This window comes from Pseudomonadota bacterium, from assembly GCA_027624715.1.
Taxonomy (GTDB): domain Bacteria; phylum Pseudomonadota; class Gammaproteobacteria; order Burkholderiales; family Eutrophovitaceae; genus Eutrophovita.
This window is the reverse complement of sequence record JAQBTV010000006.1, coordinates 57,672-113,286: the sequence shown is the minus strand read 5'-3', so window position 1 is coordinate 113,286 and position 55,615 is coordinate 57,672. Positions and strand designations below refer to the sequence as shown.

The following is a 55,615-nucleotide window of genomic DNA, read 5'->3' as shown; positions in this document are numbered from 1 at the left end:
AAACGCAAAGTGGCGACCTATCCCGCCGATGGATTGGGTATGCTGCAGCTCAAGTTATTTGAAGAGACCACAGAGGAGAAACTAATCGAGCCAACGTTTATTGTTGCCCATCCCACCGATGTCTCTCCCCTAGCAAGAAGTAACGACAAACAACCCGAAGTGGCTGACCGATTCGAGCTATTCATTGCAGGAAGAGAAATTGCCAATGGCTTCTCAGAACTCAATGATCCCGAGGATCAAGCAAATCGCTTTAAAAATCAGGTTGAGGCTAAAACACAAGGTGATGACGAAGCCATGTTTTATGACAGTGACTACATCCGTGCCCTTGAGTACGGCATGCCGCCTACTGCGGGAGAGGGTATCGGTATAGACCGTTTAATTATGCTTTTAACGGATAGCGCTACCATACGAGAAGTCATATTATTCCCACAAATGAGACCTGAGTAAGTATGTCTACACCACCTAAAATACTCTGGAAACCCACGGCATCGAGAATCAAAACATCACACATTACTGCATTTATTAAATATATAAATACCAATAATAATCAATTATTTACTATAAAATCATCAAGTGATTTATACAATTGGTCGATCGCCGTACCCACATCATTTTGGAGTTCGATGTGGGATTACTGTGATGTGATCGCCTCGAAAAAAGGAAATATTACTCTAAAGAACCCAAACAAAATGCCTGGAGCAGAATGGTTTCCAGACGCCCGTCTTAATTATGCCGAAAATCTATTGCGTCAACGAGACGCTCAAGAAGCGATAGTCTTCCGTGGAGAAAATAAAGTTACCAACCGCCTCACCTATAGTGAACTCTATGACGCAGTCTCAATAACTGCACAAGCGCTAGTCGAACAAGGCGTTTCGAAGGGTGATCGAGTTGCGGCTTTTTTACCGAATTTACCAGACACCATCATCTTCATGCTGGCAGCCTCGAGCCTGGGGGCCCTTTGGTCCTCCTGCTCCCCAGACTTTGGAACACAGGGAGCATTAGACCGGTTCGGTCAAATTAAACCCAAGGTTCTAATAGGGGTAGATGGGTACTATTACAACGGTAAACACATCGACACACTAAGCAAACTTAGCGAGATCGCCAAATCACTCACATCGCTAAAAAAAGTGATTGTCGTACCATATACAGATTCCAAACCAAAGATCTCAACAATCAAAAAATCGGTTCTCTTGAACGATTTCGTTCGTCCGTTCAGACCAAAACTAATTAAGTTTGAACAAGTACCCTTTAATTACCCGCTGTTCATCATGTTCTCGTCCGGCACTACCGGTGCACCAAAGTGCATTGTTCACGGGCATGGGGGAACGCTGTTGCAACACCTGAAAGAACATCGCTTACACACAGATTTAAAACCCAAAGACCGCTTCTTCTATATCACCACTTGTGGTTGGATGATGTGGAATTGGCTTGTCAGTGGACTAGCTTCTGGCGCGACTCTCTTATTATTTGATGGATCGCCTACGTACCCGTCTGGTGACACTCTATTTGATTTCGCAGAAACAGAGCGCATGACTATTTTTGGAACGTCGGCAAAATATATCGATGCCATTTGTAAAATGGGCATTGAACCATTGCGTACTCACAAGCTACCTCACCTTAGAACTATCACTTCAACCGGATCACCACTTTCACCAGAGGGTTTTGACTATGTGTACACAAAGATCAAAAAAGATGTCCTACTCTCGTCCATATCTGGAGGTACAGACATCGTGTCTTGCTTTGTACTCGGTGACCCCACACTACCGGTCTATCGTGGCGAGATACAGCGAAGAGGCTTTGGTTTGAACGTACAAGTGTTCAGTGATGCCGGGAAACCAGTCATCGGAGAGAAAGGGGAGCTCGTATGCACGGGTTCTTTTCCTTCTATGCCAGTTGGCTTTTGGAACGACAAAGGTGATAAGAAATATCTAAACGCCTATTTTTCACGCTTTAAGAATACTTGGTGCCATGGAGACTTCATTGAACTCACACCACGTGGCACATTAATTATCTATGGCCGCTCAGACGCCGTTCTAAACCCTGGCGGCGTCCGAATTGGGACAGCAGAAATATACCGACAAGTTGAAAAACTCGACTCTGTTGTTGAGAGTCTTGTTATTGGTCAAAAATGGAACGACGACACTCGTATCGTGCTCTTCGTTCGTCTTCGTGATGGATTACAACTTGACGAGCTTTTGCAAGCTAATATAAGGCAGGCTATTAGGGTGAACACAACGCCGCGTCATGTGCCCGAAAAAATACTACAAGTACCGGACATTCCTAGGACTAAAAGCGGAAAAATTGTAGAGTTAGCTGTTAGAAATATCGTTCATAATGAGTCCATTAAAAACATTGAAGCTCTTGCTAACCCGGAAGCCCTCGCACACTTCAAGGACAGAGAAGAACTGGCAACGTAAGTAACACTTAATCTTAAACCCTTATCTACTCCAAAAAAATCCGACACACATGACGTACCGGATCTTTCAACCTCTCAAACTCACTCGAAGATTGAAACTTTATTCATAGCTCAACGCGTGAATCTGGTATTTCCTTAAGATTTTTACCCTCACTGCAGATTGCTTCATACTATTTTTTATTACTGCTGAGGCGGCTTGCCGTCGTCAACCCAGAACTTCCACCATGGCTTGCCTGAATCAGCATCAGGTGCGCTGATATCAACAGCCGACAACTCTGCCTTATTACTCCAAAAATCCCACCATGCGCTGTCAGCGTCCTCTGCCTTTGCTGCCTGCAAACCAGGAAAGTTTAAAGCAATGATGGTATCAATCTTGATCTTGGCATCAAGCAATCCTGACTTCTCATAACTCGCTGCTAAAATTTGAAGGGCACGCGGAGTATCCGGCGCTTTTGGGTAAGTCTCAATGACAGACTGGGCACGATTAATAGATGCGACGTAAGCGCCTCGTTGATAATAATATTCGGCAACACCAGTCTCATGCTCGGCTAACGTATTGACCAAATAAGCCATTCTTAATCGAGCATCCTCAGCATAACGACTTTCAGGGAACCGTTTAACCAAATCTCGCAAGGTATCAAAAGCCTGACGAGCCGATCCCGGGTCTCTTTCCGCAAGGTTTTTTGATAAGAGCATTCCAAACAGCCCCTTATCATCATTAAAATAAACCGAGGCCTTTAAATACATCATGTAGTCACTATATTTGTGCTCTGGGTGCTCCCGTATAAACCGATCACAGGCTATTAGCGCCGATGTATTATCATCCATCTTCCAATACGCATACGCTATATCAATCTTTCCCTGCTCTGCGAATGGCCCATACGGATATCGCAAATCTAAACTTTTATACAATTGAACCGACTGCTCATAATATTTATCATTAAGCCGACCTTTTGCGTTTGTGTACAACTCCTCCGCAGACCAATTTGCCGTCGGATCCTCTTCGAGCCCGACGCAACCCAAAAAAATTATCTGGGAGAGTAGAATTGGAACCAGTAATAGAGTGCTTAAACGTATCTTCATTAATGCTGACTCTCATAAAATTAATATGAATCTAAAATGCCTTACAGACACGCCGCATCGATTGCTGCGTGTGGCGCGTCAATTATATGCCAGTTGACAAAATTCACAGAGACTACGAACTGCGCATTCCCGAGTCCTATATGGGGAAGCGACTCGATCAGGCCTTAGCCACCCTATTCCCACAGTTTTCAAGAAATCGCCTTCAACACTGGTTAAGCTCTGGAAATCTGCTCATAGACGGCGAGATTGTAAAAGCCAAGACAAAGGTTTTAGGTGGGGAATTGATTTTCATTATAGCAAGCGATAGTGTCGAAGACTCTGCATTTGAAGCAGAAGACGTTCCCATTGATATCGTTTATGAAGATAATGATTTAATTATCTTAAACAAAACACACAACATGGTGGTGCACCCTGGCAGCGGAAATTGGTCTGGAACATTGCTCAATGGCATTTTATTTCGTTACCCGTACAATAAAAATATTCCGAGGGCTGGCATTGTCCATCGGCTGGACAAAGACACAACAGGGCTCATGGTTGTTGCGAAATCTTTAGAGGCTCAAACAAGCTTGGTTCGACAGCTGCAATCAAAAACCGTAAGAAGAGAATATTTTGCGCTTGTTTCAGGACAGACTCCGAGTCAAGGCACAATTGATGAGCCCATTGGACGACATCCGCGTAATAGAAAAAAAATGTCCATAATTGCTGACGGTAAAGATGCCGTGACCCACTACACGACCATCGATAGCGGAAAAGGATGGTCAGCGTTATCTTGCTTAATCGAGACCGGAAGAACGCATCAAATACGTGTACACCTAACCTCTCTCGGTTACCCGTTAATCGGTGACCAGACGTATACGGGTAAGTCAAAAAAGTATGTCCTATTAACGAAAGAATTACCTTTTGAGCGCCAAGCACTTCATGCTAAAAGCTTGACCTTAACTCATCCTAATACGGATAAAATCATGAGCTGGGAAGTAAATATACCGTCAGATCTTCAAGCTCTGTTAGAAGCACTAAAAACTGCAGACAATGACCTCCCTTGATTTGATCCACCCCGAGTGGGTAGTCCACAAGCACGTCCACGCATTAATTACTACCCGTCAAGGTGGGGTCAGCATGGGACAATTTGGCACCTTAAACCTGAGTCAGGCCGTTGGTGATAACCAAGCACATGTGGAAAAAAATAGACAAATACTCGATAGCTACCTCCCATCGACCCCAAACTGGGTTACCCAGGTTCACGGTAACACTGTAGTTACAGCTGAGGCTTCAAATACCACAACCAAGGCAGACGCGCTATACACAAGACGCCAGCGGACTGTTTGCGGCATCATGACGGCAGACTGTTTGCCGGTGTTGATCACTAATCATTCAGGTAACGAGGTAGCAGTGGCTCATGCAGGCTGGAGAGGACTGGCAGAAGGACTTCTGCGACAAACCATCATCAGGTTTGCCTGCCACCCAAACGACCTAGTGGTGCATTTAGGGCCGGCTATCAGTCAAAAAAATTATGTAGTCAGACAAGACTTGCTTAAACAATTCATCGGTTTGGACAGTACATACCAGAAGTATTTTGTTCCGGACTCTCAAGGGGGCTACTTCGCCGACCTCTACGGCATCGCACGTCACCAACTCCTTCAATTGGGAGTGAGATCTATATTTGGTGGGAATCAATGTACATTTGCTCAAAAGGACATATTCTTCTCCAACCGACGAGAACAGCCCACCGGAAGAATAGGCACATTAATCTGGCTTGACGATTCAACAAAATAAAATGAATCTTCTGATCATATCGTTATAATTGCACCCGTTAAATTGAAGAACTAAAAATTAAGAACTAACCTATGTCTACTCTGGCTTGGATCATCGGAAGCGCACTTATAGGAGCCCTGCTCAGCGTTGGTGCTTCAGCTTGGTTTTCATATCGTGCCAATCCAAAAAATATACAAAAACTCGTGAGCTATGCGATAGGTACGCTGCTCGGAGCAACGTTCCTTGAGGTGATCCCACACGCATTAAAAACCAATCCGGACGCAAAACTTTTATCGGCTATTATTCTTGGTGGCATATTAGGTTTTTTTGTCCTAGAGAAATTTGTTCTTTGGAGACATTGCCACTTTGAGGCATGCGAAGAACACGATCACCACACCACACAAACAGACAATGGAAGGACTGGAACTCTAGTCATCGTTGGGGATACATTCCACAACTTTGTTGATGGTGTATTAATTGCCGCGGCCTACCTCACTGATATTCGCCTTGGTATTATTACAACAATTGCAATCACCGCGCATGAAATTCCCCAAGAGGTTGGTGACTTTTTAATTCTTCTAAACTCTGGATTCTCAAAAAGAAAAGCACTCTTTTGGAATCTACTATGCAGTGTCGCAACCTTAGTTGGTGGCCTAACTGCGTACTTCGCGTTCGAAGTCGTGAATGATCTAATCGCTCCGTTCTTAGGCCTGGCTGCGGCCAGCATGATTTATATCGCCGTAGCAGATCTGATACCCAGCCTACACAAAAGAACTGACCTTAAAGCAACGGCAGAGCAAATCATACTCATATTATTGGGCGTGGGGACAATCGTAGCAGCTGATCACATCGCCCATTTCTAGCGACAATAGGCGCGTTCAATATTGGCTCCACACTTAAAAATCTGTATGCGCTTCACACATGTTATCCTGGTAAACCGCTTACAAAAGTGCCCTACTTCTTAATACTAATCTGCAATTTATTCTCGTAAATTTCAGTCATGTAGCGTTGGTTATTGCGCTCACGTATCATCAGAATGAAACCTTCCAATAAGCAAAATTAAAAGATGGGAAGCGTCGACCAAACGCACACATATGCCCATATCGAAAAACCACAATCTATGGAATCTGTTACCCCACTTGGCATAAATGACTAAAACAACTACCGGGTATGCACATAAAATTAGGATAATAGGTTGGCAATGTGCAATTCAATCCTTTAACATCAGCGCTTAGGGAGTGCATTAAACATTAAATAAATCAACTTTTAAATAGGTTGGATGATTTTCTGGGTATCTGAAATATTAACCAATCCAGCAAGATAGACAAGATTTTGTATATAGTGTTGTATGACATATGATAATCACTACGAACTTGAAACTCACCCTAGAGCAGAACAGATCAAAAACAAGTCGAATCGAGGCTCGATCAAATGGTTTCAGAAAAAAGATTAATTAAGAAGTACCTTAACCGACGCCTATATGACACATCGACAAGCAGTTACATTACGCTGTCTGATGTTAGGAAGTTAGTCATGGAAAGTTGTTCATTTAAGGTAGTTGATGCCAAATCGGGAGATGATTTAACTCGCTCAATTTTGCTACAAATTATCACAGAAGAAGAATCAAATGGTCCACCTATATTCTCATCAGCACTACTCTATCAAATCATTCAATTTTATGGGAATGACTTTCAGCAAATGATGAGCTGCTATCTTGAAAAAAATATTCAAACTTTCATGGAAATTCAAAAAACCTTACAAAATCCAACACAAGGATCTAATGTAAACAATGTTGAACCCATGATTGATCCCAACAGCTACACACGATTCATCAGTATGCAAGGGCCTGCGATACAGGAATTAATGACTAATTATCTTGAGCAGAATGCGAAGAATTTCATCTCAATACAGCAACAAATGCAACAACAGGCCAACACCACGTTTAGGGACTTACCTCACCCAAAAAATATGTCATCATCAGAGGACAGAAACTCTGAATAAGTCATCATTTAGTAGTAGCTCATCCATTTAATCACCCACTCACAGAGCATTGAGGGCAATATAACGTGTCAGCACAGGCTAATAGATCTGTAGGTTTTATTTCACTCGGTTGTCCTAAAGCGACCGTAGACTCAGAACGTATCTTATCGTCGCTGCGTGCGGACGGCTATAGCATCAGTCCAAACTATGATAAGGCCGATGTGGTTATAGTTAATACCTGTGGGTTCATCGATGAAGCAATCGCAGAATCTTTAGATGCAATTAGCGAAGCTCTAACTGAGAACGGTAAAGTTATCGTTACTGGGTGCTTGGGAGTAAAATCAAGTTTAATTCTCGATAAATTTCCTGAAGTAATTGCTGTCACCGGGCCTCAACAAACTGATGAAGTCATGTCCGCGGTTCGTTCTAACTTTCCCATAATCAAAAATCCACATTTTGATCTTACGCCAAGACACGATGTCCGGCTAACTCCGCGTCATTACGCCTATCTTAAGATTTCGGAGGGTTGTAATCACAAGTGCACGTTCTGCATCATTCCATCCATGAGAGGCAAACTCGTAAGCAGACCAATAGGGAGCATTCTTGAAGAAGCTAGCGTATTAATTAAGTCTGGCGTGCGTGAACTACTGGTCATATCACAAGACACCAGTGCATTTGGCGTTGATCAAAAATACCGCACTGACTTTTGGAACGGAAAACCAATCAAAACACGACTCTTCGAGCTGTCAAAGGAGTTGGGGAAATTAGGGGCGTGGGTACGATTGCATTATGTCTACCCTTATCCAAATGTTGATGACCTTATACCCTTAATGAGTGAGGGTACTATTCTTCCCTATCTAGACATTCCCTTTCAACACGCTTCGCACCGCATTTTAAAACTTATGAAAAGACCAGCTAATTCAGAAAATGTATTAAATCGCATTAATACATGGCGTTCAGGGTGTCCTGATATAGCGATCAGAAGCACATTTATCGTTGGTTTTCCGGGAGAGACTGAAGCAGAGTTTCAGGAGTTACTTGACTTCCTAACCGAAGCTAATCTCGATCGCGTTGGATGCTTTGAGTACTCTGGTGTCGATGGCGCTACGGCAAATAACTTGCAAGAAAAAAAAGTTCCTAATAAGTTAAAAAGTGAACGCAAAGCAAGATTGATGGAACATCAACACAAAATTAGCTCGCAGCGCCTCAGAGAGAAAATCGGTACTACGCAGACCGTACTAATCGATAAGATGTGCGCTGACAATGTCGCTATTGGTAGAACCCAATACGATGCGCCAGAGATTGATGGGAAGGTTATTATTCGTGATGCTCCACAACTTGATTCTGGTGATATCGTTAAAATCACTATTACGGACTCTGACAATCACGATCTTTTCGCTAATGCTTAATCCTAACGAGTGCTCAGTCAATTAATTAAACAATTAATAGATAAAATATATATCGGTGTTATTGCCTTTTGGTTGGCACTCAAAGCCAAAGAGCTCTCATTAGAAGCAGTAATTTTAACGATACTGATGGTTTCATACGCGCTCGCGCCAATCGATCTAATCCCAGACTTTATTCCTATCATTGGTTACTTGGATGAGCTTGTGATCATTCCTGTATTACTATACTTAATCAATACAATAACAAAAAAAACAACCACAGAAAAATATATTGATATTGCGATTCGTCACATAAAAACGAAGACCAAACCAATCTTTCATTTAGGGATCATCATTGTGATTTTAAGTTGGATTTTAATCGCGCTTGTCGCCCTTACCGCGATGAGTAAATGCATTAAATCAATTTAAGAAATGAGGTCACTTCATTCAAATCCTGGGTCCGTTTCATCGGCGGTAGACTTTTCCAAATCTTTTTTCCATAGGATTTGGTCAATATTCTAGGATCACAGACAATGAGCACACCTAAGTCCGTCTCATCCCGAATTAACCGACCTGCTCCCTGCTTCAAAGAAATAACCGCTTCTGGAACTTGGTAATCCATAAATGCATTGCCACCTTGACTGCGTAGGTAATTAATTCGACCGGCCGTTACTGGATCATCAGGGGCAGAAAATGGTAGCTTATCGATGATCACAAGGACTAATCCCTGACCTCGAACATCAACTCCCTCCCAGAACGAGTGACTACCCAGTAATACGGCATGTTTTGACGTTTTGAAACGATTTAATAATTCAAACTTAGATCCATCCCCTTGCAGAAGCAGCGAAATTTCAACACCGCGCTCAGTCAAGAATTTTGATAATTGTTCGCGAGCAGCGCGCATCGCTATTAAGCTTGTAAACAGCATCATGCAACGTCCATTTGAGGCGATGATTGCTTCAAGACTCTCCTCAACAACTCGGGTAATGTAAGTTTCGTGCGACGGCTCTGGCATGTTTTGGGGCACGTACAAGAGACTGTTCTTCGGATAGTCAAAAGGGCTGTCCCAACTAAGAAACTCTGCCTCTTCAAGTCCCAGCTGTTGAGTAAAGTAAGAGGCATCGCCAGACACCGAAAGTGTTGCTGAAGTGAAAACCCAGCTACGCTCAATATCTCTAACTACAGACCTAAATGCATCTGAAACATTAATGGGTGTTAGGTGCATCCGTACCGACTGAATGTTTGCATCGAACCAACGAATGACGCTATGGTCCTCATTTTTACTCCACGTTCTCAATAACGAATCAACTTCCAGTAGACGCTCTCGGCACCTTTGAAGCTCAAGATTAACCGTTTTTTGTGAATTAATAGCTTCAGCCAATACTGCACCAATACCGGATAACGCGCTCGCTACCTCTAATGCATTGACAAACTTACCCTGATCTCTAATGCCATACCTCCCCTTAACCCCCTCGAATGACAATCTGAGCTCTCGTATTCCCTTTTCAAAACGGTCAATCATCTCATCTATGGCTACCGAACTATCATCCAAAATGATGTATCCATATCTAAGGTCACGAAGTAGCTCATTGAGTTGATTGGTGCTCACACTGGAACCAAAAAATTGCGTTGCGACATCAGCAACCTGGTGAGCTTCATCAAAAATCACCACGTCAAATTCTGGGAGTAACTCGCCAAAACCATCTTGCTTAAGCGCTAGATCCGCAAAAAACAAGTGATGGTTTACCACAACAACCTCAGCAGAAAGCGCTTTTTTACGGGCTTTTAAAACAAAGCACTTACTGATATGAGGACAGTCAGAACCAAGACAATTATCTCTAGTGGAAACCACTCCAGATTGAACTCTGAGACTTTCTTCTGGGATGTTAACTTCAGATATGTCTCCCGATTCAGAATCGTCTAACATACGCTCAAACATATTCAAAAACTCAATCTCCTTGAGACTAGAAAAAGAACGTTCGGCTTTAGTTTTCTTAATTTGATAGTGACAAAGATAATTAGCTCTACCCTTGAGCTTCGCTACTGTTATTGGAATTTTTAATGCGTTCCGTACCACTTGAATATCTTGGTCAAAAAGCTGATCCTGAAGCGTTTTTGTACCAGTTGCAATGATGATTTTACGACCGTAATAAAATGCGGGTATCAAATAAGCAAACGTCTTACCTGTTCCAGTACCTGCTTCGCAAACTATTGGTGTCTTCTGACTAATAGCCCGGCCGATAGCCTTAGCCATTGCAATCTGCTCGACCCGACTTTTATAGCCATCAACAACCTCAGAGAGTAATCCATTTGAGCCGAATGCACGCTCAATATCTTCCTCAATACTCAAATTAAATCACTTTCAATCAAGTTTATTTAAAGGGTCTACAATTATCCTTGGATTTAACACTCAATGCGCAGCGTCATTAGCTCAGCTCACTACCAAGGGACAACTTCAATTGAACATAATACGACCTAACAACAAACCGCAATGGATATTCAAAAGAATGAGACCTAATGGAATCCGATTGCTAACAATAGCCAACGCCTTGGCAACCTTGTGCCTTTTGGTACTTGCAATTGATTTAAACGGAGGAAAATTAATCCTCTACCTTTGCGTAGCTATACTTCACTTGCTATTAGCGTTTGGTATTTTTATACAACAGCGCTGGGCCTACGTGCTGAATATTATTTATGCCTTCTTTCAAGCGGTCGGCATGAGTCTGTGGTGCCTGATAGGTACGCTAACCCTAATGGAGGACTCGGTAACTCAAGACAAGATAAAGTTTTTTATCCTATCAGCCATAGTAGTTCCTTTTTTTATTTGGACTATTCTGTACCTACTAAAGCGGTTGAAAACGGACACATTCAAATAATGCGTTTAATCATCCATGTCTACTGAAGCCGTACGTGGAAAAACTACCGGATCAATTGAAGCCTCCGGTTTAATTTCATAATCTTGCGCTATCGTATTGGTCAACTCCACTTTTTCAATACGATTAAAGCGTTTCGTGATTTTATCGCTACTAACTCGAACATCTTCAGCATCTTTGTGTGCCTGTCGAATATGATCTGCAAGTTTCCGCATTCGATCGTCAAACCGATTGAAGTCATGGCTTAAACCTCTCAATTCATGTTTGATGATGTGGATTTGTTCTCTTGTTGCAATATCCTTCATCACAGCGCGCGCAGTATTCAAAACAGCCATTAACGTCGTAGGTGAAACAATCCAAACCTTCTTCTGCATCGCGTACTCGACAACTTCCCTGTGATACGCATGAATTTCTGCAAAAACAGATTCCGCAGGAATAAACATTACAGCACCGTCACTGGTTTCCCCATCTATGATGTATTTATCGGATATTGAATCGACATGTTTTTTAATATCTATCCTAAAAGCTTTTTGTGCTAATCCCCTATCTACTGAGGAAACATCTCTACCAAACATCCGATGATAATTCTCAAGTGGAAACTTAGAATCTACGGATACATTACCAGTAGGATCTGGAAGCTTTAAAACACAGTCAACCACCTTTCCGTTGGAATAGGTATGTTGGAAATCATACGCGGACGGCGCCAACATATTTCTAACAAGGTTTTCCAGCTGCACCTCACCAAAAGCCCCGCGTGCGCTTCTATCACCAAGCAATTCTTGTAGTCCTATGACGTTAGTGGTAAGACCATCGATTTTCTTCTGGGCCTCATCAATAGTCGCTAAGCGTTCCATCACACTCACAAATGTCTGGTTTGTTTTCTTAAAACCTTCCTCTAGACGCTCATTTACCTTACCAGATATTTGTTCCAAGCGATTATCTGTGACTTTACCAAGCTGCTCCATTGACTCTTGCAGTTGGGTCGATGCAGCTTTCAACGTGGACTGAATGACCTCTCGTTCCGCTCGGCTTTGCTCGGAAAGTTTTTCTAAAATACGAGCAATAACTTCCGATCGGATTAAATCAAGTTTACTTTGTACGTCATTGCGCATTTCACTGATTGTGGCAAGTGTTTTCTCTTTCCCTATAGACTGTTCTTCGATCAACTTAATCTGGAACGACCCGGAACTACTGCGCAGCTGATTGAATTCATTAGAAAGAAAGGAACGAAGGTTTTCATTAAGCGCAGATTGGTTTCTCAACAGTCGATCGGCAAGCGCATTAAGCATTTCACTATTTTCTCTAAAATGCGCCAATGAGAGGTTCTCTAAAGTACTTTTTATTTGTTTTGGGAAGCGCAAAACAAGCACCAAGACGAGCGCGCACAGAATCATGACAAGCATCACGATTCCTATCATCACCTGAGGATTGTCAAACCATGAATTCATCAAGTCAGTATAGCCCATATCTACAGGGCTTAGCTTGAATCATAAAACCGAAAGTACTACCAAATTACCCTACGCTGCTTTTGTGCCACGGGCATCTCTGCGACGCTCATGCTCCTTTAAAGCTTTTTTTCGAAGTCGAATTGATTTGGGAGTAATCTCAACAAGCTCGTCATCCGCGATAAACTCAACTGCTCGCTCGAGTGTCAATTGTATCGGAGGCGTAAGTCGGACTGCCTCATCAGTTCCAGAAGAACGGACGTTAGTTAATTGTTTTTGTCGTATAGGATTCACGCTAAGATCATTGTCACGAGAATGAATTCCAATAATCATACCTTCATACAACTCATCACCAGGGGACACGAACATACGCCCACGCTCTTGTAACTTCCATAATGCATAAGCAACAGCTGGCCCATTATCTTGACTGACTAAAACACCATTGCGACGATCATCAATATCGCCCTTAACAACATCATAAGAGTCAAAGATGTGGCTCGCCACCCCAGTTCCTCGAGTAAGCGTCAGAAATTCGCCCTGAAAGCCAATTAATCCTCTGGCTGGAATTCTATACTCAAGACGAACTCGACCTTTTCCATCAGGCATCATATCCTGCAACTCACCACGCCTAGCACCCAACTCCTCCATTACCGCTCCTTGGTTTTCTTCTTCGACGTCGATAGTTAATATTTCAAAGGGCTCATGACGCGCACCATCAATCTCTTTAAAAATAACACGAGGCCTGCCAACAGCGAGCTCATATCCCTCTCGACGCATATTTTCCAAAAGAATCGTTAGATGCAATTCTCCACGGCCAGACACAATGAAGGTATCAGAATCGGATGTGAATTCAACTTTAAGGGCTACATTCGACTGCAATTCCCGATTAAGTCGATCACGAATTTGTCTACTCGTAACAAACTTACCTACTCTTCCAGCTAAAGGAGACGTATTAACTAAAAAATTCATAGTTAAAGTAGGCTCGTCTACAGTTAACAATGGAAGCGGATCTGGAAACCCCACTTCGCAAATCGTCTGCCCAATAGTGATATCTTCTATTCCGTTAATCAACACAATGTTTCCAGCTTCAGCGTGCTCGACGACTTCCTTTTCAAGCCCGGAAAAGACCAGCACTTGATTAATTTTTCGAGAAATTGCTTCTCCATCAGGGCCAGAAACCATAAGAACTTGTTGGCCAGACTGAATACGGCCTCGATTAATCCTTCCAATACCGATTCGCCCAACAAAACTAGAATAATCCAAAGAACAAATTTGAAGTTGTAGAGGGCCATCGAGATCAACCTCACGCGCAGGAACATGCTCTAAGATTGTTTCAAACAACGGCACCAAACTATCGTTTTTAACATCGGCATCTAAGGTGGCCCAGCCCTCGAGAGCAGACGCAAAAACGACAGGAAAATCTAATTGTTCTTCAGTCGCACCAAGTTTATCGAACAAATCAAAAGTCTTATTGATTACCCAGCTTGGCCGCGCTCCTGAACGATCAATTTTATTCACAACTACAATGGGTTTAAGACCAAGCGACAATGCTTTTTTAGTAACAAAACGAGTCTGAGGCATAGGTCCATCGACAGCATCGACGAGCAGTAGAACGCAATCAACCATGGATAATACCCGCTCTACTTCGCCACCAAAGTCCGCATGCCCAGGAGTGTCAACAATGTTGATGTGCGTGTTTTTATAGCTAATTGCACAGTTCTTAGACAGAATTGTAATACCGCGTTCCTTCTCCAAATCGTTGGAGTCCATCACGCGTTCCGTAACCTGCTTATGAGCTGCAAACGTACCGGACTGTTTTAGCAATTGATCAACTAGAGTGGTTTTTCCGTGATCTACGTGAGCGACAATTGCAATATTACGAATACTGTTCATCATAATTTATTTATTGTTTTAATCTAAATGTGTGGAAATGACTAAGCAATCTCAGAGAACTCATACAAACGTCCAGAGTTACCGTATCGGCGCCGGAGTCTAACACAGTTACGTGCGCAATACGTTACACCGTGCCTAGGAGACGACCTCAATACACACCGGCTCTGCCATAACTTGACCTATTCGGGCTGCACTCAAAAAGCCATCTTTGTGGAACATCTTAAGAACCTCATCTTCTATGGCAGCCGCACAGGTAACTAATAAGCCTCCACTAGTTTGAGGATCGGTCAATAAATTCAGGTCACAGGCATCCAATCCGTCAAAATAGCGGACATACCCTGAGTAACTTGACCAGTTTCTTGCTGAAGCTCCTGTAACGATGCCCTCCCGCGACAACTTTCTAGCCACCTCCAAAAAGGGAATCGCAGAGAGGCTGATCTCGGCTCCAACAGCCGAACCCACAATAATTTCCTTTAAATGACCGAGCAATCCAAAACCTGTTACATCTGTCACTGCATGAACCAGAGCCATTTCTCCGAATAAAGCTCCAGTGATATTAATCTGGGTAGTTAAAGAAATCATCTCTCGGTAAGCATCCTCCGTCAAAAGGTTCCGCTTGAACGCGGCAGAATAAACGCCAATACCAAGTGGTTTCCCAAGGATAATACTATCGCCCACCTTGGCACCCGTATTTCTCTTAACCTTAGCTGGATTTATCTTACCAATGACAGCAAGGCCATAGATGGGTTCTAAGGTGTCAATGGAATGACCACCCGCAATTGGCACCCCTAAAGTTTCGCAGACTGAGTGACCTCCTTGCAGTACCAATGAAATCGTCTCTGCGGAGAGCTTGTCAATTGGCATACCCAAAATACTGAGTGCAAAAAGCGGCCTAGCTCCCATAGCGTACACATCAGAAAAAGCGTTTGTCGCAGCAATCTGTCCAAAGGTAAAAGGATCATCAACAACAGGGGTGAAGAAATCCGTGGTTGCAACAATAGCTGTTTCATCGTTTATTTTATAGATAGCTGCGTCATCAGACTGATCAAAACCTACAAGCAGGTTCATATCTGCAATGGGTTTTAAGCCTGACAAAATCTCTTTTAGGAGATCGGGTGCAATTTTGCAACCACACCCCCCGCCATGTACATATTCAGTTAATTTCAAAAGGATTTCCTATCAACATAATCGTGCGACAATAAAGCGCATAGGAATAAAGTATATAGACGTAATTTACTCTAACTAAAGCGAGTTAATGTCTCAATTTAATATAACAATTACTTAAGCTAAATTGTCTCATGAAGCGCGACCTAATTAATAGCTCTGATTTAAATGCGAACGATGACATTATAGATGTCAGATCCCCTAGCGAATACAGTCTGGACCATATTCCTGGGGCAATCAATTTACCTGTATTAAATGATGCTGAGAGACAATTGGTTGGATGGACTTACAAAAATGAATCTGCATTCAAAGCCAAGAAGATTGGTGCCTCTTTAGTCGCTAAAAATATCGCCCAGCATATTGACACAACGCTCTCGCAAAAGCCTGAAAATTGGTCTCCCGTGATCTATTGCTGGAGGGGAGGAAAACGAAGTGCGTCTATGTCTCTGATCTTTCGCAATATTGGCTGGAGAGCGCGCCAATTATCTGGTGGATATAAAACCTTTAGACGCTATGTGGTCACGGATTTGGGCACCCGGGTCCCAGCGTTCAGCTATATCGTCATATGCGGATTAACCGGGACTGCAAAAACAGATTTAATTGAAGCAATTCAGAGCCAAGGTGGTCAAACCCTAAACCTTGAGGCGCTTGCACGCCATCGTGGATCGTTATTAGGTTATGACCCACACTCGCCGCAACCTAGCCAGAAAAAATTCGAAACGCAAATTTGGCATAGACTCAAACAATGGGATGTAACGAAACCTATTTTTATAGAGTCAGAAAGTAAAAAGATAGGCGACTTGCGTTTACCAGAAGTGTTAATTAATAATGTCCGTCAGGGGGTTTGTGTTAACATCCAAGCCGATTTGATCGCTCGAACTAAATATCTCAAAGCAACGTACAACCACCTAGTCAAAAACCCGTCATTACTAACTAGTCAACTTGAAAAACTTAGATCAAGACATGGAAATCGCGTTATTGATTACTGGTTAGATTTAATCACGAGCAATCAATGGGATGATCTAATTCAAGATTTGTTAAAAAAACATTACGACCCCTTTTATATCAAATCAATGAGCACGAACTTCAAAAATATGCCTCTAGCAAAGGTCTACTCCTTAGATAACATGCTGCCTGATACGGTATTATCATTAGCAATTAAGATACTGTCAGATTGCACAATAACTTCGAATACTAAAAATTAAGGAAAAAAATGACGTCCACCATTGTCGGATTAAAAATCCCAGATTTCTCTGCTGCTATGACCTCAGACAAAACATTCAATATCTCAGACTATCGTGGTAAGCACATAGTGATTTACTTTTATCCTAAAGACAGTACACCCGGATGCACAAACGAAAGTATCCAGTTCAACGATATGCAGCATTCCTTCGATAAGAAAAACTGTTTAATTTTTGGTGTGTCTCGAGACAGTATTAAATCTCACGAAAATTTTAGATCAAAATACGGCTTTAAGTTTGATCTAATCTCCGATAACAACGAAGAGGTTTGCCAAATGTTCGGTGTAATAAAAATAAAGAACATGTACGGAAAACAAGTGCGCGGTATAGAACGAAGTACTTTTTTGATTAGCCCAGAAGGCGTTCTTAAGAAAGAGTGGAGAAAAATAAATATACCGGGACACGCTCAGGAAGTCTTAGACAGCATTTAAAACGTTCTGGGTATTGACCAGCAGTTTTACTAAAAATAGTCAATAATTATTAGGATTGGCGAAATTTGAAAATTGAGTATGCTTTCCGTTCCACGTCAACATGACCACACCAGTTGGGCCATTACGCTGCTTTCCGATAATGACCTCTGCCTTATTTTTGTCTAACGTATCTGGGTTATATACTTCGTCTCGATATATAAAAAGAATCGTATCCGCATCTTGCTCAATCGCCCCTGACTCTCTAAGGTCAGACATTACTGGTCGCCTATTGGGACGCTGCTCTAAAGATCGATTTAATTGGGATAAAGCCATCACTGGAACATTCAACTCTTTAGCTAAACCCTTTAGCGAGCGAGACATTTCTGAAATTTCCGTTGCTCTATTTTCACCCTGCTTGCTCGCAGACATTAACTGAAGATAATCAATCACAATAAGACCTAACTGACCATATTGTCTGTGCAAACGACGTGCTCTCGCTCGCAATTCTAACGAGTTCAACCCAGGAGTTTCATCAATATGTATTGGTGCTTCACTCAACCGACCTACTGCGTTAGTTAGTTTTCTCCAGTCATCTTCTGCTAGTTGTCCAGTTCGTAAATCATGTGCATTAATTTTTCCTAAGGAACTCAACAAACGCATTGCAAGTTGCCCTGCACTCATCTCCATCGAAAATATTCCGATGGGTAATCCAGCATCTAGAGCTACATATTGAGCAATATTTAACGCGAGTGCGGTCTTACCCATTGATGGTCGCCCAGCAACAATCACCAAATCACCAGCCTGGAATCCCGAAGTCATACGGTCAAGATCTACAAATCCAGTAGGCACACCCGTTACATCAGACGGGTTATCGCGGTTATAGAGCATGTCAATACGCTCTACTACCTGCGTCAATATAGGCTGTATATCTTGGAAGCCTTGACGCGTCCTGGATCCTTCTTCAGAGATCGAAAATATCTTTGACTCAGCTTCATCCAGTAACTGAGCTGCTTCCTGGCCCATAGGGTTGTAGGCGAGATCAGCAATGGTTGCCGCTGTATGAGCCAGCTTTCTAAGTATTGAACGCTCGCGAACTATCTCGGCGTATCGCCTAATATTGGCAACAGATGGTGTATTTTGCGCTAGAGCGCCTATGTAGGATAAGCCACCTACCTGCTCAAGCTCCTTGGTGCTCTCTAAACTCTCAGCAACTGTAATTGCGTCGGCAGGTTTGTTAGATCCGATGAGCCGTGAAATATGCTGATATATTATTTTATGATCCGGACGATAAAGATCCGATTCATTTATACAGTCAGCTACGCGGTCCCAAGTGGTATTATCAAGCAATAAGCCACCTAAGACCGATTGTTCTGCCTCAACTGAGTGAGGCGGAATCTTAATAGACAATAATTCTTGATCAGACATACATTACCGGCACTCTTATGATATCAACTCGTTCCCCATAGTAGAGCATATCATTCCCACCAACAATTAAACGAGTAAATTAAGCCCAAAGAACAGCGACAGGCTTACAAAACTCTTAATGCAAAAAAACCACGTGTCATCACGTGGTTTTTTTTTAATACCTTGTTCGCCCTACTGCTCTGGCGTAACAGTCACCGCAATTGTTGCGACGACATCTGCATGCAAGCTAACAGAGATGCCAAACTCACCAATCTGTTTTAAAGGCCCAGTCGGCATCTGAATTTGATTCTTATTAATTTCAAGCCCTTGGGCATTTAATGCGTCTGCTATATCGTAATGCGTCACTGATCCAAAAAGCCGACCATCCACACCAGCCTTTTGAGCAATTTGAATAGATGCACCATTTACTTTTTCGTATTTGGCTTGCGCATTAGAAAGAATTTGTGCCTGTTGAGCCTCTAATTCAGCTCGTTTTTTCTCAAATTCTGCTAGGTTCTCTTTTGTAGCTCGTTGTGCCTTGCCTTTAGGTATCAAATAATTGCGAGCATATCCTTCTTTAACAGTTACTAGATCACCTAAACGACCGAGATTCACGACTTGTTCTAAGAGAATGATTTCCATTGGTCAATTCCGTCAAAAATTAATGGGCGTCAGAGTAGGGTAAGAGTGCAAGAAATCTAGCTCTCTTAATTGCTACCGACAACTGTCTTTGAAAACCGGAACGTGTCCCAGTGATACGAGCGGGAATAATTTTTCCATTCTCGGAAACAAAGTCTTTCAAGATATCCGTATTTTTGTAATCAACCCAGTCTATTTTCTCAGCAGTAAAACGGCAAAACTTACGCCGTTTGAATAAAGGACGACTTGGATTACGTTTATCATTCTTCTTCTTAAATGCCATTACAACCTCCAATATCTTAAGAATTAATTCTTATTGAATTCTTGCACATTAAACACAGGCCATTTTAATCGAGCTCCCTTGTTCATCAAAAATCCAGAGAACAATAGCTGTTGCCCTATTTCAATTCGATCTAATTCAACTGCCTTGTCGCCTAACACAACACAATCAAGATTCAAAATGACTCTTCTTTGGTTTTTAGCTTCCATCTGTTCACTGCCATGTTCTACTGAAAATTTCAGAACCGGTATTCCAGATGGAGAATATCGTAAAACCTCTTTAACGGTAATCATCGCGAATAAATTTACCTTATTCGTCGACACAAAGTGTCCCCTATGCCCCCTGGATGGTTTCAGCAGCTTCTTGAACAGGCTCTGACGCAACCTCTTCACTTACTACCGCTGCGCCCACCTTAATTGCGGGCACATATGCAGCGGGATCTTCAGATGAAGTTACTGGAGGCCGCCCAACAATTTGTTTCGTTTTATCTTCTTTCATCATCGATGAAGGCTCAGTGACCGCTGCTTTCATCGAAACAGTGAGATGTCGGATAACGGCATCATTAAATTTAAAACCCAACTCAATTTCTTTGATTACTTCTTGGTCACACTCAACGTTCATAAGCACGTAATGCGCTTTATGAATTTTTTGAATAGGATAAGCAAGCTGTCTACGCCCCCAGTCTTCCAACCGATGCACTACTCCCTGCCCGGTGGTAACTTGGTTGCGATAACGCTCTATCATTGCTGGTACCTGTTCACTCTGATCTGGGTGAACGAGAAATACGATTTCGTAATGCCGCATAATTTGTCTCCTTATGGTTGACCGACGCTTTATCGGCGTCTTTAAAGCCCCCTAAAATGCGGTTTTAGTGGAGCAAGGATGAGCGAGTATACTCTCTTTATCAGGTCTACACAAATGAGAAAAACAAATAATAATGCGCAGGAATAACGTGTTAGCCAAGCCAGACATTAAAAAAACGCAGATGGATAGCTAAAACTAAAGGTACGAGCTATCACCATATTAAGATTTTTAACAATTCCGCTATCTGGAGCTTTATTTATTGGTATAGTCCCAAGCTTTTTAAAAACTGATAATAAATTCCGAATTAGTCGAGGGATCGCGATTAAAATTAGATGGCCGCCCAAAAGTCAAGAGAAGATCAAAATATTATGCCTGTACGGCGCTGGCTTTTGCTGCTGACCGTGCAACTTGTCACATTATTATTCGGTATGGCCATTACCGCCTCAACAATTGTTTTACCGCATATTCGAGGCGCATTATCGGTCAACCAAGATCAAGCCTCTTGGACCGTAACTTTATTCCTGGTGGGGGCAGCAGTCGGAACACCAATCACAGGATGGCTTGCGGGTCGACTTGGCTGGCGACGTCTAATGATTGGGACTTTGATTGGCTTCACTATCGCGTCAGTAGCCTGTGGGCTCTCCACAAACATTGAGACTCTACTGATATCCAGAACCGCACAAGGACTTTTTGGTGCTCCCTTGACGCCTTTAGGCCTCGGCATGTTACTCGCAACATTTCCAAAACGACAACACGCTCTTGTGCTTATGTTATGGGGCGTCGGCGGAACTATGGGGATCGTACTCGGCCCCATATTAGGTGGCGTGGTTGGAGAAGTACTAGGTTGGCGATGGACATACCTGTTTCTCGCGCCAATTAGCGTGATCGCTATAATAATCGCAGCATTCGCTCTCGGTGACCAACAGCGTGGGACCTCTGGAAGATTTGGATGGATTGGATTCTTAAGTCTTGCTATTGCGATGGGATCAGCGCAGTTATTACTTGATAGAGGTCACCGTTTAGATTGGTTTGAATCATTTGAAATCTCAATCGAGCTATTTACTTGTCTTACTGCCATACTGATCTTCGTGGGGAGCACAGTTTACTCGAGAACACCATTTTTTGAACGTGCGATTTTCACCAACTGGAACTTTGCTGTCGGGCTTGTCACAATATTGCTTATGGGAGCCCTCAGTTATTCGCCAATCGCGCTCTTCCCCACACTATTACAAGACCTACGCGGGTACCCAGATGCGACTGCTGGCTTATTACTTTCCGCTCGAGGTTTGGGAAATTTAGCCAGTTTACTTATTGTTGTTCAATTTACACGGAAGAACGCAAAACTTGCCCTAACAACAGGTATAGCCATGCAAATTTGGGCTGGCTGGGGCATGTACTCACTTAACATCAACATGACAGAATTTGATGTGATGTGGACTAATTTTTTACAGGGATTCGGCTTTGGGTTAGCGTATACGCCAATGGCAGTACTGGCCTTTGCGACAATGCCAAATCAGCTCACCGTGCAAGCAGCGGCCCTATTTAATGTGATACGCAATTTCGGTAGCAGTCTATTCCTATCCATCTGCATGTTGGTACTTCTCAGATCCACCGCGGAGAACTACGCTGGACTTAGTCAAGCTATCAACCCTATGAATCAGTGGCTCTCAGAACCACAAATCTCAAGTCATTGGGGAACAGAATCAATGGAATCGATAGCTCGCCTGAGTCAAGAAATTACACATCAGTCCTTAATGGGTGGATACCTCAACGCGTTTGGCCTTTTTACTTTGGTGGCCGTAGCTGCCCTTCCCCTGGCTTGGCTTTATCGATCCGACAAATACAGGAACGAGTAACTATGACCATTTATGTTTAACACATAAATGGTCAAATCCAACCTACATGTTTTTATTCACGAATGACGTTTAGCCCAAAGCTTAAAAACCAAAAACAAATTAACTATGAACAACCATAAAGCGATAAAAAAATGTGTTCGCGTCCAGAAAATAGTTGTGTCAATCAATTCATTAACAACTACAGTTTGATCAACCAAATGCTGGTGAAGCAAAATTGTCATCTCTTTCAATCCGGTTTTATCGGAAGAAGAATGAATCACATCCAAAACTACACTTGGAGGATTTGATAAAACCTCCCAATCGGGAAAAACTTTTATATCAAGATAAATCACTCCTAAAAAAAGAGAGAGGTAGCCCAATACGGATAATCCATTTATCCAAAGCAAAAAATACATGATTTTATTCACTGGAAACAATCCCATTTTATCGCGACCAAGCAGCTAGGCTCGAATCACTTTGATAATTTCTTCGATCGCAGCCGGATCTTCCAAAGTAGTCAGATCACCTGGATCTCTATTTTCAGCAATAGCCTGAATGCTTCGTCGTAATAGCTTTCCAGAGCGTGTTTTCGGTAGCATTGAGACAAAATAAACATTTCTCGGCCTAGCGATCGCACCAAGAGACTGATCTACTTCCTTAATGATTTCATTCTGTTCCACCTCGTTATAAGATGAATCATTAGTATGAAGCTGACTTTTACGAACAACAAACGCAATCGGCATTTGCCCCTTAACAGCGTCCTGAACACCTACAACAGCAACTTCTGCGACGTTTCTGTGATTTTGAATCGCCTCTTCAATCTCTCGAGTACCCAATCGATGTCCCGCAACATTAATCACGTCATCGGTACGACCCAGAATGAAATGGTAACCATCCTCATCTCTAATTCCCCAATCAAAGGTCGAATAGACGAGCGTCGAGTCAAATGTTGAAAAATATATACTCACAAACCGCTCATCATCTCCCCATATAGTACTCATACACCCAGGCGGTAATGGCGGAAAAATCGATACGAGCCCTTTTTCATTCACATCCGCCTCAGAAGCATCTGACTCACGTAACACTTTAAGGTTATAGCCGTATGCCGGAAAAGAAGGACTTCCATACTTAACGGGAGTTGATTCGATCCCAGGCATCGGTGCTAATACAGGCCACCCAGTTTCAGTTTGCCAAAAATGATCGTGTACAGGTTTTCCAATAGCATCCGATATCCAACTATGCGTCGATTCATCCAATGGCTCGCCTGCTAGAAACAAATGCTTTAAAACACCCAGATCATATTTATTAATATATTTAGGATCCTGTTTTTTCAATACCCGAATAGCGGTTGGTGACGAAAACATCACATTTACATTGTATTTTTCAACGATACTCCACCATATCCCTGGATCAGGCGTCGTTGGCAACCCTTCATATAGAATAGTTGTCATTCCCATAATAAGTGGCGCATACACAACATAAGAATGACCAACTACCCAACCAATATCAGAAGTCGTGAATATCGTATCACCCGCTTGCGCATCGTATATATGACGCATAGAAGCAGCTAAAGCCACTGCGTACCCACCAGTATCGCGCTGTACACCCTTGGGTTTACCTGTCGTACCAGATGTGTACAAGATATAGCTTGGCTCGTTAGACTCAAGCCATTCAACCTCAACTGTTTCACCATTGAGTGACTGAATAGCCTCTCGATAATCAATATCTCGTGCTGCATCCCAACCAAACGTATCTACTAAACCTCGATTAACTAAAATCACGTACTCTGGTGGTTTTTGAGCTAACTCTAATGCCTCGTCGACTAATCCCTTATATTGAATAATACGACCTCCTCTGATCCCAGCGTCGGCAGTGACCATAACCCTTGGCGAACAATCATCCACCCTATGAGCCAAACTGGAAGGGGCAAAACCTCCAAAAACAACCGAATGAACTGCTCCGATGCGAACGCATGCCAACATCGCATAGACAGCCTCAGGGATCATCGGCATATAAATTAAAACTCTGTCGCCTTTATGAACTCCTTGTTTCTTGAGCAGAGCAGCAAATTTATTCACCTCTTGATACAGATCTTGATAACTAATCGCGCACTCTGTGTGGGTCTCGGTAGAAACATAAATAATCGCATCTTGGTCTGGTCGGTCATCCAAATGCCTGTCAATCGCATTGAAACAAAGATTGGTCTTCCCGTTCAAGAACCACTTGGTGAATGGCGGCTTCGAATAATCAAGCACCCGATCAAACTCACTGTCCCAGTAGATCAATTTGGCCTGCTCAGCCCAAAATTCGTCCATTTTATCTAACGATTTTTGGTGAAATTCATTGATTTTTTTAAACACTACCGCCTCACTAACGAACGTCAAAGATTAATCTGAAATCTTAACCACCGAACGTCCTCGCATCTTCGCTTGCATGACCAGTTCGAATGTTGATGGCAACTCATTGAATGAAACAACGGTAACGATCCTGTCGAGATTCCTTGGTCTCAAATCCGTTGCAAGTCTCTCCCACACTTTTCGCCGGATCGACATTTCCGCGTTCACTGAATCAATCCCCGCAAGCGTCACACCTCTGAGGATAAAAGGCATGACAGTCGTATTAAATTTGAAACTTGAGGCCAATCCGATCGAAGCAATTACACCACCAACCTTAACAGTACTCGCCATCCAAGACAAAATATCTCCGCCGAGATTATCGACAGCACCTGCCCAGGTCTCACGCCCTAAAGGCCTAATTTTTGTTAGGTCAATCGATGCAATATCTAAAACCTCAACCGCCCCAATATCTCTTAAATACTTTTCTTGCTCTGGCTTTCTAGTCATGGCGGTGACGTTATATCCCAAGCCTGCCAAAATATCTACGGCGATCCCACCGACACCGCCGGTGGCACCATTTACGACAACTGGACCAGCATTTAGATTAAGTCCGTTGTGCTCCATACGCTCAACAGCGAGACCCGCAGTAAACCCCGCCGTTCCCAAAGCCATTGAACTAAAAAGGTCTAGCCCATTAGGCATCAGAACAACCCACTCAGCCGGTATTCGACAGTACTCAGCATAACCTCCATGATGAGCTACACCAATATCATAGCTGGTCGCTATTACTTCTTGACCCACTTTGAAATCATCCGACGATGATTCAACGACCACACCCGACAAATCAATTCCCCCGACACAGGGAAATCTACGAATAATCTTTCCCGCACCAGTTGCAGCAAGCGCATCCTTGAAATTCACAGACGAGTAAGCGGTTTTAATGAGAACCTCTCCTTGATCCAGAGCAGTAATGTCTAAGTTTTTATACCCACTTGTGACGCCATCCCCTGTCTCTTCAATCAAGAATGCTTTAAATTGCATCATTAATAGATCTCCTTTTATGTTTTATATGGCTTTTTGTGCGATGGGGAAATACTACACCGTACTACATAACCAGTTTTTTACGGCAAATGAGCTTCGCCAAGATAACGCCTGGTCTGCATCTCGATTAAACGCGATTCAGTACGGTACTTTTCAGCCCCTCCTAGCGCGTCTGTAAATAAAGAACTTAGAGTAAATTCTGAATCAATTATTAAGTTCACTCGTCGATCGTAGAACTCGTCAACGAGCCAAGTAAACCGTCTCCGCATATTATCTTTATCTTTATCAAACGCAGGAACATCACTGATAAAAACCGTATGAAACTGCTTGGCTAATTCAATATAGTCGTCTTTTCCTCGAGGCCCGTCACAGATCGTATCAAAATTAAACCAAATTGCCTCCTTTGAAATCATCTTAGTAGGAATCGCTCTGTTTTGTAATTCAATTGTCTCCGAACATTTGTTTACTTTTGACAGCGAAACAAACAAATCCATTACTAATGATTGAACCTCATTTTGACTCCCGCGAAAGTAGACTCCCGCCTTCTCTAAGGAAGCCAACCGATAATCCTCACCAGCATCGAGATTGACGACTTGCATCCTTGCTTCAATCAGATCAATAGTAGGCAAAAACTGCGCTCTCTGAAGACCATGTTCGTAGAGCTTATTGGGCTTCGAATTAGCGGTAGTAACAATAACTACCTCTTCATTTAAAAGCGAATCGAGTAAGTTCCTCATAATCATCGCATCACCAATATCTGAAATATGAAACTCATCAAGACATAGTAATTTCGTTTTCGATGAAATATCTTTTCCAATAATCTGAAGAGGATTAGGTCGACCTTGCAGGGCTCTCAGACTGTGATGTATTTCTTGCATGAATCGATGAAAGTGAATCCTCTTTTTTTTATCGAATCGGATGTTTTCATAAAAAAGGTCCATCAGGAAGGTTTTGCCACGACCTACACCTCCCCAAATATACATACCTTTTACGCGTTTCGTTTTAAAAAAAAGTTGTGTTATGAGCCCTTTTTTCTCTGACAAACGTTCAAGATCAACAGCTAATTGCGCAAGCTGATTAACCATCTCAATTTGAGCTTTATCAAGCGTATGCCCCAGGTCTTTTGCCTTTTTTTCAATCAGCTTTCGCATGGCAATCTACTCGAGAGGTCTAAGAATGCTTAACATATAGGAAAAAACCATACCGTACTGGCACAATTAGCGCTCAAGTACCTCATGGCATTAGGTTTTAAAGACTCAAATATCGATTATCGATCCCTAAAGCGGCCTCATGCATAGCTTCAGATAACGACGGATGAGCATGGACAATGCGAGCGATATCCTCTGCAGTGGCACCAAATTCCATCGCTACAACCGCTTCAGAGATCAATTCTGAGGCGTACGGACCAATGATGTGCACTCCAAGAATTCGATCTGTTGTCTCATGCGCAATCATCTTGACAAAGCCACTGCTATCGCCAATCGCTTGTGCTCGCCCGCTGGCCACGAAAGGGAATTTACCCACTTTATATGGCACACAATCCGCCTTTAGATCTTGCTCCGTTCGTCCCACCCAGGCGATCTCCGGACTCGTGTAAATTACCCATGGGATCGTATCAAGATTAACGTCTCCGTATTGGCCCGCAATAGTCTCAGCCACCGCAACGCCTTCTTCAGAGGACTTGTGTGCCAGCATCGGCCCTCGCACAACGTCGCCAATAGCATAGATATTTTCAACCGTCGTTAAATTATGATTATCAACGACAATAAATCCCCGCTCATCAACTTTGACCCCAACATTTTCTAGACCCACACCACTTGAATTAGGCACTCGACCAACAGCTATTACAATACGATCACACTCCAATGTTTTAACGACATCAGCCTCTTTATAGGTGACTGTCATTTTTTTGCCTTTTCGTTTGACATTTTGAACAACACAACCTAGTCGAATGTCTAGTCCAACATTCTTGGTAAATATTTTCTTTGCCTCCTTAGCCACAGCCTCATCAACGGCACCCAAAAAAGTAGGGAGCGCTTCCAATATCGTCACCTGAGCACCTAAACGTCTCCACACACTACCCATCTCTAGACCTATGACGCCAGCACCAATAACCAATAAATGTTTGGGCGTTTTTGCTATCGACAATGCACCTTTATTGTCACAAATATAATCATTATCTACCGGCACTGAGTCCATCTCTCTGGGTCGTGATCCCGTTGCAATAATCACGTTCTTAGCCTTCAAGATCACCTCCGAGGCACCATCCACCCTTAGACTAATCACATCGCCTTTAGAAACAATAAGAGCGCGACCGTGCATCTGGGTCACCTTATTCTTCTTAAAAAGAAGAGCGATACCATTTGTGAATTGCTTCACAATGCCGTCTTTTCGAGCCAACATTTTCGATACATCAATACTTACATTTGTTGCCGAAATCCCATGTTCATGGAATTTGTAAATAGCTTTCTCATAATTTTCAGAAGACTCGAGAAGCGCTTTAGATGGGATACAGCCAACATTGAGACAGGTGCCACCAAGACTAGCTTTACCCTTGGAGTCGGTAAAATCGTCGATACAAACCGTTCGAAGACCCAATTGAGCCGCTCGAATGGCCGCGACATACCCGCCAGGTCCAGCCCCGATTACAGCAACGTCGTATATAGTTTCCATAACACTTAATTAATTAATAATTACAAAATAGATTCTTATCCGCTAAATCTCGATTAACAAACGAGAAGGGTCTTCGAGCGCCTCTTTAATTGCAACGAGAAATAGAACCGCCTCGCGACCATCAATAATCCGATGATCGTAAGATAATGCCAAATAATTTATTGGCCTCACAACAACCTGTCCGTCCTCAACAACTGGCCGGTCTTTTGTTGCATGGATTCCCAAAATAGCTGATTGAGGTGGATTAATGATTGGTGTCGATAACATAGATCCGAAAACCCCACCATTGGATACAGAGAAAGTGCCACCGGTTAATTCATCAATGGTCAACCTACCCTCTTGAGCTCGCTTCCCGTAAGCACTGATCGATTTCTCAATTTCTGAGAATGCCAACGTATCGGCATTTCGAATGATTGGCACGACAAGACCTCTGGGGCTACCGACCGCCATACCAATATCAAAATATCCATGATAAATGATGTGTTCTCCGTCTACTGAGGCGTTGACTATTGGGTATTTTTTAAGTCCTGCAATAACTGCCTTGACAAAGAAGGACATAAAACCCAACTTAACTCCATGCTCCTTTTCAAACTGTACCTTGTACCGGTTTCGAATATCTATCACTGGTTGCATATTCACTTCATTGAAGGTCGTCAAGATTGCTGCTGTCGCCTGAGACTGCAGTAATCGCTCTGCAACTCGTTGCCGGAGACGTGACATCGGCACACGCTGCTCAGATCTACCTTTTGAATCCAATTCTCTTACCTCTGATGGACCTGCAGCAGACAACAAACTTTCTTTTTTAGCAAATGATGCGGCAACCACATCTTCTTTGGTAATACGACCGCCTCGACCGGTCCCCGAGATCTTATTCAATTCAATACTTCTACCAGCGGCCAATTTCCTTGCTGCTGGCATGAGTACCACAGACGCCTCTACCGCAGAAGTATCTGTCTTAGGACTCTCTTTTCCACCTAACGCTATTGTGGTCGCCTCAACCTGTCGATCATCAACCGCACTGGTATCGATGCGCGCAATAACCTCATTCGCGGTGACCAAAGCTCCATCTACTTTAACAATCTCGGTCAACATACCCGAGTGGGGTGCGGGCAGCTCTAACACCACTTTATCTGTCTCAATGTCGATGAGATTCTCATCTCGTTGCACAAAATCTCCTAGTTTTTTGTGCCAGGACAACAAAGTTGCCTCAGCTACAGACTCAGACAATGCGGGAACTCGAACTTCAATTAGCATGACCTCTCCCAATTATGGTTAGTCGCAAATACGTTTCGTGGTTAATCATTTATTCCCAAAGCGGCATTCAATACTGCACTTTGACGATTTGCCTGCAGTGCCGAATACCCACCTGCTGGTGACGCTGACGACGCTCTTAAGGCATAACTTAGCTTTTGTCCTTCCAACAGATGGCGTTCTATGTAGTGCTGAATCCTGTGCCAAGCACCTTGATTTCCCGGCTCTTCCTGACACCAAACCATCTCTTTTGCACCTCTATAAAAAGCTATCTGCGCTTTAAATAAATCATGCGGGAACGGATAAAGCTGCTCCAACCTAACAATCGCAACATGATCTATTTCACGCTCTTTACGCAGGGCAGCAAGTTCGAAATAAACTTTACCGCTACAGAACACAACTCGTTCAATCTTTGAGGGGTCGGTATTTAAGTCATCTGAAATTATGTTTTGAAATTCCCCATCTACAAGGTCGTCTAAAGAGGAAATAGATTCTTTATGGCGCAGTAAGCTCTTAGGACTGATAACGATCAGCGGCTTACGGTAGGGTCGAATCATTTGACGTCTCAACAAGTGAAACATTTGACTAGGCGTTGAAGGAATACAAATTTGCATATTGTAATCAGCACACAACTGCAAATAACGCTCAATTCTTGCCGATGAATGCTCAGGCCCCTGACCTTCATAGCCATGAGGCAGCATCATCACCAAACCACACATGCGTCCCCACTTAACTTCACCAGAAGCAATAAACTGATCAATGACGACCTGCGCCCCATTGGCAAAGTCACCAAATTGAGCCTCCCAAATCACAAGCTCATTAGGCTCAGTTGTTGCGTAACCATATTCAAAACCAAGTACGGCCTCTTCCGATAGCAGTGAATCGATCACCGAAAACGTAGGCTGTTCTTTATCAATATGCTCAAGTGGAATGTACACCCCATCGGTCGCACTCCGTCTTCTTTGGTCATGTAAAACAGCATGTCTATGAAAAAACGTTCCTCGACCACTATCCTGACCAGACAAACGAATACCGTACCCGGCTTTTAACAATGACGCATAAGCCAAATTTTCTGCCATACCCCAATCGAGTGGTAGCTGACCCTGTGACATCAAGCGACGATCACTAATCACTTTTTCTACGCGCGCCTGCAATACAAACCCCTCAGGCACAGTTGTAAGTTTTGCGGATAAAGCTTTAATCGATCTTAAAGTTAAGCTCGTTTTCGCTGAGTGCGTCCATGGAATATTTTGGTATACCGACCAATCAACCATATAAGGAGGTTTAAAATTCGACAAAATGGATTTATTTATATGATGCCCGCCATCCAACGCATCTCTAAAATGACTAATCATTGCCTCAGGCTCTCCAATCTGAACACAACCTTCAGCTAGTAACAAATCTGCGTATTTTTTTCGGGTACCCGGATGTCTATTAACTAAGCTATACATCCAAGGTTGCGTTACCATCGGCTCATCTTGCTCGTTGTGTCCGAGCTTTCTGAAGCAGACAAGATCAATCACTACGTCTTTTCCAAACTCCATCCGGTAGTCGAGAGCAATTTCTGTCACAAAGGATACCGCTTCAGGATCATCTCCATTGACATGAAAAACGGGAGCATCAATCATCTTCGCAATGTCACTACAATACATAGTAGACCGCATATCCCTTGGGTCAGAGGTTGTGAATCCAATTTGATTGTTGATAATAATATGTACCGTGCCCCCAGTTCGATAACCACGTGTCTGAGAGAGGTTTAAAGTCTCCATAACGACACCTTGCCCGGCAAAAGCGGCGTCCCCATGCAGCAACACAGGTAAAACTTCTTTGCCTTGAGCATCGTTGCGGCGATGTTGTCGAGCGCGCACTGACCCCTCGACAACTGGGTTAACAATTTCAAGATGCGAAGGATTAAACGCTAAAGAAACATGCATTGGTCCCCCTGGAGTCATCAAGTCCGAGGAAAAGCCCTGATGATATTTAACATCACCCGCAGGAAGCTGCTCTATCGACTTACCTTCGAACTGCGAGAACAGATCCTTCGGCATCTTGCCCAAGGTATTAACAAGCACATTGAGACGCCCACGATGTGCCATACCAATAACTGACTCTTTAACTCCTAGCTGGCCGGCTCGTTGTAGCAGGCGATCCAGTGACACAATGATACTTTCCGCGCCTTCAAGAGAAAATCTTTTTTGCCCGACATACTTGGTATGAAGATATTTTTCTAACGTTTCTGCTGCTGTCAGACGCTCGAGCAAATGAAGCTTGAAATCTGAAGAATATTGTGGATGAGCTCTTGGCCCCTCAAGTCGATTTTGAATCCATCGTTTTTGCTGTACATCACTGATGTACATGTACTCTGCGCCAACCGGTCCACAGTAGGTATCTTGCAAGGCCTTCAAAATTTCTGACAAAAGCATTTTCTCAGGCCCAACAAAAGATCCTGTATTGAAGTTCTTATCAAGATCATCCTGGCCAAGGTCGTAGTGCTCAAGATTTAACTCAGGAATATCAGGTTTACTGAATCGATCTAGCGGATCTAGAGACGCCCGCCTCGAGCCTAAAAATCGATATGCGTTTATGAGTTGAAGCACTGAAACTTGCCTACGCTCGCTACTGACACCTCCCACAGGGCCATTAGCCCAAGGGGTTGACACCCTGTTGTCTCTATACCCAACAAATGACTTAACAATCTGATGATGCGAAATGTCCCTGCCTAGACCTGTGTTTTGCAAGCCATCAAAATAATTTTTCCAATCTGCCGGAATTGACCTAGGGTCCTCCAAGTAAGAGTCATATAACTCTTCTACAAATGCGGCATTGGTACCGAACAGGTGAGAACTACCACCAAACTCCTTCATCATAAGTTATCCACCCGAAGGTCTGTTGTTAATGTACATACTGGAGAAGTTATCGTTGTTGAATTGATCTCACATCCCTTCGGCCTTTACCGACATATAACTGCCTTGGGCGACCGATTTTTTGATCGGAATCAGAAATCATTTCATTCCATTGAGCAATCCATCCGACGGTACGCGCAAGAGCAAAAATACATGTAAACATGTTTGTTGGAATCCCCATCGCCCGCTGGACGATACCTGAATAAAAATCAACGTTTGGATACAACTTCTTCTCAACAAAATAGTCATCCTCTAACGCGATACGCTCAAGTTCCATTGCAAGCTTGAATAGACGATCATTCTCCAAACCTAATTCACCTAAGACCTCATGACACGTCTCCCTCATCAATTTAGCTCTAGGGTCATAGTTTTTGTAAACGCGATGACCAAAACCCATCAACCTAAATCCTGAATTTTTATCCTTAGCCTTTTTGATGTATTCACCAACCCGAGACACATCTCCAATCTCTTCCAACATATCTAAACACGCCTCGTTTGCACCGCCATGAGCCGGCCCCCAAAGGCAAGCGATTCCTGCGGCAATACATGCAAAAGGATTTGCTCCAGATGATCCAGCAAGACGTACAGTCGATGTTGATGCATTTTGCTCATGATCAGCATGCAATATAAAAATACGATCTAACGCTCGCGCTAAAGTTTCGTTAACTTTGTACTCTTCCGAAGGAACCGAAAATAGCATTCGCATAAAGTTAGCCGAGTAACTCAACCCATTATCGGGATATACGAAAGGCTGACCAACCGAGTACTTATACGCCATGGCTGCAAGTGTTGGGATTTTGGCAATCAGACGAAATGCTGAAAGCTCTCGATGTGCCGAGTTATCCAAATCTAATGAATCGTGATAAAAAGCCGAGAGGGCACCAACCGTACCAACCAAGATTGCCATTGGATGGGCATCACGTCGAAAGCCTTTAAAAAAACTATTAATCTGATCATGAACCATGTTACGTCGCATGACCATAGAATCAAATTTTGTTTTTTCTTCGGTATTAGGTAACTCGCCATTTAACAAAAGGTAACAAACCTCAAGGAAATCACAATACTTAGCGAGCTGCTCGATAGGATATCCCCGATAGAGTAAAACACCCTCGTCCCCATCAATATATGTAATCGCCGATCGGCAACTCGCAGTCGACAAAAATCCTGGATCATATGTAACTTTTCCCGTCTTGCTAAGGAGCGCTCGGATATCCAACGCGTCCGGACCCATAGTCCCGCTATGAATAGGAAAATCGATACTTGCTTCTCCGTTCGGGAAAACTAGATTTGCCTTTCTATCAGACATCACATACCCCTTTTATTTTACTCATGATAAGGTCTAGACCTTATACCTTTATCCGTTGCTCTGCGTTTTAATCTCAAACCTATTTACGCATTAAATTAACTAATTCCGCGAACTCTTCATCATGTGTGTCTGCTCGACCCATCGCAAGGTCCAATAAATCGTTATCTTGAAGCCCTAACAAACGATTAAACGTTTCTCGTTGATCTGCCCCTAATGATCGGTAATCTTCATCAAGAAATCTTTGTAAAACAAGATCAAGCTCTAGCAATCCCCTGCGACAACTCCAACGTAATCTATCCATATCGCTCATAGACTGATGCCCTAAACCATCCTCTTGACGAGCATATCCTTGATTTTTCCTATCGCCTTTGTTGGATTCAACCCCTTAGGACACACATCTACGCAGTTCATGATTGAGTGACAACGGAATAATCGGTAAGGATCTTCAAGATTATCTAACCGATGACTCGACGATTGATCTCTTGAGTCGGCAAGAAATCGGTAAGCCTGAAGCAAACCGGCCGGTCCTACAAACTTATCTGGATTCCACCAAAAAGAAGGACATGCAGCCGAACAACACGCACACAAAATACACTCATACAGCCCATCTAATTGATCTCGATCTTTTGGTGACTGAAGTCTTTCTGTATCAGGAGCTGGGTCATCGTTGACCAAATAAGGCTTAACCGAATGGTATTGTTTAAAAAACTGTGACATATCTACAATCAAGTCACGAATAACAGGCAGTCCTGGTAACGGTCGTAATTCCACAGGTGACTTAAGAGTTGCCAGACTAGTAACACAAGCAAGTCCATTCTTACCATTGATGTTCATCGCGTCCGACCCACAAACACCCTCACGACACGATCGACGGATACTTAAAGAGTCATCTATCTCTTTAATGCGAATGAGTGCATCAAGCAACATCCTATCGGATGAACCAAGCTCTAACTCATATTCCTTCATGTAAGGCTTCGCATCTTTGTCTGGATCGTATCGATAAATTCTAAATAACATGACATATACCTCTTTACTAAATAATTTAGACTTGATTAATAAGTACGGACCTTTGGCTCAATAGTTTCTGCAGTTAGCGGACGCATGTGAACAGGTTTGTAATCCAATCGATTCCCCTCTTTAAACCAAAGAGTGTGCTTCAACCAAGTCTCGTCATCTCTTTCTGAAAAATCTGCTCGATCATGAGCGCCTCTGCTTTCTTTCCGCGCCTCTGCAGACACAAGAGAAGCCACCGCAACCTCGATTAAATTATCTAACTCTAACGCCTCAATTCGAGCGGTATTGAATACCTTGCTCTTATCAGAAATCTGCGTTCTCATAACCCGTTGCTCGACCTCTTTAATGCCAGCAACTCCATTAACAAGCAAATCAGGGAAACGGAAAACACCACAATTTCTCTGCATTGTTTGTCGGAGCGCTGCCCCAACCTCAAAAACAGATTCACCGTTAGTTTGGTTATTCAACCGATCCAATCGTTGACGAGTCAAATCACCAGCATCACGAGGCAAGTCTTTATGCTCGAGATTTTGTCTTAAAAATTCAATAGTCGAATTACCCGAAGACTTACCAAACACCAGCAAGTCAGTGAGCGAGTTCGTTCCAAGTCGATTAGCACCATGAACCGATGTGCAAGCACACTCACCTGCCGCAAATAACCCAGGCACAATCGCCTCCTTATCTTCTCCCGATGGGGAAACCACTTCGCCACGGTAGTTAGTAGGAATACCACCCATCATGTAATGACACGTTGGCACCACGGGAATTGGATCTTTGACTGGATCAACATTAGCAAATTTCTTAGCAATTTCGCGAATCCCCGGCAATTTACTATCGATTAACTCTTCACCTAAATGATCAAGCTTTAGCATTAAATGATCCGCATTATCGCCACACCCTCGCCCGTCCTTGATCTCGGTCGCCATCGCGCGAGAAACCACATCACGAGACGCTAAATCTTTCGCATTAGGCGCATACCGCTCCATAAATCGTTCGCCATTCTTGTTTACGAGATACCCTCCTTCTCCACGCACACCCTCCGTGATTAATACACCCGCTCCAGCAACACCTGTAGGATGGAATTGCCAAAACTCCATATCCTCAAGAGGTATACCCGCCCGAGAGACAATACCGAGCCCATCACCAGTATTAATAAATGCATTCGTACTTGACTCATACACTCGCCCCGCTCCGCCTGTAGCAAATAATACTGCCTTCGAGTGAAATATAAATACTTCGCCTGTTTCCATTTCCATAGCGGTAACACCTACTGCTTGCCCCGATGAGTCGCGTATCAAATCAAGCGCCATCCACTCAACAAAGAAATGGGTATTGGATCGTACATTTCTCTGATACAGCGTATGTAACATCGCATGGCCTGTTCGATCTGCCGCACAACAAGAACGCTGACTTGGTGGACCTGCTCCAAAATTTTGCATGTGCCCGCCAAACGGGCGCTGATACACTGATCCATTTTCATTTCGATCAAAGGGCATCCCAAAATGCTCTAACTCAATCACACTCTTCGGTGCTTCGCGACACATAAACTCAATCGCATCCTGATCCCCGAGCCAATCTGACCCCTTCACGGTATCGTACATGTGCCAATGCCAGCTATCCTTACCCATATTTGATAACGCAGCCCCAATCCCGCCTTGCGCTGCAACCGTATGGGAACGTGTAGGAAAAACTTTAGAGAGCACAGCGACCTTACAACCCGCTTCTGCTAATTGAAGTGCAGCTCTCAATCCAGCACCACCGGCACCAACAATTACGGCATCAAATTTTCTTACTGGATAAGACATCTATACACTCCACAAAATTTGAATGGTCCATAGAGCGTAAGCAATCAGAACCAATATCGTTAAAACTTGAAGACCAAGACGCACCGCCGTGCGCTTGATATAGTCCATAAAAACATCTCTGACGCCAATCCATGCGTGCCAAAAAAGACTAAAGAAAAATAAAAGTGTGATGGTTTTCATCCACTGAGATTGAAACATGTAGCTCCACTCAAAGTAATCTTTGGGGCAGGTGATGAGGTAAACAATTCCAAACACAATCGTATACACAGCCATGATAGCCGCCGTTACTCGTTGGACCAACCAATCCTTTAGCCCGTAGTGCGCTCCGGTAACAATTCGATTTACCATATGCTGGCTCCAAAAATAAGTGTGAGGACTACACTCAAAACCAATACCGCAGCGCTCGATTTTCGTGCCGTCGAGAGATCTGTACCAACATGCACATCAAGAAGCAAGAACCGAATGCCCGCTATGGAATGATGTGTAAAAGCCCAGGCTAGACCAATGACCACCGTTTTTCCCAGCCAACCAGTTAAGCATTTTGCTGCCTGTGCATATCCCTGCGGGGACTCCAAACTTAGCGATAAGACACCTAAGAGCACACCGAGCATCAATAGCATGCCCAAACCACTCACGCGATGAAGGATCGAGACAAATCCTGGAAGGGGTAACCTGATCTTAGTGAGGTCTAAGTGTTTTGGCCTCAGTTTTGTATTCATAGCAATCAGTTCCTTATTTTTTATCAACAACCACTTATTAGATGATTTGATTTCTATAATGATGATTAGAGGTATTGCAATAACTGCGCCTCAATTCAACAGGTTGATCGCCGTATGTATAGGCAATGCGATCAACCCTGAGTAGGGGCGAGCCGTCAAGCAAACCCAATCGGTCAACAATTTCGCCTTCTCCTAAAACTGCCTTTACCCGCTCCTCCACATGGAGAATTCTTAATCCGAATTCAGCCTCATACATGCTATAAAGCATGCAGTTATGAGCTAACAGCATTTTTTCTTCGATCACCTCAAACAGTTGGCCAGTGAGGCGAATTTCTTCATAAATCGTTTGAACTCCTTCTGGAGCTAAAATTCTTCGAATTAACCAACCGGTTGATCCTGCAGCGACTAGCAAGTTCGAAGCAGACAACTCATCTAGTTTGATTCTCCAAAAATCAATTAAATTTGCACTGACATCCATAACTGGCCCAACGTCTGGGGCAAGCCGTAAAAACGGAAATTTTGTGGGCTCTATTTGATGGGAAGCGACAAAAGTGCCTCTACCTTGATGCCGAACAACCAATTTTTGGGTGGCAAGATCGGAAATCGCTTTTCTCACGGTACCTTGGCTGACGTTATAACGTTGCGCAAGCTCAAATTCGCTAGGAATTGACTGTCCTGGCGCCCACTCACCAGACCTTAAAGCATCTGTAATCAGACGCTTAATTTGACGATATAAGGGCACGTAGCCCGCATTAGTTTTGCTCTGAAGCTCCATGATAAGCACATTCTAGTCCCAATTTAAGGATTTATCTACAACAATTACGGCTATTCTTATGTCTTATATAAGACTTGTTGACGGGACGTTAATGCGAAATGTACAATACGATACGGAAAATGACATTTACGTGGCTTATTTTTTAAGGGCGCCAAAATAAGCCTAAGGTCGTAAAATGCAGGTCTGCACTGCCAAATGTTGATGGCGGCAGACCATAGAACCCACGTAGCATAAAACTTAAGTCACACAAACATTAAAGGAATAAGTACAGATGAAGAAGCCCATCAGAGTCGCTGTTACAGGCGCTGCAGGCCAAATCGGCTATAGCCTATTATTCAGAATTGCTTCGGGCGAGATGCTCGGAAAAAATCAACCAATCATCCTGCAACTGCTCGAGATTACACCAGCACTTAACACGCTTAAAGGTGTCGTTATGGAGCTAGAAGACTGTGCCTTCCCGCTCTTAGTAGGCATTGTTCAGTCTGACGATCCAATGGTAGCGTTTAAAGATATCGATATCGCAATTCTGGTTGGTGCTCGACCTCGATCAAAGGGCATGGAAAGAAAGGACCTCTTAGAGGCCAATGGCGCGATATTCACCGTGCAGGGACAAGCACTCAATGCTGTAGCGAGTCGGACTGTCAAAGTACTCGTCGTAGGGAATCCGGCCAATACCAACGCTTACATCGCAATGAAGAGCGCTCCCGACCTCCCAAGCCGCAACTTCACAGCAATGTTGCGTCTCGACCATAACCGTGCCCTCTCCCAACTATCCACTAAGAGTGGCCTAAGCGTTGATTCAATCAAGCAGTTGATCGTCTGGGGCAATCATTCCCCAACGATGTACCCCGATTATCGGTTCGCGACCATAAACGGTAAACCTGCACCAGAAGTCATTGGTAATCAGGACTGGTACGAGAATACATTCATCTCAACAGTAGGCAAACGAGGAGCCGCAATCATTGAGGCGAGAGGCTTATCATCAGCCGCTTCCGCCGCGTCCGCAGCTATCGATCATGTCCGAGATTGGGTTCTAGGCTCTGCAGGAGAATGGACGACTATGGGTGTTCCTTCTGACGGTTCTTACGGCATTCCAGAGGGGGTAATCTACGGGTTTCCCACTATCTGTGCAAACGGTGATTACCAGATCATCCCAGAACTAAACATCGATGAATTTAGTCGTTCAAAAATGAGTAGCACGCTTCAGGAACTTGAAGAAGAACGTGGTGCGGTAAGTCACTTATTCGAAAGAGGTTAATTAAGATGGCCCATCCTGTTTTATTAGCTACTCAAAAATCGGACTGGAGTCCAATCTCCCATAAAAACGAAATGCATGGCCGGGCGAGCTATCGGTACTTTTGGAATTTACTCCGAAAGGCTTATCTCAATGGCGGGTTCAATATTGAGCAAGCAAAAAGCTCGTTTTTTAATGAAATACATTAAGGACAAATCATGACCATCTCTTCGCAAGGTAAAAAATTTAGAGAAGCAATCGATGCTGAGCAACCCCTACAGGTTATTGGTGCGATAAATGCATACCACGCACGTCTTGCAGAGCAATCTGGATATAAGGCTATATACCTTTCGGGAGGCGGCGTAGCCGCGGGTTCTTTAGGCATTCCTGACCTTGGCATTTCTTCTCTAGATGATGTTCTAACTGACGTCAGGCGTATTACAGATGCCTGCTCTTTACCCCTCCTCGTCGATGTAGACACCGGCTTCGGTGGTGCATTTAATATTGCGAGAACAGTAAAGTCTTTAATAAAATTTGGTGCCGGCGCCATGCACATCGAAGATCAAGTCCAGAACAAACGATGCGGGCATCGCCCTAACAAGGAAATTGTTTCAAAGGGTGAATTCATCGACCGAATAAAAGCGGCAGTAGACGCACGAATAGATCCTGACTTCGTGATCATGGCCCGGACAGACGCGCTTGCAGTTGAAGGGTTGGATGCGGCTATTGAACGAGCTTGTGCGTGTGCTGAAGCTGGAGCAGACATGATATTTCCTGAAGCCATGACTGAGCTCGGCATGTATCAAAAATTTGCAGATGAAGTTAAGGTCCCCATTTTGGCTAATATCACAGAATTTGGACATACTCCCTTGTTTACGGTTGAGGAATTAAGGTCCGTAAATGTGGGGCTTGTTCTTTATCCGCTATCTGCTTTTCGGGCTATGAATCAAGCCGCGCTTAATGTCTATCAAACCGTACGCAAGGAGGGGACGCAAAAATCTGTCCTCGACACCATGCAAACGCGGGACGAACTATATGACCATCTCGATTACCATCAATACGAAAAAAAGTTAGATGATCTTTTTGCGAAAGGAAATAATCATGAGTGAAAAAATAGAACACAAACCAAAACCAAAAAAATCAGTTGCATTGTCAGGGGTCCCTGCCGGCAATACAGCGCTCTGTACAGTTGGCCGGACAGGTGAAGACCTGCATTACCGCGGATACGACATATTGGATTTTGCTCAAGATGCCGAGTTTGAGGAAATTGCGTATCTATTAGTTTATGAAAAACTTCCTACAGTCTCCGAGCTAAAAAACTATAAGTCAAAACTAAAAGCACATCGTGGATTACCCAACAGCGTTAAGGCAATCTTGGAATGGATACCCGCATCAGCGCATGCTATGGATGTTTTAAGAACGGGCTGTTCTGCTCTTGGTGCCGTTTTACCTGAAAAAGAAGACCACAACGTCTCAGGCGCTAGAGACATTGCCGATCGATTGATGGCCTCCTTTGGATCTATGTTGTTGTATTGGTATCATTGGAGTCATAATGGTCGCCGAATTGAAACGGAAACCGATGACGATTCTATTGGTGGACACTTCTTAACTATGCTGCATGGAAAAGAGCCCTCAGAATCATGGGTTAAAGCAATGCACACCTCTTTAATCCTATATGCAGAACACGAATTTAATGCTTCAACCTTCGCTGGGCGTGTCATCGCGGGAACTTCCTCAGACATGTATTCATCAATTACTGGAGCAATTGGCGCACTTCGAGGTACTAAGCATGGCGGAGCAAACGAAGTAGCCTATGAAATTCAGCAGCGTTATCGCACCCCTAAGGACGCTGAAAAAGATATTAAGCAAAGAATTACGAATAAAGAAATTGTAATTGGATTTGGACATCCAGTTTACACAATCAGCGACCCAAGAAACAAAGTTATTAAAGAAGTTTCGCGTTCGCTGTGTAAAGAAAACGGAAATACGAACCTCTTCGATATAGCAGCTCGGATCGAAACAGTTATGTGGAACGAGAAGAAGATGTTCCCAAATCTCGATTGGTTCTCGGCGGTAAGTTACTCCCAAATGGGTATTCCAACATCAATGTTCACGCCCATCTTTGTAATGGCTCGAACATCTGGATGGGCTGCGCATGTTATTGAACAGAGAATCGATGGAAAAATAATCCGCCCAAGTGCAAATTACATGGGACAGGAGAATTTGAAGTGGATACCAATGGAAAAACGCAAATAATAAGAAGGCGATTGAGTGCTAAAAAAATAAAAAATTATTTGTTACGTATATTTTTTATTCACACATAATCTAAACAGGAATCTTTAATTCATGTCTGCACATATTTCAAATGTTCGCCCAAAACCCGACAAAGTCCTAGTTGATATCGCTAACTACGTGTCGAAAAAAGCGATCACCAGCAAACAAGCCTATGAAACCGCAAGATATTGTTTGATGGACACACTCGGTTGCGGTTTAGAAGCGCTGGAGTACCCCGCCTGTAACAAATTATTGGGACCAATTGTTCCAGGAACAATCGTTCCTAACGGAGCGAAAGTACCAGGTACTCAATTCCAACTCGACCCAGTTCAAGCCGCATTTAACATTGGCGCCATGATTCGTTGGCTCGATTTCAACGATACTTGGCTTGCTGCCGAATGGGGTCACCCATCAGATAATTTAGGTGGCATACTTGCTACAGCGGACTGGTTATCAAGAAATGCGGTAGCGGCAGGCAAAAAGCCTCTCAAGATGCAAGAGGTTCTGACCGCAATGATTAAAGCTCATGAAATCCAAGGCAGCTTGGCAATCGAGAATAGTTTTAACAAAGTAGGCCTCGATCATGTGGTACTTGTTAAGGTCGCCTCGACTGCGGTAGTAGCTAACATGTTGGGCTTGAACCAAGAAGAGATCATTAACGCAGTTTCACTGGCTTGGGTCGATGGACAATCATTACGCACATATCGTCATGCGCCAAATACAGGCTCTCGTAAAAGTTGGGCCGCTGGCGATGCAACCAGTCGGGCTGTGCGACTCGCATTCATAGCTAAAACCGGCGAGATGGGCTACCCATCAGTACTTAGCGCCAAAACATGGGGCTTTTACGACGTTCTATTCAAAGGGAAAGAGTTCAAGTTCCAACGCCCTTATGGTAGCTACGTTATGGAAAATGTTCTATTTAAGATATCTTTTCCTGCTGAGTTCCATTCGCAAACTTCAGTTGAGTGTGCCATGCAAATTCACGAACTTCTTAATAAGACCGGCAGAAATGCTGATGACATTAAGAAAATAACCATTCGTACGCACGAAGCGTGTATCCGCATCATCGATAAAAAAGGCCCGCTGAATAATCCGGCTGATCGAGATCATTGCATACAATATATGGTCGCCGTTCCTATTCTCTATGGTCGATTGACGGCTTCAGATTACGAGGACACTGTTGCTTCCGACCCGCGCATTGACAAGCTACGAGACAAGATTATTTGTATTGAAGACAAAAAATTCACCGAGGATTATCATGATCCAAGGAAACGCTCAATTGCTAACGCGCTCACAGTCGAATTTAAGGATGGCATCAAGCTCAAAGAAATTGTCTGCGAATACCCGATTGGCCATAAACTAAGACGTAAGGAAGGCATGCCGGTACTGGTGGAAAAGTTCAAAACGAACTTAGCTAGAAAATTTCCTGCAAAACAACAAAAATTAATTCTTGATCTTTGCCTCAATAGCAAAAAGCTAGCCGAGACACCGGTCCATGAATTTGTAGATATGTTTGTTATTTAAATATTCACCGTAAACCCACCTCGTTGGTGTCCGTGATAGTTTGCCGACGGGGTCATTATTGATATCTAGAATCTGGGGCTCGAAAGACATGGCACATAACCTGTTTAATTCTCGAAAAGAGTTTAAAATTAAAGACGGCAAGAAAGGATTTTATTATTCGTTGCCAGTATTGGAAAAATCAGGATTAGGAGACATCTCTAAACTACCTGTTTCTATACGGATAGTTCTTGAATCTGTCTTGAGAAACTATGATGGCGAGAAAATAACGAAAAAACATGTAAGCCAACTTGCTCAATGGAAGCCGAAAGGTAAACGCACCAACGAAATTCCATTTGTCGTATCAAGAATCCTCCTACAAGATTTTACAGGCGTCCCCTTACTCGCAGACTTAGCCGCTATGCGCCGAGTTGCAAAGTCGCTAAACAAAAATCCAAAGTCTATCGAGCCTCTAGTCCCAGTAGACCTAGTTGTTGATCACTCAGTACAAATTGATAATTATGGAAACAAATCCGCGCTAGGCGCAAATATGAAACTCGAGTTCGAACGTAACATAGAGCGCTATCAATTTATGAAATGGGGCATGCAAGCTTTTGACACGTTTAAAGTAGTACCTCCAGGCATTGGCATCGTTCACCAGGTTAACCTTGAATACCTCGCACGGGGTGTTCACAAAAAAAATAAGGTTTATTATCCTGACTCCTTGGTTGGAACCGACTCACATACCACAATGATCAACGGCATTGGTGTTGTCGGTTGGGGAGTGGGAGGCATCGAAGCGGAGGCCGGTATGTTAGGCCAGCCAGTATACTTTCTTACACCAGATGTCGTCGGCGTTAACCTAAAAGGAAAGCCACGGTTTGGCGTTACTGCAACAGACTTGGTACTGACTATTACCGAAATGCTGCGCGAAGTCAAAGTAGTCGGCAAGTTCGTCGAATTTTTTGGTGATGGAGCAGCTTCATTAGCAGTCACTGACCGAGCGACTATTGCCAATATGGCACCCGAATACGGCGCAACAATGGGATTCTTCCCAGTCGACAAAAAGACCGTAGATTTCTTACGCTATACCGGCCGTACAGAAGATGAAGTAACCGAGTTCGAGAATTATTACCGAGCTCAAAACATGTTTGGTATGCCAAAAAAAGGAGATATCAAGTACAGCGATGTCATCGAGCTTGATTTGTCAAAAGTTGAACCTTCGTTGGCTGGGCCAAAACGTCCTCAAGATCGAATTCGATTAGGTGACGTGGCTTCAAAATTCGAGCTATTGTTTTCTGCACCTGTCGCTTCTGGCGGCTTCGATAAAAATAAGAGTGAACTCGATAAACGATATCGCACACAGAGTAATATCGACATTGGCTCTGGGGACGTTTTAATTGCCGCAATCACGTCCTGCACAAACACATCAAATCCAGGGGTATTAGTTGCCGCAGGGATTCTTGCAAAAAAGGCTGTAGAGAAAGGCCTCACCGTCAAAAAACATATTAAGACATCTCTCGCGCCAGGATCAAGAGTCGTAACCGAATATCTCACTAAAGCTGGTCTCCTCCCTTACCTAGAGAACCTTGGTTTCTACCTTGCCGGTTATGGATGTACAACGTGTATTGGTAATTCTGGACCTCTGGCTGAACCAATTGAAAATACGATTTTGAGCGAAGATTTAGTGTGCTCTGCAGTACTATCGGGTAATCGAAATTTTGAAGCGAGAATCCACCCAAATATTCGCGCAAACTTTCTAGCAAGCCCACCTCTCGTTGTTGCTTATGCAATTGCTGGGACTATGAAAAAAGATTTGATGAAAGAACCTCTCGGCTTGGGGAAAAAAGGGGAGCCCGTCTACCTCGGGGATATCTGGCCAAGCCCACGAGAAATCACAAATGCGCTGAAACACGCGACCGATTCGAAAACATTTAAAAAACTCTACAAGGATCTGGGAAATGCAACTCCCCTATGGAAAAAAGTACCCAGCGCTAGCGGGGAGGTATACAGTTGGCCCAAGTCAACCTATATTGCGGAACCCCCATTCTTTGAACGCTTCGGCATGAATCCTGTAGCCATTACAGACATCGTAGGTGCCCAAGCCCTAGGAATATTCGGTGATTCGGTTACAACCGATCATATTTCACCAGCTGGCTCCATCAAAGAAAGCTCACCTGCTGGTAAATATCTACTGCAAAACAAAGTAGCTAAAGCCGATTTTAATAGCTATGGCGCACGCCGTGGCAACCATGAAGTGATGATGCGTGGCACATTTGCTAATGTGCGGATAAAAAATTTGATGTTACCGCTGAATAAGGACGGCTCACGTATTGAAGGTGGCTATACAGTATTGCAACCTTCAGGCAAACAGATGGCTATTTATGATGCTGCCATGAGTTATCAAAAATCTAAAACTCCCACTGTTGTGTTTGGTGGCGAAGAATACGGCACGGGATCATCACGAGATTGGGCTGCAAAGGGCACTCAGCTATTGGGTGTTCGAGCCGTTATTGCCAAGAGTTTTGAAAGAATTCATCGGTCTAATCTTGTTGGTATGGGTGTGCTACCCCTTCAATTCAAAGGGAAGGACTCTGTTGAAAAACTCAGGATAACTGGTGAGGAAACCTTTGAGATATTAGGTATGGACAACCTAAAACCTCAACAGGATATGACGTTAGTTATTACGGCGAAAAATGGTAAAACTAGAAAAGTCACCTTACTTTCGAGGATTGATACCCCGATCGAAGTCGATTATTTCAAACACGGCGGAATACTTCCATACGTGTTGAGAGAACTACTCAACGCCGCCTAATGACAATATGACTCGACCGGATCTCAAATCACCTGTAGCTTGCCCCAAGAAGCCGTCGCAAGCTACGGTGATGCCAGAACCCATTGCCATGATTCGTGTGTCAAAACTTATGTCGGAACGCGGTATGTGTTCGAGAAGAGAGGCTGACGAATATATTGCCAACGGTTGGGTTATGGTGAACGGCAGTCGCGTGGAGGAGCTTGGCACACGAGCGCCTCATAATGCCAAAATCACACTCACACAGAAGGGGTTAGGCGTTAGTAAAATCACCATATTGATTAATAAACCCATTGGTTACGTATCCGGTCAAGCAGAAGACGAATATAAACCAGTCATTACATTGGTTAAACCTGAGAATCAGTTTTCTGAAGATAAATCAAAAAAAACATTTATTCGACAATATTTGAAGGGGCTAGCTCCGGCGGGACGCCTTGATATTGACACAACTGGATTGCTTGTCTTAACACAAGACGGAAGAATTGCCAAAAAATTAATTGGTCAAGACTCAGAAATTGAAAAAGAATATCTCGTCCGCGTCACTGGAACCCTGACAGACAGCGGCATGGAACTACTTCATCATGGACTTGAGTTGGACGGAAAAGCGCTGAAGCCGGCTAAAGTATCATGGATAAATGATGATCAACTAAGATTCGTCTTACGAGAAGGAAAGAAGCGGCAGATACGCAGAATGTGTGAATTTGTCGGACTAAGAGTTACTGGTCTCAAGCGGGTTCGCATAGGCCGAGTCACGTTATCAAAGTTACCAATAGGGCAATGGCGCTACCTTAATGACAATGAGTTTTTTTGAACCCTATGCGGGTTGTCTTCGATACAAACATATGGGTTGATTGGTTTTATTTCAATGACATCAATATAGCGCCCTTAAAAGCGCTCCAAAAACAAAAACATATTGAAATAGTCATCGATGATGCGTGCCTGAGTGAAGCCGTCTCAGTACTGAGACATACCCGATTCCTAGGAAAAAAAACTGAAGAATCGGTTATCGGAAATGACATCAAAGCGTTATGTACGTTTGTTGATACTCCAACTTTGGAGAATACAAAATACTGGTGTAAAGATCCGGATGACATAAAGTTTCTAAGTCTGGCTGGACACCATTCAGTTGCGTACCTCATCACCAAAGATCTCCACTTACTTAAACGAAAAAACAGACGGGTATTTGGAGACTACAAAATTAATTTTTCTATTGTCAACCCAAATACATTCAGAATAACCGTACAGGTCAAAATATAAATAATCGGATGTGTATGTTGCTGGTGATTTTAATGATCTCGTGATCCGACTAAAGACCTTTTCCAATTAACATGAGAAAAATAAACCAGCGTCTTTCCCGGGGTGCAAGCTAAGCTTTAACTTAACCTGTGAGCCGCCCAAACTGATAGTCTGAAATTGCCTCTTCGATTTCTTCTCGAGTACACATAACAAATGGCCCATGTTGTACTATGGGCTCATTAAGCGGCCTTCCTGCTAAGATCAAAAATCGTGCTCCATTTTTTGAAGCCATAATATCCACTGCATTTCCCTCAGTAAGAACTGCTGCAGAACGATGTACAAGCGATCTCCTCTCATCTCCGATCATAGCCTCCCCCTCATATACATAAACACAGCTGTTGTGCAGTAGAGGAAGAGCAACACTGAAGGTTTCACCTGCGGGTAGGTATACATCAAAAAAATATGGATCTGTCGCTAACGCATTTATTGGACCGTGTTTCAAACAACCATCATATTCAAACCGACCTGCAATAATACGTACAAGCCGACCCGTTACCTCGCTAAACTCGGGAATCAAAACGCTGGGTATCTCCTGATAAGTTGGCGGTTTCATTTTTGCGTAAGCTGGCAAATTAATCCACAACTGAAAACCACGCATCCGGCCCTCTGTTTGTTCTGGCATTTCAGAATGGATCACGCCCCGACCCGCACTCATCCACTGCACATCTCCGGGACCTATAACACCACTATTACCCATACTATCCGCGTGCCGCATAAAACCGTCAATCATATACGTTACGGTTTCAAAACCTCGATGTGGATGAGAGGGGAATCCGGGCAAGTAGTCCTTTGGATCATCCGAATAAAATTCGTCTAGCATCAAAAATGGATCTAATCGGGAAAGATGAGATGATCCAATACTACGCCTAAGTTTTACACCTGCACCATCCGTGGTCTCAATGGATTCAACAATACGATGTACCTTGCGCTTAATCAATCTATAAACCTCTCAATTTAATCGTAGAAAACCACAACATTTTCTATAGATTCTCGCTCTGTTCGATAAGCATTAACCGGATGTGTCTCCTCTCCATATCCAAAACTAATGCCACACAAAAAATTCCGGCTAACGTCAATTTGAACGTGTTGCCGTATTACATCGGGATAGTTTGCGACAGACGCCTGGGCAATTGTATTAATTCCAAGCTCTTGTGCCAAAAGCATGAAGGATGAAATATAGAGTCCACAGTCGAGTGCTCCGTAAAGGCCGAGCTCTTTAGGGGTTGAAATCAATAACGCATGTGGTGCACCGAAGAAATAAAAGTTTTCCAAGGCCTGAACCCTAGTTTTTTCAATATCGCCTTTTTCAATACCGATAGATTTATATAACTGTAAACCAGAAACTTTTCTTCGCTCTCTATATAAACCTAGATATTGCTCCGGAAATGCCAAATCTGGATTGGGAAGATTGCCCTCAGAAGCGAACTCAATTAACGAGTCACTGAGCCTCCTGAGCGACTCACCTGAAACGACATCGATAGACCAAGGTTGTGTATTACACCACGATGCAGTTTTTTGAGTAGTTTCTAATAAGCTATTTATCACAGTTCTCGACAATGTCGTGCTCAAGAATTTGCGGCAACTGTACCTACCCTCTAGGGCGTTTAGAACGCTCATTTTTCATTCCCTCTTGTCTCTGATATTCTTAACTCTTTAGACTTAGCATCCTTCCACACCTTCTTGCTCAGCACCTTAGGAGCCTTAGTCTTTAAATTTCCACTTTGAAGCCACCTGATTTGATTGAAACATATCATCCACAGGAATTTGATAACCCACGGTTAATCGATTTCCGGCGTTAGCCAGCGCTACGATTGCATTCAACTCCCCAAGGATCTCATCATCAAGCCCTTTTTTACGAGCTGCCGCATTGTGGCTATTAATACAGTAAGTGCAATTATTTGTGATACTGACTGCTAGATAAAGTAGCTCCTTAGTCAGCGGGTCCAACCGAGATGGTTTGATCATTACCTCTTTCATTTGGCCCCAGAACTGTTTCAGCAATAATGGATGTGAAGCTAACGCTCTCCATATGTTATTTACATAGTCAGATTGACGCGTGCTCATAATATCGTCAAAAATATCTCGAACTTCAGGTGTCGCATCTGCATAATTCACTAGATTGACTAACGAGTTTTTGGTCATTTGTATACATCCCCCTACTGATAAATGAGATTACTGATAAAGGTAAAATAATACGTTAATCTGGAGATTACATCACCTGACTTTAACAAAAAAAAACAAATTTTTCGATTCAATTAGAATAAGCGATCAGTACCCAAACTATCAATCGGAACAAAGTCGTGAAATTTTTCTTCGAAATATTCCCAATCATTATTTTCTTCGTTGTTTTTAAAAGCCACGGCATTATGGCCGCAACTGCTGCCGCAATCATAACGACCATTGCTCAAACAAGTTGGTCCTGGATGCGAAACAAGAAAATAGAGAAGATGATGATGATTAACCTGGGAATCATAGTAATTCTGGGTGGGGCAACTCTATTACTTAAAGACGAGACCTTTATTAAATGGAAACCCACGGCTCTTTATTGGACCTTTGCAATCGTACTCAGTCTTTCAAATCTGCTTTTTAAGAAAAATTTAATCCAGGCAATGATGGCTTCAAAAATGAAAATGTCCGACGCGCTTTGGAGTAAATTAAATCTTACTTGGGCGGGCTTCTTTTTGTTCATGGGCTTCGCGAACCTCTATGTAGCCTTTAACTTCGAGACGAATACGTGGGTTAACTTTAAATTGTTTGGAGGGATGGGATTACTTTTAATATTTGCATTAGGCCAAGCATTTATTTTAGCGAAACACATCACCCCAGAAGACGAATAAACTCGCGCATACATCATAGGCATGTGACTTAATCACTTAATCACTTAATCACCTAATCATAAAATCTATTTCACATGAATACGATCGACCAAATTAAGCAAAGGCTAACTTCATTACAACCGACCACAATCGATATTTTTGATGACTCAGCCTCACATATTGGGCACGCCGGCGTTCAGGCAACTGGCGGCGGACACTATGAATTAACTATCGCATCTCCCATGTTTTCCGGAAAAGTAAGCGTACAACGACATAGAATGATCTACGACTGTTTGTCAGATCTTATACCTGGAGTCATTCACGCTTTATCAATACGAGCCTTCGCACCTGAAGATTAATCAACAATCGAAATTTTCGATCAATAGAACGCTCAAAGCGACGATCAGTTAACCCAATATCTTGCATTACGGAACATAAACATCCAGGCTCCATCCTCGTTCCAATCTTCTGGATGCCAGGAATTCTGAGCCGTTCTAAATACCCGCTCTGGGTGGGGCATCATAATCGTAAATCGGCCATCGCGAGACGTGAAGCCAGTCGCTCCATCTGACGAGCCGTTTGGATTAAATGGATACTGCTGGGACACCTCACCGTGGTTATCAACATAACGCATGGCCACATAAGACGTCGCTTGGATACTTTGCTGCTTAGTTTCAAATTCAATCCGACCCTCTCCATGAGATGTAACAACTGGAATTCTTGAACTGACCATATCTCTAAATAAAATTGAAGGGCTTGGCGTAATTTCTGTCATCACAAAGCGAGCTTCAAATTGCTCAGAGTTATTCTTAATAAAACGTGGCCAGTGTTCAGCACCAGGGATGATTTCACGAAGGTTAGACATCATTTGACATCCATTACAGACTCCCAACGCAAAACTATCTTCCCGTTTAAAAAATTCTGAGAATTCATCTAATGCTCTTACATTAAACAAAATCGATTTCGCCCAACCTTCACCAGCTCCGAGAACGTCCCCATAAGAGAAACCTCCACAAGCTGCTAAACCCTTAAATTTAGACAAAGAAGTGCGGCCAGAAATAATATCACTCATATGAACATCAATCGCGGAAAACCCCGCTCGATCAAAGGCCGCTGCCATTTCAATATGGCCATTGACCCCTTGCTCCCGCAGAATGGCTATTTTTGGCTTAACACCTATGTTAATAGCGGCAGACCGAGACGAATCATTGATATCAAACGTTAAATGCGCATGCAAACCTGGATCAGTAGTGTCCAAAATTCGATCATATTCTTGCTTAGCACATTCCGGATTATCACGCAGTGACTGCATATGAAAGGTAGTTTTAGACCATCTACGCTGAAGTAACCAGCCAAATTCATCTAGTAAAGGATTCCCGTTAGACGAAATTTCTAACGTCCCTTTATCATTGAGGCATCCAATTTTTTTAGTGTAATCAGCTAGTCCGTGAGAGTCCAAGATAGAACAAACCTCTAATTCGGCTTTATTATTTATTTGGATAATCGCTCCAAGCTCCTCACTAAAAAGTGCCGCAAGTTGTCTATTGTGATCCGCACCAACGTCTAAATCTACAGTTAAGCCCACATGCGATGCAAACATGCACTCGGCTAAGGTAACAATCACACCCCCATCTGATCGATCATGGTAAGCCAGAATTTTATTTTTCTCATTTAACTCCTGTATCGCCTTAAAGAAACTCTCTAAAATTTTTGCATCATCAAGATCAGGCACCTCTCCATGCTCCAAAAGATACACTTGATGCAAGATGGATCCCCCCATACGATTTTTACCACCACCCAAGTCAATTAAAATCAATTGGGTATTTAAATTCGGGTTGAGGACAGGCGTTAATGTTCTCCTAATATCGGAAACAGGTGAAAAGGCTGATATAACCAAAGAAACAGGAGAGACGACTTGTTTATCTTGTAGTCCTTCTCGCCAAGCTGTCCGCATTGCCATCGAATCCTTACCCACTGGGATGCTTATCCCAAGCTGAGGACAAAGCTCCAAACCGACGGCCGCAACAGTATCAAAGAGGTTAGCATCCTCGCCTTCAAAACCGGCAGGCGCCATCCAATTTGCTGATAATTTAATATTACTTAAATGGTCAATCTTTGCAGCTGCTATGTTTGTGATCGCCTCACCAACTGCCATTCTTCCAGAGGCTGGCCCATCCATAACCGCTACCGGGGCACGTTCACCAATTGCAAATGCCTCACCGACATACTCATCGAATCCCATAGCTGTAACCGCAACATTACTGACCGGAATTTGCCAAGGCCCTACAAACTGGTCTCTAGAACAAAGCCCTCCGACCGAACGGTCACCAATCGAAATTAGAAATGTTTTATCCGCCACAGCTGGAAATGAGAGCACTCGAGTAAGCGCTTCATCCAGCTTTATCCGCTGATATCTTTCGCTTTTTATCTCTATTTTTCTTCGTTTAACATCACGCGTCATCTTGGGTGGTTTACCCAAGATAACTGATAACGCGATGTCTACAGGTTTGTTGCCAAAATGAGAATCAAATACGTCAAGACGACCGTCTGCCGTCGCCTCTCCGAGCACCGCGAATGGACAGCGTTCTCTTTCACAAATTTTTTGAAACTCTTCAAAGCTTCCAGGATCAACCGCCAACATATAGCGCTCTTGCGATTCATTACTCCATATCTGCATCGGCGTCATTTCTGCTTCCTCAGATGGAATACGCCTTAAGTCAATACGAGCGCCACAATGTGCGTCATTTACTAATTCAGGGAGAGCATTAGAGAGCCCACCAGCTCCAACGTCATGTATCGACAAAATTGGATTATTCCGGCCTAACCCCCAACACCGGTCAATCACCTCCTGACACCGTCTTTGGATCTCTGGATTTCCCCTCTGAACAGAGTCAAAATCTAGATCAGCGCTATTCTGTCCGGTTGTCATACTGGAAGCAGCGCCTCCACCCATACCAATGAGCATACCCGGACCACCAAGCTGAACAATCAACGTACCCGCTTGGAATAATTTCTTTATAGATTGCTGATTCGTAATATTGCCCAAACCACCAGCCAACATAATTGGCTTATGGTATCCACGAACAACCCCCCTTATTTCTTGCTCATAGTTTCGAAAATACCCACAAAGATTGGGTCGTCCAAACTCGTTATTAAACGCCGCACTCCCAATAGGGCCTTCTAACATGATATCTAATGCCGAGGCAATACGATCCGGTTTACCTATCCCATTTGCCTCCCAGGGTTCACTCTCGCCCGGTATTCTCAGGTGAGAGACACTAAAGCCTACAAGACCCGCTTTAGGCTTCGCACCCCTACCCGTAGCACCTTCATCTCTAATTTCACCACCAGAACCAGTGGCCGCGCCCGAAAATGGTGAGATAGCTGTGGGGTGGTTATGTGTTTCCACCTTCATTAAAGTATGCTTCAGTTCATCTTCCACATGCCCATATCGACCATCTGGCATAGCCCTGAAGCTGCTAACCTTCGTGCCTTCCATAATTGCAGAGTTATCGGAATAAGCCACGATAGTGCCTTTTGGCGTCTTCCGGTGAGTCTCTCGAATCATGCCAAACAACGAATAATCTTGTACCTGACCATCGATTATCCAGGAAGCGTTGAAAATCTTGTGTCTACAATGCTCTGAGTTCGCTTGAGCGAACATCATTAACTCAACATCCGTAGGATCTCGACCAATTAGCTCAAAATTATGCTGGAGATAATCAATCTCATCCGTAGAAAGTGCTAAACCCATCTCTCTGTCACAATCCTCAAGCGCACTTCGGCCCTCTTTTAATACAGGAATTGTACGAAGAGGCTGCGGTTGAACGTGTCTAAAAAGTTTTTGCGCATCATGAATATCAACAAGGAGAGTTTCAGTCATACGATCGTGAACCATCGGCACAATACGCGTCAGGGTAGATTGTGCAACCGATTGATGTCTCTTCGTTTTGAAACTCCAGACTACACCACGCTCTATTCGTGACACTTCCAGAAGACCACAGGCTTTTGCAATATCTGTTGCTTTACTTGCCCAAGGGGAAATAGAGCCAAGTCGAGGAATCACAATAAAATCAGCAATATCGTCTACTAATTTTGACTCTTTGGGCCCATAGGAGAGAATTCGATCGAGCTGCATGACCTGTTCCGCAGAAAGTTGTTTATTCAACTCCACGAAATGCCAAAAAACTGCTGAGATCTCACCGATTTGCGGATCGATAGCCTGTACTTGTTTTAATAGTTTATCGAAGCGGAACTGAGAAAACGCTTGACGACCTCTTAGAAAAACGATTTCCGGCATGGATTCTATGATTTTAAGTAAGATATCTTCAAAACAAGATTATAGCTGACGAATGTCCGACCATAAACCAAATCCCTTATACTGAAAATATGCATACGGTACCCGTCTACCAGACTGAGCAGATACGACAGATTGAAAAGTACTTATTTTCGCTCGATCCGAAACATGGCCTAATGGAGTCAGCAGGAAAAACCGTCGCTGACGTTGCCATTCAAGTGGCACCAAATCACGCTCGGTCGGCTTTAGTCATAGCAGGGCCTGGAAATAATGGCGGTGATGCATACGTTACTGCTAGATATCTTAAAAACGCAAATTTCAATGTTTCGGTCCTCGCCCCGCTCAATGCGAATCTGAACTCTCCCATTGCGACTAGCTCACAAAAAAAATGGGAATCATCAGGTGGAACAATCCAAAGCACGATAAATAATGAAGATTCCTTTGATTTAGTGATTGATGGATTATTCGGTATTGGCTTAACACGCAATCTTTCTGGAAAACTCGAAGAGCTCATTGCTCATATTAACGGCCTGCAAGCCACAATCATCTCCATAGACATACCTTCTGGATTAAATCCGGATACAGGTAGCGTCATGGGTTGTTGCATCAAGGCACAACATACCGTCACCTTTCTTGGATATAAAGTTGGTTTGCATACAGGTCTCGGGCCAGATTATTCAGGCACTATCCATTTCAGTGATCTCAATATGGGGCTCGTTCCAACCCTCGATAACCATGGTTTCTTAATCGGAAATGAGGTCCTCAACAATGTTCTGACAACGAGAAAAAAATCATCCCATAAAGGTACACATGGTCAACTCGTTATTATTGGAGGAAGTAAAGGTTTAGTTGGCGCTTCGATACTATCAGGGCGCGCAGCTATTAAATTAGGTGCAGGGCGTGTTCTCGTTGGTTTCGTCGATGCATCAGCGCCCACGATGGATTGGATGCAGCCGGAA

General features: G+C 43.4%; 47 protein-coding genes and 2 pseudogenes (1 of these 49 running past the window's edge). 21 read left to right on the top strand and 28 right to left on the bottom strand.

The window, feature by feature from the left end; all coding sequences use genetic code 11:
• Both O3A65_05795 and O3A65_05790 read left to right on the top strand, forming a co-directional pair.
• Positions 1 to 447 (top strand): lysine--tRNA ligase (locus O3A65_05795; GenBank protein ID MDA1331982.1); only part of this gene is annotated, 447 nt, incomplete at its 5' end.
• A 2-nt stretch (positions 448 to 449) separates the two neighbouring features.
• The gene (locus O3A65_05790) at positions 450 to 2,417 is read left to right on the top strand and encodes an acetoacetate--CoA ligase (GenBank protein MDA1331981.1); all 1,968 of its coding nucleotides are present in this window, start codon (positions 450 to 452) and stop codon (positions 2,415 to 2,417) included.
• 179 nt (positions 2,418 to 2,596) lie between these two features.
• Here the strand turns inward: O3A65_05790 and O3A65_05785 are convergent, their stop codons facing one another.
• Positions 2,597 to 3,499, bottom strand: coding sequence for an outer membrane protein assembly factor BamD (locus O3A65_05785; protein ID MDA1331980.1), 903 nt, complete (start codon positions 3,497 to 3,499; stop codon positions 2,597 to 2,599).
• An 86-nt stretch (positions 3,500 to 3,585) separates the two neighbouring features.
• Between O3A65_05785 and rluD the strand changes: the two genes are divergently transcribed.
• The 6 genes from rluD to O3A65_05755 all read left to right on the top strand — a co-directional run bounded on the left by rluD (position 3,586) and on the right by O3A65_05755 (position 9,045).
• Complete coding sequence (gene rluD / locus O3A65_05780; protein ID MDA1331979.1) at positions 3,586 to 4,542, top strand: 23S rRNA pseudouridine(1911/1915/1917) synthase RluD; 957 nt, start codon at positions 3,586 to 3,588, stop codon at positions 4,540 to 4,542.
• Positions 4,529 to 5,272 (top strand): peptidoglycan editing factor PgeF, encoded by a 744-nt coding sequence (gene pgeF / locus O3A65_05775; protein MDA1331978.1) that lies wholly within the window; start codon positions 4,529 to 4,531, stop codon positions 5,270 to 5,272. The genes rluD and pgeF overlap by 14 nt, the downstream gene beginning before the upstream one ends.
• A gap of 71 nt (positions 5,273 to 5,343) precedes the next feature.
• Entirely contained in the window at positions 5,344 to 6,114 is a 771-nt protein-coding gene (locus O3A65_05770; GenBank protein ID MDA1331977.1) for a ZIP family metal transporter, read from the top strand.
• 568 nt (positions 6,115 to 6,682) lie between these two features.
• Positions 6,683 to 7,252 carry a polyhydroxyalkanoate synthesis repressor PhaR gene (gene phaR / locus O3A65_05765; GenBank protein ID MDA1331976.1) on the top strand — a complete coding sequence of 190 codons (570 nt, stop codon included), beginning with the start codon at positions 6,683 to 6,685 and terminating at the stop codon, positions 7,250 to 7,252.
• Positions 7,253 to 7,317: 65 nt separating this feature from the next.
• Entirely contained in the window at positions 7,318 to 8,640 is a 1,323-nt protein-coding gene (rimO, locus tag O3A65_05760) for a 30S ribosomal protein S12 methylthiotransferase RimO (GenBank protein ID MDA1331975.1), read from the top strand.
• 9 nt (positions 8,641 to 8,649) lie between these two features.
• Positions 8,650 to 9,045, top strand: coding sequence for a DUF1232 domain-containing protein (locus O3A65_05755; GenBank protein ID MDA1331974.1), 396 nt, complete (start codon positions 8,650 to 8,652; stop codon positions 9,043 to 9,045).
• Here O3A65_05755 and O3A65_05750 read toward each other — a convergent pair.
• The 4 genes from O3A65_05750 to selD all read right to left on the bottom strand — a co-directional run bounded on the left by O3A65_05750 (position 9,032) and on the right by selD (position 15,994).
• Positions 9,032 to 10,966 (bottom strand): ATP-dependent DNA helicase, encoded by a 1,935-nt coding sequence (locus O3A65_05750; GenBank protein ID MDA1331973.1) that lies wholly within the window; start codon positions 10,964 to 10,966, stop codon positions 9,032 to 9,034. The genes O3A65_05755 and O3A65_05750 overlap by 14 nt on opposite strands.
• Positions 10,967 to 11,497: 531 nt before the next feature.
• A complete protein-coding gene (rmuC, locus tag O3A65_05745; protein MDA1331972.1) occupies positions 11,498 to 12,955 on the bottom strand; it encodes a DNA recombination protein RmuC in 1,458 nt (485 codons plus the stop codon).
• 51 nt (positions 12,956 to 13,006) lie between these two features.
• Entirely contained in the window at positions 13,007 to 14,830 is a 1,824-nt protein-coding gene (gene typA / locus O3A65_05740; GenBank protein ID MDA1331971.1) for a translational GTPase TypA, read from the bottom strand.
• Between the two features lie 132 nt (positions 14,831 to 14,962).
• Positions 14,963 to 15,994: a selenide, water dikinase SelD gene (selD, locus tag O3A65_05735; protein ID MDA1331970.1), complete on the bottom strand. Its 1,032-nt coding sequence runs from the start codon at positions 15,992 to 15,994 to the stop codon at positions 14,963 to 14,965.
• A gap of 131 nt (positions 15,995 to 16,125) precedes the next feature.
• Here selD and mnmH point away from each other — a divergent pair, with 131 nt between their 5' ends.
• Both mnmH and O3A65_05725 read left to right on the top strand, forming a co-directional pair.
• Positions 16,126 to 17,196, top strand: a complete 1,071-nt coding sequence (mnmH, locus tag O3A65_05730; GenBank protein MDA1331969.1) for a tRNA 2-selenouridine(34) synthase MnmH — start codon at positions 16,126 to 16,128, stop codon at positions 17,194 to 17,196.
• Positions 17,197 to 17,204: 8 nt separating this feature from the next.
• On the top strand, positions 17,205 to 17,663 hold the full coding sequence (locus O3A65_05725; protein ID MDA1331968.1) for a peroxiredoxin: 459 nt from the start codon (positions 17,205 to 17,207) through the stop codon (positions 17,661 to 17,663).
• Positions 17,664 to 17,702: 39 nt separating this feature from the next.
• Here the strand turns inward: O3A65_05725 and dnaB are convergent, their stop codons facing one another.
• The 5 genes and pseudogenes from dnaB to rpsF form a co-directional block, all read right to left on the bottom strand.
• Positions 17,703 to 19,067, bottom strand: coding sequence for a replicative DNA helicase (dnaB, locus tag O3A65_05720; GenBank protein ID MDA1331967.1), 1,365 nt, complete (start codon positions 19,065 to 19,067; stop codon positions 17,703 to 17,705).
• Positions 19,068 to 19,238: 171 nt separating this feature from the next.
• Entirely contained in the window at positions 19,239 to 19,688 is a 450-nt protein-coding gene (gene rplI, locus O3A65_05715) for a 50S ribosomal protein L9 (GenBank protein MDA1331966.1), read from the bottom strand.
• A gap of 19 nt (positions 19,689 to 19,707) precedes the next feature.
• The gene (rpsR, locus tag O3A65_05710) at positions 19,708 to 19,968 is read right to left on the bottom strand and encodes a 30S ribosomal protein S18 (protein MDA1331965.1); all 261 of its coding nucleotides are present in this window, start codon (positions 19,966 to 19,968) and stop codon (positions 19,708 to 19,710) included.
• Positions 19,969 to 19,991: 23 nt separating this feature from the next.
• Positions 19,992 to 20,288: a primosomal replication protein N gene (gene priB / locus O3A65_05705; GenBank protein MDA1331964.1), complete on the bottom strand. Its 297-nt coding sequence runs from the start codon at positions 20,286 to 20,288 to the stop codon at positions 19,992 to 19,994.
• 139 nt (positions 20,289 to 20,427) lie between these two features.
• A pseudogene (gene rpsF / locus O3A65_05700) lies at positions 20,428 to 20,769 on the bottom strand (30S ribosomal protein S6).
• Between the two features lie 332 nt (positions 20,770 to 21,101).
• Between rpsF and O3A65_05695 the strand changes: the two are divergent.
• Positions 21,102 to 22,625 (top strand): DHA2 family efflux MFS transporter permease subunit, encoded by a 1,524-nt coding sequence (locus O3A65_05695; protein MDA1331963.1) that lies wholly within the window; start codon positions 21,102 to 21,104, stop codon positions 22,623 to 22,625.
• A gap of 56 nt (positions 22,626 to 22,681) precedes the next feature.
• Here O3A65_05695 and O3A65_05690 read toward each other — a convergent pair whose 3' ends face one another.
• The 14 genes from O3A65_05690 to O3A65_05625 form a co-directional block, all read right to left on the bottom strand.
• Complete coding sequence (locus O3A65_05690) at positions 22,682 to 23,032, bottom strand: hypothetical protein (GenBank protein MDA1331962.1); 351 nt, start codon at positions 23,030 to 23,032, stop codon at positions 22,682 to 22,684.
• A gap of 33 nt (positions 23,033 to 23,065) precedes the next feature.
• The gene (locus O3A65_05685) at positions 23,066 to 24,964 is read right to left on the bottom strand and encodes a propionate--CoA ligase (protein MDA1331961.1); all 1,899 of its coding nucleotides are present in this window, start codon (positions 24,962 to 24,964) and stop codon (positions 23,066 to 23,068) included.
• A 27-nt stretch (positions 24,965 to 24,991) separates the two neighbouring features.
• Positions 24,992 to 25,984: an oxidoreductase gene (locus tag O3A65_05680; protein MDA1331960.1), complete on the bottom strand. Its 993-nt coding sequence runs from the start codon at positions 25,982 to 25,984 to the stop codon at positions 24,992 to 24,994.
• Between the two features lie 77 nt (positions 25,985 to 26,061).
• Complete coding sequence (gene zapE / locus O3A65_05675; protein ID MDA1331959.1) at positions 26,062 to 27,132, bottom strand: cell division protein ZapE; 1,071 nt, start codon at positions 27,130 to 27,132, stop codon at positions 26,062 to 26,064.
• Between the two features lie 97 nt (positions 27,133 to 27,229).
• Positions 27,230 to 28,654, bottom strand: coding sequence for a dihydrolipoyl dehydrogenase (gene lpdA / locus O3A65_05670; GenBank protein MDA1331958.1), 1,425 nt, complete (start codon positions 28,652 to 28,654; stop codon positions 27,230 to 27,232).
• Positions 28,655 to 28,696: 42 nt separating this feature from the next.
• On the bottom strand, positions 28,697 to 29,908 hold the full coding sequence (gene odhB / locus O3A65_05665; GenBank protein ID MDA1331957.1) for a 2-oxoglutarate dehydrogenase complex dihydrolipoyllysine-residue succinyltransferase: 1,212 nt from the start codon (positions 29,906 to 29,908) through the stop codon (positions 28,697 to 28,699).
• A 41-nt stretch (positions 29,909 to 29,949) separates the two neighbouring features.
• The gene (locus O3A65_05660; protein MDA1331956.1) at positions 29,950 to 32,772 is read right to left on the bottom strand and encodes a 2-oxoglutarate dehydrogenase E1 component; all 2,823 of its coding nucleotides are present in this window, start codon (positions 32,770 to 32,772) and stop codon (positions 29,950 to 29,952) included.
• Positions 32,773 to 32,818: 46 nt separating this feature from the next.
• Positions 32,819 to 34,114, bottom strand: a complete 1,296-nt coding sequence (gene gltA, locus O3A65_05655) for a citrate synthase (GenBank protein MDA1331955.1) — start codon at positions 34,112 to 34,114, stop codon at positions 32,819 to 32,821.
• Between the two features lie 79 nt (positions 34,115 to 34,193).
• On the bottom strand, positions 34,194 to 34,415 hold the full coding sequence (locus O3A65_05650; GenBank protein MDA1331954.1) for a succinate dehydrogenase assembly factor 2: 222 nt from the start codon (positions 34,413 to 34,415) through the stop codon (positions 34,194 to 34,196).
• A 20-nt stretch (positions 34,416 to 34,435) separates the two neighbouring features.
• Positions 34,436 to 35,131, bottom strand: a complete 696-nt coding sequence (locus O3A65_05645; GenBank protein ID MDA1331953.1) for a succinate dehydrogenase iron-sulfur subunit — start codon at positions 35,129 to 35,131, stop codon at positions 34,436 to 34,438.
• 35 nt (positions 35,132 to 35,166) lie between these two features.
• Positions 35,167 to 36,933 carry a succinate dehydrogenase flavoprotein subunit gene (sdhA, locus tag O3A65_05640; GenBank protein ID MDA1331952.1) on the bottom strand — a complete coding sequence of 589 codons (1,767 nt, stop codon included), beginning with the start codon at positions 36,931 to 36,933 and terminating at the stop codon, positions 35,167 to 35,169.
• Complete coding sequence (gene sdhD / locus O3A65_05635; protein MDA1331951.1) at positions 36,934 to 37,281, bottom strand: succinate dehydrogenase, hydrophobic membrane anchor protein; 348 nt, start codon at positions 37,279 to 37,281, stop codon at positions 36,934 to 36,936.
• Entirely contained in the window at positions 37,275 to 37,652 is a 378-nt protein-coding gene (gene sdhC / locus O3A65_05630; GenBank protein MDA1331950.1) for a succinate dehydrogenase, cytochrome b556 subunit, read from the bottom strand. The genes sdhD and sdhC overlap by 7 nt, the downstream gene beginning before the upstream one ends.
• A gap of 37 nt (positions 37,653 to 37,689) precedes the next feature.
• Positions 37,690 to 38,427 (bottom strand): GntR family transcriptional regulator, encoded by a 738-nt coding sequence (locus O3A65_05625; protein MDA1331949.1) that lies wholly within the window; start codon positions 38,425 to 38,427, stop codon positions 37,690 to 37,692.
• Between the two features lie 271 nt (positions 38,428 to 38,698).
• Here O3A65_05625 and O3A65_05620 point away from each other — a divergent pair, with 271 nt between their 5' ends.
• The 7 genes and pseudogenes from O3A65_05620 to O3A65_05590 all read left to right on the top strand — a co-directional run bounded on the left by O3A65_05620 (position 38,699) and on the right by O3A65_05590 (position 47,504).
• On the top strand, positions 38,699 to 39,685 hold the full coding sequence (locus O3A65_05620) for a malate dehydrogenase (protein MDA1331948.1): 987 nt from the start codon (positions 38,699 to 38,701) through the stop codon (positions 39,683 to 39,685).
• A 194-nt stretch (positions 39,686 to 39,879) separates the two neighbouring features.
• Positions 39,880 to 40,770, top strand: a complete 891-nt coding sequence (gene prpB, locus O3A65_05615; protein MDA1331947.1) for a methylisocitrate lyase — start codon at positions 39,880 to 39,882, stop codon at positions 40,768 to 40,770.
• Positions 40,763 to 41,917: a 2-methylcitrate synthase gene (gene prpC / locus O3A65_05610; GenBank protein ID MDA1331946.1), complete on the top strand. Its 1,155-nt coding sequence runs from the start codon at positions 40,763 to 40,765 to the stop codon at positions 41,915 to 41,917. The genes prpB and prpC overlap by 8 nt, the downstream gene beginning before the upstream one ends.
• Positions 41,918 to 42,007: 90 nt before the next feature.
• Complete coding sequence (locus O3A65_05605; GenBank protein ID MDA1331945.1) at positions 42,008 to 43,459, top strand: bifunctional 2-methylcitrate dehydratase/aconitate hydratase; 1,452 nt, start codon at positions 42,008 to 42,010, stop codon at positions 43,457 to 43,459.
• Positions 43,460 to 43,547: 88 nt separating this feature from the next.
• Positions 43,548 to 46,250 (top strand): aconitate hydratase AcnA, encoded by a 2,703-nt coding sequence (acnA, locus tag O3A65_05600; GenBank protein ID MDA1331944.1) that lies wholly within the window; start codon positions 43,548 to 43,550, stop codon positions 46,248 to 46,250.
• Positions 46,251 to 46,332: 82 nt separating this feature from the next.
• Positions 46,333 to 47,058: pseudogene (locus O3A65_05595) on the top strand (rRNA pseudouridine synthase).
• A gap of 5 nt (positions 47,059 to 47,063) precedes the next feature.
• Positions 47,064 to 47,504 (top strand): putative toxin-antitoxin system toxin component, PIN family, encoded by a 441-nt coding sequence (locus O3A65_05590; GenBank protein ID MDA1331943.1) that lies wholly within the window; start codon positions 47,064 to 47,066, stop codon positions 47,502 to 47,504.
• Positions 47,505 to 47,625: 121 nt separating this feature from the next.
• Here the strand turns inward: O3A65_05590 and O3A65_05585 are convergent, their stop codons facing one another.
• From O3A65_05585 to O3A65_05575, 3 genes are all read right to left on the bottom strand, one after another.
• The gene (locus O3A65_05585) at positions 47,626 to 48,480 is read right to left on the bottom strand and encodes a pirin family protein (protein ID MDA1331942.1); all 855 of its coding nucleotides are present in this window, start codon (positions 48,478 to 48,480) and stop codon (positions 47,626 to 47,628) included.
• A gap of 17 nt (positions 48,481 to 48,497) precedes the next feature.
• Positions 48,498 to 49,160: a nitroreductase gene (locus tag O3A65_05580; GenBank protein ID MDA1331941.1), complete on the bottom strand. Its 663-nt coding sequence runs from the start codon at positions 49,158 to 49,160 to the stop codon at positions 48,498 to 48,500.
• Positions 49,161 to 49,244: 84 nt separating this feature from the next.
• Positions 49,245 to 49,685 carry a carboxymuconolactone decarboxylase family protein gene (locus O3A65_05575; GenBank protein ID MDA1331940.1) on the bottom strand — a complete coding sequence of 147 codons (441 nt, stop codon included), beginning with the start codon at positions 49,683 to 49,685 and terminating at the stop codon, positions 49,245 to 49,247.
• 158 nt (positions 49,686 to 49,843) lie between these two features.
• Between O3A65_05575 and O3A65_05570 the strand changes: the two genes are divergently transcribed.
• Both O3A65_05570 and O3A65_05565 read left to right on the top strand, forming a co-directional pair.
• On the top strand, positions 49,844 to 50,380 hold the full coding sequence (locus O3A65_05570; protein ID MDA1331939.1) for a septation protein A: 537 nt from the start codon (positions 49,844 to 49,846) through the stop codon (positions 50,378 to 50,380).
• A 74-nt stretch (positions 50,381 to 50,454) separates the two neighbouring features.
• Positions 50,455 to 50,718, top strand: a complete 264-nt coding sequence (locus tag O3A65_05565) for a BolA family transcriptional regulator (protein MDA1331938.1) — start codon at positions 50,455 to 50,457, stop codon at positions 50,716 to 50,718.
• 44 nt (positions 50,719 to 50,762) lie between these two features.
• Here the strand turns inward: O3A65_05565 and purL are convergent, their stop codons facing one another.
• Entirely contained in the window at positions 50,763 to 54,659 is a 3,897-nt protein-coding gene (gene purL / locus O3A65_05560; GenBank protein MDA1331937.1) for a phosphoribosylformylglycinamidine synthase, read from the bottom strand.
• 89 nt (positions 54,660 to 54,748) lie between these two features.
• Here purL and O3A65_05555 point away from each other — a divergent pair, with 89 nt between their 5' ends.
• Positions 54,749 to 55,615: the 5' portion of an NAD(P)H-hydrate dehydratase gene (locus tag O3A65_05555; GenBank protein ID MDA1331936.1), read on the top strand. 663 nt of this gene lie beyond the right edge of the window; 867 of the gene's 1,530 nt are visible here — the first part of the coding sequence; the start codon lies at positions 54,749 to 54,751; the stop codon falls past the right edge of the window.

What these genes read in the sequence shown, in the direction of transcription:
- O3A65_05790 (MDA1331981.1), top strand. Translation starts at nt 450, where the DNA reads ATGTCTACACCACCTAAAATACTCTGGAAACCCACGGCATCGAGAATC.
- O3A65_05785 (MDA1331980.1), bottom strand. Translation starts at nt 3,499, where the DNA reads ATGAAGATACGTTTAAGCACTCTATTACTGGTTCCAATTCTACTCTCC.
- rluD (MDA1331979.1), top strand. Translation starts at nt 3,586, where the DNA reads ATGCCAGTTGACAAAATTCACAGAGACTACGAACTGCGCATTCCCGAG.
- pgeF (MDA1331978.1), top strand. Translation starts at nt 4,529, where the DNA reads ATGACCTCCCTTGATTTGATCCACCCCGAGTGGGTAGTCCACAAGCAC.
- O3A65_05770 (MDA1331977.1), top strand. Translation starts at nt 5,344, where the DNA reads ATGTCTACTCTGGCTTGGATCATCGGAAGCGCACTTATAGGAGCCCTG.
- phaR (MDA1331976.1), top strand. Translation starts at nt 6,683, where the DNA reads ATGGTTTCAGAAAAAAGATTAATTAAGAAGTACCTTAACCGACGCCTA.
- rmuC (MDA1331972.1), bottom strand. Translation starts at nt 12,955, where the DNA reads ATGGGCTATACTGACTTGATGAATTCATGGTTTGACAATCCTCAGGTG.
- typA (MDA1331971.1), bottom strand. Translation starts at nt 14,830, where the DNA reads ATGATGAACAGTATTCGTAATATTGCAATTGTCGCTCACGTAGATCAC.
- mnmH (MDA1331969.1), top strand. Translation starts at nt 16,126, where the DNA reads ATGAAGCGCGACCTAATTAATAGCTCTGATTTAAATGCGAACGATGAC.
- O3A65_05725 (MDA1331968.1), top strand. Translation starts at nt 17,205, where the DNA reads ATGACGTCCACCATTGTCGGATTAAAAATCCCAGATTTCTCTGCTGCT.
- dnaB (MDA1331967.1), bottom strand. Translation starts at nt 19,067, where the DNA reads ATGTCTGATCAAGAATTATTGTCTATTAAGATTCCGCCTCACTCAGTT.
- rplI (MDA1331966.1), bottom strand. Translation starts at nt 19,688, where the DNA reads ATGGAAATCATTCTCTTAGAACAAGTCGTGAATCTCGGTCGTTTAGGT.
- rpsR (MDA1331965.1), bottom strand. Translation starts at nt 19,968, where the DNA reads ATGGCATTTAAGAAGAAGAATGATAAACGTAATCCAAGTCGTCCTTTA.
- O3A65_05695 (MDA1331963.1), top strand. Translation starts at nt 21,102, where the DNA reads ATGGCCGCCCAAAAGTCAAGAGAAGATCAAAATATTATGCCTGTACGG.
- O3A65_05680 (MDA1331960.1), bottom strand. Translation starts at nt 25,984, where the DNA reads ATGATGCAATTTAAAGCATTCTTGATTGAAGAGACAGGGGATGGCGTC.
- zapE (MDA1331959.1), bottom strand. Translation starts at nt 27,132, where the DNA reads ATGCGAAAGCTGATTGAAAAAAAGGCAAAAGACCTGGGGCATACGCTT.
- lpdA (MDA1331958.1), bottom strand. Translation starts at nt 28,654, where the DNA reads ATGGAAACTATATACGACGTTGCTGTAATCGGGGCTGGACCTGGCGGG.
- odhB (MDA1331957.1), bottom strand. Translation starts at nt 29,908, where the DNA reads ATGCTAATTGAAGTTCGAGTTCCCGCATTGTCTGAGTCTGTAGCTGAG.
- O3A65_05660 (MDA1331956.1), bottom strand. Translation starts at nt 32,772, where the DNA reads ATGATGAAGGAGTTTGGTGGTAGTTCTCACCTGTTCGGTACCAATGCC.
- gltA (MDA1331955.1), bottom strand. Translation starts at nt 34,114, where the DNA reads ATGTCTGATAGAAAGGCAAATCTAGTTTTCCCGAACGGAGAAGCAAGT.
- O3A65_05650 (MDA1331954.1), bottom strand. Translation starts at nt 34,415, where the DNA reads ATGGATAGATTACGTTGGAGTTGTCGCAGGGGATTGCTAGAGCTTGAT.
- O3A65_05645 (MDA1331953.1), bottom strand. Translation starts at nt 35,131, where the DNA reads ATGTTATTTAGAATTTATCGATACGATCCAGACAAAGATGCGAAGCCT.
- sdhA (MDA1331952.1), bottom strand. Translation starts at nt 36,933, where the DNA reads ATGTCTTATCCAGTAAGAAAATTTGATGCCGTAATTGTTGGTGCCGGT.
- sdhD (MDA1331951.1), bottom strand. Translation starts at nt 37,281, where the DNA reads ATGGTAAATCGAATTGTTACCGGAGCGCACTACGGGCTAAAGGATTGG.
- sdhC (MDA1331950.1), bottom strand. Translation starts at nt 37,652, where the DNA reads ATGAATACAAAACTGAGGCCAAAACACTTAGACCTCACTAAGATCAGG.
- O3A65_05625 (MDA1331949.1), bottom strand. Translation starts at nt 38,427, where the DNA reads ATGGAGCTTCAGAGCAAAACTAATGCGGGCTACGTGCCCTTATATCGT.
- O3A65_05620 (MDA1331948.1), top strand. Translation starts at nt 38,699, where the DNA reads ATGAAGAAGCCCATCAGAGTCGCTGTTACAGGCGCTGCAGGCCAAATC.
- prpB (MDA1331947.1), top strand. Translation starts at nt 39,880, where the DNA reads ATGACCATCTCTTCGCAAGGTAAAAAATTTAGAGAAGCAATCGATGCT.
- prpC (MDA1331946.1), top strand. Translation starts at nt 40,763, where the DNA reads ATGAGTGAAAAAATAGAACACAAACCAAAACCAAAAAAATCAGTTGCA.
- O3A65_05605 (MDA1331945.1), top strand. Translation starts at nt 42,008, where the DNA reads ATGTCTGCACATATTTCAAATGTTCGCCCAAAACCCGACAAAGTCCTA.
- acnA (MDA1331944.1), top strand. Translation starts at nt 43,548, where the DNA reads ATGGCACATAACCTGTTTAATTCTCGAAAAGAGTTTAAAATTAAAGAC.
- O3A65_05590 (MDA1331943.1), top strand. Translation starts at nt 47,064, where the DNA reads ATGCGGGTTGTCTTCGATACAAACATATGGGTTGATTGGTTTTATTTC.
- O3A65_05580 (MDA1331941.1), bottom strand. Translation starts at nt 49,160, where the DNA reads ATGAGCGTTCTAAACGCCCTAGAGGGTAGGTACAGTTGCCGCAAATTC.
- O3A65_05575 (MDA1331940.1), bottom strand. Translation starts at nt 49,685, where the DNA reads ATGACCAAAAACTCGTTAGTCAATCTAGTGAATTATGCAGATGCGACA.
- O3A65_05565 (MDA1331938.1), top strand. Translation starts at nt 50,455, where the DNA reads ATGAATACGATCGACCAAATTAAGCAAAGGCTAACTTCATTACAACCG.
- purL (MDA1331937.1), bottom strand. Translation starts at nt 54,659, where the DNA reads ATGCCGGAAATCGTTTTTCTAAGAGGTCGTCAAGCGTTTTCTCAGTTC.